This is a genomic window from Microcoleus sp. AR_TQ3_B6, from assembly GCF_036702785.1.
Lineage (GTDB): Bacteria > Cyanobacteriota > Cyanobacteriia > Cyanobacteriales > Microcoleaceae > Microcoleus.
Window position 1 is genome coordinate 1 of sequence record NZ_JAUBVJ010000066.1, and the last position, 43966, is coordinate 43966.

Annotated in this window: 37 protein-coding genes; 18 read left to right on the forward strand and 19 right to left on the reverse strand. The window is 45.7% G+C overall.

The window, feature by feature from the left end:
* Window positions 1-483: 483 nt before the first annotated feature.
* Window positions 484-1755, reverse strand: coding sequence for an FAD-dependent hydroxylase (locus QUB56_RS25830; RefSeq protein ID WP_332959077.1), 1272 nt, complete (start codon window positions 1753-1755; stop codon window positions 484-486).
* 685 nt (window positions 1756-2440) lie between these two features.
* A complete protein-coding gene (locus tag QUB56_RS25835; protein WP_332959078.1) occupies window positions 2441-5947 on the reverse strand; it encodes a PAS domain S-box protein in 3507 nt (1168 codons plus the stop codon).
* A gap of 725 nt (window positions 5948-6672) precedes the next feature.
* Here QUB56_RS25835 and QUB56_RS25840 point away from each other — a divergent pair.
* Window positions 6673-6807 (forward strand): hypothetical protein, encoded by a 135-nt coding sequence (locus tag QUB56_RS25840; protein WP_332959079.1) that lies wholly within the window; start codon window positions 6673-6675, stop codon window positions 6805-6807.
* On the opposite strand, the gene QUB56_RS25845 is transcribed toward QUB56_RS25840, so the two are convergent.
* Window positions 6793-7983: a serine/threonine-protein kinase gene (locus tag QUB56_RS25845; protein ID WP_332959080.1), complete on the reverse strand. Its 1191-nt coding sequence runs from the start codon at window positions 7981-7983 to the stop codon at window positions 6793-6795. The genes QUB56_RS25840 and QUB56_RS25845 overlap by 15 nt on opposite strands.
* Window positions 7984-8306: 323 nt before the next feature.
* Between QUB56_RS25845 and QUB56_RS25850 the strand changes: the two genes are divergently transcribed.
* A complete protein-coding gene (locus tag QUB56_RS25850) occupies window positions 8307-11066 on the forward strand; it encodes a calcium-binding protein (RefSeq protein WP_332959081.1) in 2760 nt (919 codons plus the stop codon).
* A gap of 307 nt (window positions 11067-11373) precedes the next feature.
* On the opposite strand, the gene QUB56_RS25855 is transcribed toward QUB56_RS25850, so the two are convergent.
* Window positions 11374-12039: a glycosyl hydrolase 108 family protein gene (locus QUB56_RS25855; protein ID WP_332959082.1), complete on the reverse strand. Its 666-nt coding sequence runs from the start codon at window positions 12037-12039 to the stop codon at window positions 11374-11376.
* A 99-nt stretch (window positions 12040-12138) separates the two neighbouring features.
* On the opposite strand from QUB56_RS25855, the gene QUB56_RS25860 reads away from it, so the two are divergent.
* The 3 genes from QUB56_RS25860 to QUB56_RS25870 all read left to right on the forward strand — a co-directional run bounded on the left by QUB56_RS25860 (window position 12139) and on the right by QUB56_RS25870 (window position 15691).
* The gene (locus QUB56_RS25860; RefSeq protein ID WP_332959083.1) at window positions 12139-14319 is read left to right on the forward strand and encodes a tetratricopeptide repeat protein; all 2181 of its coding nucleotides are present in this window, start codon (window positions 12139-12141) and stop codon (window positions 14317-14319) included.
* Between the two features lie 185 nt (window positions 14320-14504).
* A complete protein-coding gene (locus QUB56_RS25865; protein WP_332959084.1) occupies window positions 14505-15101 on the forward strand; it encodes a tRNA isopentenyl-2-thiomethyl-A-37 hydroxylase MiaE in 597 nt (198 codons plus the stop codon).
* Between the two features lie 92 nt (window positions 15102-15193).
* The gene (locus QUB56_RS25870; protein WP_332959086.1) at window positions 15194-15691 is read left to right on the forward strand and encodes a GNAT family N-acetyltransferase; all 498 of its coding nucleotides are present in this window, start codon (window positions 15194-15196) and stop codon (window positions 15689-15691) included.
* 23 nt (window positions 15692-15714) lie between these two features.
* On the opposite strand, the gene QUB56_RS25875 is transcribed toward QUB56_RS25870, so the two are convergent.
* Complete coding sequence (locus tag QUB56_RS25875) at window positions 15715-15870, reverse strand: hypothetical protein (RefSeq protein WP_332959087.1); 156 nt, start codon at window positions 15868-15870, stop codon at window positions 15715-15717.
* Between the two features lie 281 nt (window positions 15871-16151).
* Here QUB56_RS25875 and QUB56_RS25880 point away from each other — a divergent pair, with 281 nt between their 5' ends.
* The gene (locus QUB56_RS25880; protein WP_332959088.1) at window positions 16152-16376 is read left to right on the forward strand and encodes an MAPEG family protein; all 225 of its coding nucleotides are present in this window, start codon (window positions 16152-16154) and stop codon (window positions 16374-16376) included.
* A 76-nt stretch (window positions 16377-16452) separates the two neighbouring features.
* The gene (locus QUB56_RS25885) at window positions 16453-17841 is read left to right on the forward strand and encodes a cytochrome P450 (RefSeq protein WP_332959089.1); all 1389 of its coding nucleotides are present in this window, start codon (window positions 16453-16455) and stop codon (window positions 17839-17841) included.
* 170 nt (window positions 17842-18011) lie between these two features.
* On the opposite strand, the gene QUB56_RS25890 is transcribed toward QUB56_RS25885, so the two are convergent.
* The 3 genes from QUB56_RS25890 to QUB56_RS25900 all read right to left on the reverse strand — a co-directional run bounded on the left by QUB56_RS25890 (window position 18012) and on the right by QUB56_RS25900 (window position 24923).
* Window positions 18012-21848, reverse strand: a complete 3837-nt coding sequence (locus tag QUB56_RS25890; RefSeq protein WP_332959090.1) for a PAS domain S-box protein — start codon at window positions 21846-21848, stop codon at window positions 18012-18014.
* Window positions 21849-22276: 428 nt separating this feature from the next.
* Window positions 22277-23668: a malic enzyme-like NAD(P)-binding protein gene (locus tag QUB56_RS25895; RefSeq protein WP_332959091.1), complete on the reverse strand. Its 1392-nt coding sequence runs from the start codon at window positions 23666-23668 to the stop codon at window positions 22277-22279.
* A gap of 859 nt (window positions 23669-24527) precedes the next feature.
* Window positions 24528-24923 carry a hypothetical protein gene (locus QUB56_RS25900; protein WP_332959092.1) on the reverse strand — a complete coding sequence of 132 codons (396 nt, stop codon included), beginning with the start codon at window positions 24921-24923 and terminating at the stop codon, window positions 24528-24530.
* A 350-nt stretch (window positions 24924-25273) separates the two neighbouring features.
* Here QUB56_RS25900 and argS point away from each other — a divergent pair, with 350 nt between their 5' ends.
* Together argS and QUB56_RS25910 are read left to right on the forward strand one after the other, a co-directional pair.
* Complete coding sequence (argS, locus tag QUB56_RS25905) at window positions 25274-27031, forward strand: arginine--tRNA ligase (RefSeq protein ID WP_332959093.1); 1758 nt, start codon at window positions 25274-25276, stop codon at window positions 27029-27031.
* A gap of 359 nt (window positions 27032-27390) precedes the next feature.
* Window positions 27391-28638: an L-lactate MFS transporter gene (locus QUB56_RS25910; RefSeq protein WP_332959094.1), complete on the forward strand. Its 1248-nt coding sequence runs from the start codon at window positions 27391-27393 to the stop codon at window positions 28636-28638.
* 39 nt (window positions 28639-28677) lie between these two features.
* Here the strand turns inward: QUB56_RS25910 and QUB56_RS25915 are convergent, their stop codons facing one another.
* From QUB56_RS25915 to QUB56_RS25935, 5 genes are all read right to left on the reverse strand, one after another.
* The gene (locus QUB56_RS25915) at window positions 28678-29559 is read right to left on the reverse strand and encodes a YheC/YheD family protein (protein ID WP_332959095.1); all 882 of its coding nucleotides are present in this window, start codon (window positions 29557-29559) and stop codon (window positions 28678-28680) included.
* Window positions 29553-30035, reverse strand: a complete 483-nt coding sequence (locus QUB56_RS25920; protein ID WP_332959096.1) for a hypothetical protein — start codon at window positions 30033-30035, stop codon at window positions 29553-29555. The genes QUB56_RS25915 and QUB56_RS25920 overlap by 7 nt, the downstream gene beginning before the upstream one ends.
* A gap of 166 nt (window positions 30036-30201) precedes the next feature.
* Window positions 30202-30507: a hypothetical protein gene (locus tag QUB56_RS25925; protein ID WP_332959097.1), complete on the reverse strand. Its 306-nt coding sequence runs from the start codon at window positions 30505-30507 to the stop codon at window positions 30202-30204.
* Between the two features lie 86 nt (window positions 30508-30593).
* Complete coding sequence (locus tag QUB56_RS25930; RefSeq protein ID WP_332959098.1) at window positions 30594-31283, reverse strand: ImmA/IrrE family metallo-endopeptidase; 690 nt, start codon at window positions 31281-31283, stop codon at window positions 30594-30596.
* Between the two features lie 15 nt (window positions 31284-31298).
* Window positions 31299-31622, reverse strand: a complete 324-nt coding sequence (locus QUB56_RS25935; protein ID WP_006634885.1) for a helix-turn-helix domain-containing protein — start codon at window positions 31620-31622, stop codon at window positions 31299-31301.
* Between the two features lie 253 nt (window positions 31623-31875).
* Here QUB56_RS25935 and QUB56_RS25940 point away from each other — a divergent pair, with 253 nt between their 5' ends.
* The 8 genes from QUB56_RS25940 (at window position 31876) to QUB56_RS25975 (ending at window position 37625) form a co-directional block, all read left to right on the forward strand.
* Window positions 31876-32142: a hypothetical protein gene (locus QUB56_RS25940; RefSeq protein WP_332959099.1), complete on the forward strand. Its 267-nt coding sequence runs from the start codon at window positions 31876-31878 to the stop codon at window positions 32140-32142.
* 142 nt (window positions 32143-32284) lie between these two features.
* Window positions 32285-32986, forward strand: a complete 702-nt coding sequence (locus tag QUB56_RS25945) for a hypothetical protein (protein WP_332959100.1) — start codon at window positions 32285-32287, stop codon at window positions 32984-32986.
* Between the two features lie 61 nt (window positions 32987-33047).
* Complete coding sequence (locus QUB56_RS25950; protein ID WP_332959101.1) at window positions 33048-33416, forward strand: hypothetical protein; 369 nt, start codon at window positions 33048-33050, stop codon at window positions 33414-33416.
* A 56-nt stretch (window positions 33417-33472) separates the two neighbouring features.
* Window positions 33473-34450, forward strand: a complete 978-nt coding sequence (locus QUB56_RS25955) for a hypothetical protein (RefSeq protein ID WP_332959102.1) — start codon at window positions 33473-33475, stop codon at window positions 34448-34450.
* A gap of 76 nt (window positions 34451-34526) precedes the next feature.
* Window positions 34527-35606, forward strand: coding sequence for a hypothetical protein (locus tag QUB56_RS25960; protein WP_332959103.1), 1080 nt, complete (start codon window positions 34527-34529; stop codon window positions 35604-35606).
* Between the two features lie 381 nt (window positions 35607-35987).
* On the forward strand, window positions 35988-36716 hold the full coding sequence (locus QUB56_RS25965; RefSeq protein WP_332959104.1) for a DUF433 domain-containing protein: 729 nt from the start codon (window positions 35988-35990) through the stop codon (window positions 36714-36716).
* Window positions 36713-37147 (forward strand): PIN-like domain-containing protein, encoded by a 435-nt coding sequence (locus tag QUB56_RS25970; protein WP_332959105.1) that lies wholly within the window; start codon window positions 36713-36715, stop codon window positions 37145-37147. The genes QUB56_RS25965 and QUB56_RS25970 overlap by 4 nt, the downstream gene beginning before the upstream one ends.
* A gap of 196 nt (window positions 37148-37343) precedes the next feature.
* Window positions 37344-37625 carry a YiaA/YiaB family inner membrane protein gene (locus QUB56_RS25975; protein ID WP_332959106.1) on the forward strand — a complete coding sequence of 94 codons (282 nt, stop codon included), beginning with the start codon at window positions 37344-37346 and terminating at the stop codon, window positions 37623-37625.
* A 234-nt stretch (window positions 37626-37859) separates the two neighbouring features.
* Here the strand turns inward: QUB56_RS25975 and QUB56_RS25980 are convergent, their stop codons facing one another.
* The 6 genes from QUB56_RS25980 to QUB56_RS26005 form a co-directional block, all read right to left on the reverse strand.
* Window positions 37860-38330: a ferredoxin gene (locus QUB56_RS25980; RefSeq protein WP_332959107.1), complete on the reverse strand. Its 471-nt coding sequence runs from the start codon at window positions 38328-38330 to the stop codon at window positions 37860-37862.
* Window positions 38331-38407: 77 nt separating this feature from the next.
* Complete coding sequence (locus tag QUB56_RS25985) at window positions 38408-38794, reverse strand: DUF1257 domain-containing protein (protein WP_015176941.1); 387 nt, start codon at window positions 38792-38794, stop codon at window positions 38408-38410.
* Window positions 38795-38834: 40 nt separating this feature from the next.
* Window positions 38835-39044 (reverse strand): DUF2997 domain-containing protein, encoded by a 210-nt coding sequence (locus QUB56_RS25990; protein WP_015176940.1) that lies wholly within the window; start codon window positions 39042-39044, stop codon window positions 38835-38837.
* A gap of 381 nt (window positions 39045-39425) precedes the next feature.
* Complete coding sequence (locus QUB56_RS25995; RefSeq protein WP_332959108.1) at window positions 39426-40283, reverse strand: ABC transporter permease; 858 nt, start codon at window positions 40281-40283, stop codon at window positions 39426-39428.
* Between the two features lie 212 nt (window positions 40284-40495).
* Window positions 40496-41167 carry a hypothetical protein gene (locus QUB56_RS26000; RefSeq protein ID WP_332959109.1) on the reverse strand — a complete coding sequence of 224 codons (672 nt, stop codon included), beginning with the start codon at window positions 41165-41167 and terminating at the stop codon, window positions 40496-40498.
* Window positions 41164-41394, reverse strand: a complete 231-nt coding sequence (locus QUB56_RS26005; RefSeq protein WP_332959112.1) for a RusA family crossover junction endodeoxyribonuclease — start codon at window positions 41392-41394, stop codon at window positions 41164-41166. The genes QUB56_RS26000 and QUB56_RS26005 overlap by 4 nt, the downstream gene beginning before the upstream one ends.
* 623 nt (window positions 41395-42017) lie before the next feature.
* Here QUB56_RS26005 and QUB56_RS26010 point away from each other — a divergent pair.
* A complete protein-coding gene (locus tag QUB56_RS26010; protein WP_332959110.1) occupies window positions 42018-43346 on the forward strand; it encodes a pitrilysin family protein in 1329 nt (442 codons plus the stop codon).
* Window positions 43347-43966: the final 620 nt, after the last annotated feature.

Sequence of the window (43966 nt, forward strand, 5' to 3'; positions counted from 1 at the left end):
TTTCTATTGATTGTGCGCCCGCGGCCAGAAACCGGGTTTTTAAAGATTGTGCGCCCGCGGCCAGAAACCGGGTTTTTGGGAGAATATTTGGTGACAGGCGAAGAGATAGGAAACAACCCGGTTTCTATTGATTGTGCGCCCGCGGCCAGAAACCGGGTTTTTAAAGATTGTGCGCCCGCGGCCAGAAACCGGGTTTTTGGGAGAATATTTGGTGACAGGCGAAGAAATAGGAAACAACCCGGTTTCTATTGATTGTGCGCCCGCGGCCAGAAACCTCGGTTAGCCCGATAGTCCGCCAGGGGTTGAAACCCCTGTCTCATAGCAAAACTCCTCGCTATGAGGACTAAAGATTTTTTGATTTTTATCTCAGCTTTTCAGTCGGTTTCAACCGACTTTCGCTATTAGCCAGGGGTTGAAACCCCTGGCGGATGTGGCAACACCGCTAGAGTGCAAGCAACATAGGAAAAAACCCGGTTTCTTCTTCTAATTTTGCGCTAATTCTGGCGGCCGGCCCATTAAACCGGTCATCAAGCGCAAGGCTAAAAACCTCACTGGGGGAATTGTCCGCAAACACCACAATCCGAAGCGGCGAAATGCTACAATTGGCAGCCAAGTATTGGAAAATAATCTGTCTAGAAAATCGGTAAATCCTAATACGATTAAATTCTCTTTTTTCCGCCAGTTGTGATACCGTTTCAATACTCGCAAGTCGCCGATGTCTTCGCCTTTTTGGTGCGCTTGCTGCAAGATTTGGGCGATCGCACCTGCGTCTCGAATGCCCATATTCAATCCCTGGCCGCCGACGGGATGGCAGCAGTGCGCGGCATCGCCAATTAGTGCTAATCTGGGCAAAACATAGCGATCGCTCTGCATTAACTGTACGGGAAACAAAAAGCGGTCGCTCTCCAATTCCAAACGCCCCAAAAGCCCGCCAGTGCGGTGTTCCAACAAAGCCAAAAACTCTGTTTCATCCATTTGTTGCAAAGCTTTTGCTTCCGCGTGGGGTGCTGTCCAAACTACTTGACAGCGGTTGCCAGGTAATGGTAAAACTCCCATCGGGCCGCTCGGCCAAAAGCGCTCAAAAGCGATATCGTTGTGCGGTTTTTCTGCTTTAATGGTGATAGCAACGCAGGATTGCCAGTATTTCCAGCCGCGAGTGCTGATGTTGGCTTCGGTGCGGATGCGCGATCGCGAACCGTCGGCGGCGACTAATAATTTGCTGCGAATTGTCCGAGTTTTGCCGTTTTGTTTTACTTCTATTTCGGCGCAATCGGTTAAATATTTTACCTCGACTACTTCTGCAGGGCAAACCCAACTAAAATTCGGGTTTTTTGCCAAAGATTCTTGCAAAGCTGACAGCATGACTCGGTGCTCGCCAACGTAACCTAAAGCTGTTTTTGGTACGGGCAATTTGCCAGTATTTCCCAAATCCGGGCGGTGGAATTCGACTACACCGGGATAGTCGCCGTCGCAGAGGCTAATTTGCTCGAAGGTGGTGATTTGCGGCAAGATTTGCTGCCACACGCCGATACCTTCTAAGATCATTCCTGATAGCAGGGTGATTGCATAGGCTTGTTTTTTGGCTGCGGCGGCGGCGGGGAGTTGGGTTTCAATTATAGCGATTTTTAATCCAGAATCTTTTAAGGCGCTGGCTAAGGTGGCCCCGACTATGCCGCCTCCGACGATGGCTATGTCAAAGTCGAGTGTCTGTGTTTCCGTGGAGGCTGTGGTTGGAGAAAGTTGGTTTACAGGCATTTTCAAGGGATTTTGTCAAAGTTAATTGGATTGTTACTTTTTTATTGTAAAGAATTATTTCGATTTAGGGCGATCGAGAAAGGGAGAGTATCGGCATTCGTGAAAATCAAGGGTTTCAGACTAGGATCTCCAAATGCAAGCCCTGGATGCACTCGCCACCTCAGAAACCCGGTTTCTTCCTATATTTCTCGTCACTAAACGCAAAACTGCTAGAAATCCAGTTTCTAACCCCCCCGATGGGTGAACCCTGAAACTAATGACTACTGACTAATGACCAAGAATTTCAAAGGTGGTACCCGCCACGTGATTTATCCGTGGAATCAATCCCAAATCGAAAATCTAAAATCCTCAAGAAAGAGCATTTATCTCGCGCAAGTCAATCTAAAATCTAAAATCTAAAATCTAAAATCTAAAATCGATTGACTGCTGACTAATGACTATTTCCTTTGTGTTTTCCGCAGCCAGCGCTGATACTTCCTGGCCAAGGGGAATCTCGATACCTCAGAAACCGGGTTTCTTCTTATATTTCTCGTCACTAAACGCAAAACTCGTATAAACCCGGTTTCTAGCCCCTCCGATGGGTGAACCCTAAAACTAATGACTACTAACTACTGACTAATGACCACTAACTACTGACTAATGACCACTAACTACTGACTAATGACTGCTGACTACTGACTAATGACTACTGACTAATGACCTTTTCCTTTGTGTTTTCCTTAGCCAGCGCTGATACTTCCTGGGAAAGGGGAATCTCGATGACAAACTCTGCACCTTCCCCGGGCGCGGAAATACACTGCAGTTTGCCTCCGTGTTTTTCAACTATAATCTGATAGCTGATTGACAGTCCCAAGCCTGTGCCTTTGCCGACGGGTTTAGTAGTAAAAAATGGGTCGAACAACTTGGGGATAACTTCTTGATTGATTCCCATCCCGTTGTCGGCAATCCGAATTGTTAGTGTGTGTGAATTTGCACTGGTGGTAATCCGAATTCTGTTGGGATTAGCATATATTTCTTTTGAAGAACGCTGGCGGTTGTACTCTTCGAGGGCATCGATCGCATTTCCTAAAAGATTCATAAATACCTGATTGAGCTGACCTACATAGCACTCGACTTTTGGGAAGTTGCCGTATTCTTTGATAATCTCGATCGCGGGACGAAGTGCATTACATTTGGTCCGGTGCTGCAAAATTAGCAAAGTGCTTTCGATTCCTTCGTGAATGTCAACTAGCTTCATCTGCGATTCGTCGAGTCTGGAAAAGTTGCGCAAGGATACAACTAAGTCGCGGATGCGATCGGCTCCTACTTTCATGGATTCCAAAATCTTCGTAAAGTCTGCCATTAAGAAATCGATGTCAAGATCTGCGGCTGCTTCTGCAATTTCCGGGACGGGATTTGGGTATTTTTCTTGGTAAAGGTGGAGCAAACCGAGCAAGTCTGTGGCGTATTCGCTGGCGTGGGTGATGTTGCCGTAGATGAAGTTAATCGGATTGTTAATTTCGTGGGCGACGCCGGCGACTAGCTGCCCGAGAGAAGAGATTTTTTCGGTTTGGATGAGTTGAGTTTGAGTTTGGTGCAACTCGTGGACAGCTTTTTCGAGCTGGGCTGCTTGCCATCGATACTGTCCCTCGGACTGCTTGAGTGCTTCCAAAACTTGGACTCGATCGGTAATGTCGGTGTGAGTTCCCACCCATTCGCGAATGCTGCCGTCTTCTGCTAAAACTGGAATTCCGCGCACCCAGAAGTGTCTGTAGCTGCCGTCTGCTGCCCGCAAGCGGTGCTCGACTTCGTAGAGACTTTTGGTTTCTACTGCGCGCATCCAAGCTTGCGCCGTGATCCCGCGATCGTCTGGGTGAATTGCCGAAGTCCAGTTTTCTGTAGCTTCCTCGAAACTTTGACCTGTATATGCCATCCAGTCGATCGGTGCGATCGGCTTTCCCTGGGCATCTGTCATCCAAACCATCTGTGCGGTGGCCATTGCCAGCGATCGGTATCTTTCCTCGCTCAGACGCACAAATTCTTCGGCTTCTCGGCTGGCTGTCACGTCGCGCAAAATTGCTGTGAATATGATTTCGCCTGCAACTTCGAGTTTGGAAATAGAAGCTTCGGCGGGAAATTCCGTACCGTCTCGGCGGCGGGCGAAAATTTCTTTGCGCTTGCCCATTTTTCGGGGTTGTTTAACGCCGCGGCCGAAATTACTGACGAGGAGGCTGTGAGGGGCGGCAAAAGCTTCGGGCAACAGCAGGCTCAGGGATTGCCCGATCGCCTCAGCAGCCGTCCACCCAAAAATCCGTTCTGCACCTTGGTTGAACAGGATAATTTTTTGGTCAGCATCCACGGAAATAATCGCGTCCTCGGCAATTTCTAAAATGCCGGCGAAACGAGCTTGAGACAGTTGCAGCGCTTGTTCAGCTTGGAAGCGATCGCTGATGTCGCGGGCGATCGTCGAAATGTATGTGAGTTTGCCGTCGGGTGCAGAGTGGGAAATGATGACTTGGCTGACAGGAATTTCGAGTCCCGATGTTGACACAAAGGCTGTTTCTCCGCTCCACAAGCCACCGGAAATAGCGGTGGCGATCGCTTGATTCAAAGTGCTGCGGGCTGAGGCTGCCGTGAATTCTGCAACTTGTCGGTTGGATATATCTTCGTTTTCGTCTATACCCACCATTTTTCGACCTGCTTTGTTGATGTAAATGGGGCGTCCTTCGAGGTCGCAGATACCTACAAAATCCGGCGTTGCTTCCAGAATTGCTGCCAGATTGCTTTTGGCGATTTCGGCTTGTTTGCTCTCAGTAATATCCCGCGCGATGCTAACTATACCGCTGATATTCCCTAGCCCGTCCCGGTAAGCGCTTTTTGTAGAAAGAAATGTCCGCAAATTCCCTTTAACTGGCAGTTCTTCTTCAATTGATTGCGTTTCTCCCGCTGTCATAATTGGGATATCTGTTCTCCTAATATTGCCCGCAATTTCCGGCGGAAATAACTCGCTGTCATCTTTGCCGATAATGTCGTCTACAGACTTGCCAATTATACTGGCTCCCGCAGCATTGAGCATCATGTAACGACCTTGAATATCTTTTACAAATAGAGCTGTCGGCGTACTGTCTATCACTGTCAGCAACAGGTTGTAGTTTTTTTGAAGCGCCTGCTTTGTTGTTTGAGAGTCGAGAATTTGCTGATGCAATTGTTCGTTGGCGATTTGCAGTTGGAGAGTCCGTTTTTCAACTTTTGTTTCTAAGTCTAATTTAGCTTTTCTCAGTCCCAATTCCGCTCGATATCGCTTGCGGTCTGCGGTGCAGAGAGTTTTTGCATTCTGCCAAATCAGAACTGTAAAAATAATTACGTTCAATACGCTTAACAGCGATATCCCTACCTCCGAGGTGTAGGCTTGTAACCGCTCTCCCGTGAGGATGAAATAACCCACTAAAGGCGGGATAATAATTGCCTGCGGCAACAAGCGCCTCGCCATGATGCCACCCGCCCGCTCGCTGGCGATTACTGCTATCAATCCTCGCTCTGGACTGGCAAATAAAATGCCGAAGCTCAGCAATATAAATGCTGCGGACGTGTGCAAAGCCATGCCTGTATAATCGCCAATTCTGTAAAATAAAGCTTTGCCGTAGATGTACCCTATAAAACCCAGAAATGCAATTAAAAATGCACAACAGCTTAAAATTTGAACCCGCAGGTATTTAGGGCGCCGTTCTGACAGCAGCAGCAGGGCTGTTCCCAGCAAGAAAAAAGCAGCAGCAGTATTCGGCGCCATGCGTCCTGGTGTGCCGTGGCTTGTCAAGGTGTAACTCTCTTTAAATAGGAGTTGGTCGATGCCTAAGTCTAAATTAAAGCGATATTGAGCTAGGGTTAAGAGGCTAATTAATATAATTAAAAATGAACCGCTAGAAATTAAAAATTTAGCGGTTTTTTGATGCTTTCTTGCTGTTAACTCGGCGCGCCGCCGCTGTTGGATGTAGAGAGAAAACCCGCCTAAAATAAAGCAGACCGCAGTATTGGCTTTCATGGTAACCAGTCCGGGCAGAATGCTCTTTAAGAGTTGCAGATCGAATATCCAACCCAAAATTACTGTACAGCCGATCGCCATTACTGCAATACTAGCTTTTTTGGAAAAAGACTGAACTCCAGCAATTGGGGTTGAGGATTTTTGCACTTGTTGTGGTCGTTCAAAAATTTCCAATTTCTCGCTCCCTCAAATTATTTGGCTTTCTACGTATCCAAGGTAACAATAAACACCGTAGCTATCTTGTTGCCTGCTATACAAATCTGCTTAAGATTTTATTAAAACTGCCATTCATAAAATCTTAATTATTTTATCTAACTTTAGAGAGATCGTCAACCAAAGTTTGAAAGCTCTTATGTAGAAGGCATTTGGCAAAATCCAACATTTTTTTTGCTTGTAATTTAAAATAAAAAATTCCTTTTTCCTTCAGCCTTTTTCCTTTTTCCTGGGAAATTAGCGGCGGATTCAGCGGCCTTGCCAAGTGTTTTTACTCAGTGGAGCGAGGGGTAATGGTAGCGGATGAATCCCTAGGCAAAAGATCACTTGCATTGTAAACCGGGATCTGCGGGTGCGGTTCATGCGATCGGCACAAAAGTTATGCTAAACAGTTGTTTAAAATACTTGAGTAAATTCATTAAATCGCTGATAGTTTTAAGCTTAAAAACTATTGCTACAATTCTCAATCTTATACCAATTATTAAAAGAGCCCGGTAAGGACACGGCATTGCCGTGTCCCTACCGATGCTCGCGTACAATGCGGTTGGGTTTTGTTCATCAACTAATGACAACAGTCAATCGATTTTCGATTTTCGATTTTCGATTTTCGATTGACCCCACGGATAAATCCGGGGGCTTGAGGATTTTCGATTTTCGAAAAGGGATTGATTCCACGGATAAATCACGTGGCGGGTACCACCTTTGAAATTTTTGGTCAACTGACAACAGTCAACAGTCAACAGACAACAGTCAACAGTCAACAGTCAACAGTCAACAGTCAACAGTCAACAGTCAACAGACAACAGTCAACAGTTAACTGACAACTGACTGCTGACTCCCAAATTTTGAAGTGCTTGCAAAGCTTCGGTTGCTGACGGGTAACGCTGGGGGAAAGCGTACAGTACCATCTGGTCTAAAACGCTAGCAAACTCCGGGGTGACAGTTGCATTTTTCTGCCAGATGAGATTGCCTAAATTATCGACTCTGAGTTGTTTCGGCTGCATCCCTGTCAAGGCTTGAATCCCGATAATCCCGACAGCATAGATGTCGCTGCAAAATTTCGGCGACCCGATGGCTTGTTCCGGAGGGATGTAGTCTTGCTGAGTGCCTCCGCACGATCGCGTTTGACCGATGCTGTTGTGCGAGGTGTTAATTTCTTTAACGGCCCCAAAGTCAATTAATACAATCTTGCCATCTGATGTCCGCCTGATTAAGTTTTGAGGGTGAACGTCGCGGTGAATTACATTTTGTTTGTGAACGAATACAAGCACTTCCAAGATATCTTTCAACAAAGCAATAACCTGATGTTCTTCCCAAGGTTGACCTTCGATTAGTTCTTGATACAGCGGTTGCCCTTCGATGAATTGATAGACTAAATAAAAATATCCATCTTCTTCAAAGCGAGCTAACAATTCCGGTATCCGATCGTGTTTGCCCAATCGATATACAACCCGCGTTTCTCGCTCGAATAGCTGGCTGGTTCTCTCAGACTGGCTTTTCAGGCGCTTGACGAGGCACAAAGGTCGATCGGGCAAATTCTCATCTTCAGCCAGATACGTATTGCTGTACTCGGTGCTGACTAAATGTTCTCTGATTCGGTAACGCATCCGCAGCAGCTTTTGCAACATCGGATCGACAGAATTAGCTGGTTGTGTGCGTTTTTGTACAGATCTCATGATGCAGTCCCAAAGATTTGCTCCGACTACTTTTTCTTCTTGGCTGATAATGCCTGCTTGTCTCAATACCTTTGTCAGTTTTTTCCACAAATTGTAACCGACATAGCGACCTAGGAAGCCCACTGTATAATAGTGTGCGATCGGATCGTTTTCCTTAATTTCTTTGTAGGTCCAAGACTGTAAAACACCTTGAATTATCGACTGCTCCAATCGACTTAGGTGTTCTCCTGTTTGTTGGGATACCAAATTATCCAAGAAATTGCTGGCTTCGTCTGGTGTCATCATTTCATGCTTTAAGCTAATTCTACTCAAGCTGACCATTTTTTTGCTCCTAATTCCGATTTTTATAATTGCGATTTTGGAACCGGCGCTTAAGCGCAACTACAAACTGATTTTTATGGGCTGTGGTCTAATTACTGTTATATAGGATTTAGCTGAATATTGCTAACTTGTCTAGCGACCGCAATATATTTTTACAAATATGACTTTTATGACTTTAAGTTATGAACTTTATGAATTGACTTAGAAAAAAGTTTATTTAATTATGTCTGTGCACGAGTTTATAGGTGCGAGCGAACTGAGATATCGCGCCATTATCAATAACCGATAGAGAAACCGAGTTTCTGAATGAAAATATTGAGTTTGTGGCAGAGTATTGGCCAGAAACCCGGTTTATGCAGCAGGTGCAAGATATCAGCTCGAACTCGTATTTAAGTAGCAAAAACTTCAAAACTCACAACATCACATCAGGAAATTCAGTCATGGCATTTATTTTTGCACCCAATGACAGTGACACTCTACTAACAGGAACTGCGAACAATGACGACATATTCGGAGCGGCAGGAAACGATAGCCTCGTCGGGCTAGGAGGTAGAGACTTTCTGTTCGGCGATGAAGGCAATAACTCGATCGTTGGCGGACTTGGCGATGATTCCCTAATTGACGGACTCGGTAATTCGACTCTCGGCGGCGGTGAAGGCAATGATTTTCTCGGCAGCACTGGCGGTAATGACCTAATTTTTGGCGACGCGGGGGATGACACTCTCATCAGCCTTGAAACTCTCGCCGGTGCGAACAAATCTGCTACGCTTCTAGGCGGATTGGGCGACGATACAATACTTGGCGGTGCTGGCAAAGATTCCCTAGATGGCGGGGATGGTATTGACTTTCTCGCGGGTTTCGATGCCGATGATTCAATTTCTGGAGGAGATGGCAGCGATTTTCTCTTCGGTGAAAACGGCAACGACACTCTCAAAGGAGGACTCGGCAGCGATTTTTTGGCTGGAAATGCCGGCAGCGATTTGATCGACGGCGGAGACGGTTTTGATATAGTTTCCTATGGCAAAGCAACAACTCCCGTGCTGGTAAATCTCGTAACAGGGATAGCAACAGGAGAAGGCACCGACACTCTCATCGGTATTGAAGACATTGACGGCGGCAGCGATAAGGACTCTCTGACAGGAAATACTAGCTCTAATTTCCTAAGAGGTTTCGCTGGGGATGACTCTCTTTTCGGATTAGATGGCGGTGATTTCCTCTTCGGCGGTAATGGCAATGACTTCCTCGGTGGCGGATTGGGCAACGATTTCTTATCTGGAGAAGCTGGGAATAACACGCTTGATGGTGGAGAGGGTTTCGATTTAGTTTCTTACAGCACTGCAACTAGCCCGGTAGTCGCTAATCTCACAACTGGAACGGCAACAGGACAGGGAACTGACAGCTTGATTAACATTGAAGATATTAACGGTGGCAGCGGCAACGATTCTCTAACAGGAAATACTAGCTCTAATTTTCTAAGTGGTTTTGCTGGCGATGACTTCCTGTCGGGATTGGATGGCGCTGACTTCCTGTTTGGCGGCGATGGCAATGACATCTTAAATGGGGGGGCCGGCAATGATTGGCTGAGTGGGGGGGCTGGCGATAATTCCTTAAACGGCGGGTTGGGTAATGATTTTGTATTGGGGGGAGATGGCAATAATACCCTTGCCGGTGGTGGTGGTGCTGACTTCTTGCTAGGAGGGGCGGGCAATGATTTTTATCAGTTGGATGGCACGACGGCTCAAGGTAGCATTATTTCAGACATTGGCGGCACAAATTCCCTCAGTATTCCGGGAGTCACGCTATCGCTTACTTTAGCTCCTGGCACGACGGGATTGGGACGAGATGGCACGAGTTTGGTAATTGACTTAAATCAAGATGGCACCATCGACGGTGGAGATGTAGAGATTGTTGACTTCTTTGCGACGGAAACAGCGACTACTCCTGGTGCTGGCCTCATCCAAACGGTAGGAAATTTTAGCAGCACGCAAATTTTCAGTAGTTTTGCTGTCTCGCCTCCACCGCCGCCGCCGCAACCGCTACCTCCCACACCGACACCTCCGACTCCACCGACGCCAACGCCTCCGCCAACGCCTCCAACTCCACCTCCACCTACTCCTACACCTGTACTGACAGTACCAACTCCGACTCCAACTCCGACGCCTACACCAACTCCGACTCCAACGCCTCCAACGCCTCCAACGCCTCCAACGCCTCCAACGCCTCCAACGCCTCCAACGCCTCCAACGCCTCCAACGCCTCCAACGCCTCCGACTCCAACGCCAACGCCTTCACCGACTCCGACTCCAACGCCTTCACCGACTCCGACTCCAACGCCTTCACCGACTCCGACTCCAACGCCTTCACCAACGGAATCATGTCCGGCACCGATATCGATACCGATGCCTGTATTGGAGCCCGGCCCAATTTTGACTTTGGAAAATCCAGGAGATGATTTGCTGTTTGGTACTAGCGGTGAAGATAGTATTAATGGTGGCAGGGGCAATGACACGATATTCGGTTTGGATGCTGCTGATAGTTTGTTTGGCAGTGATGGGGACGATCGCATTTTTGGCAATCCCGGCAGCGATACGATTGATGGTGCTGCTGGCGATGATGTTATTTTTGGTGGCAAGGATAACGATTTAATTGTCGGCCGCGATGGGAACGATCGACTCAGGGGCGATCGAGCTAATGATACTGTTATCGGTGACAATGGCGACGATCTTCTGTTCGGCGGCAAAGGGTTGGATGTGCAGTTTGGCGGGGAAGGAAATGATACGCTCAGCGGCGATTTGGCTCAAGATACTTTAGTTGGCGGGCCGGGAAATGATTTGTTTGTGCTGCGCCAAAATGGAGCGCCAGCGGATGCAAATTTTGCTGATTTAATTGCCGATTTTCAGGTGGGAATTGATTCGATCGGACTTTCGGGAGATTTGACCTTTAATAACTTGCGACTGGACGAGGTTGATTGCAGCACTGTCATTCGAGTTGCGGATTCCGGCCAAGTTTTGGCTGTGGTTAATTCGGTGAAGCCCGACCAACTTTTGGGAAGTTTTGTAACTGCTAACATCACTTTGATTTAGAGAGTAAAGGGCGATCGAATGAGCGAGCGAGGCGCGATCGCTTAAACCGAAAGCTCGCTGTGGGAATTAATTCGCACAGCGAGTAGCTTAGAGGATGTTTTATAGAACATTCCACGTTTATGAATGACACCCGGCTATCGATCTATCCCGCCGTAGGGACACTCTTGCTCTCGCGGTGTCCCTACTTCATAAACCTGGAATACGCTGTATCAGCAACAGGCAAGATGCCTGTTCCACAAATATTAAATTTTCTTGTGGGTGGGCCTTCCTAGCCCGCCTTCAAAAGCCTATTGACAAATGAATCGGCTTAATTTTTAATCTTGTTCACGTAGCCCCACAAACTGTAATCGCGGCTCAGCCAACCCCGGAAAAAAGCCATCTGACTCGGATCTTCTTGCACCCGTTTGTAGCGGTAAATAATCCGTTCGTTAATCATTTGCAGCGCCGTATTTTTGTTGTTAGCGGCTTTCAATGCTTGCTTGGTGCGCGTGTCAAAAACGCCGGTTTGCGGCAATCCTAAGGCTTGCTGGAGAAAGGTAATAGAGTTATTAATACCGAAATTAACGGCGGTGTCAAACATGACGATCGCCAAAGCCGGCTGCATCGTGCCTGAGAGGCTCGAATCCCAGTAATATTTATAAATTTCTAGGAGCTCTGCTTCCGACATCTGCGTCACGTCGAGGGGCGGAAGCCCACGACTGTAGCGGTAGGCGTTGTATTCCGTTTGCAGAACCCCCCTATAAGTTCTGCCGCCCTTATCGGCTGGGTGATTGCTGAATCCACCCTCAAAATATAGGGTGAAATAAAGAGCCGTTTGAAATAATTTCTGCCGAAAGCTGGCAGTCTGCTGCTGTGCGAGAGTCTTTTGGGCAAAGGGTAAGGGGATTGCCAAGGTTAACAAGAGTATCCCCAGCAGGAGGTTTGGTTTCCACTTAATGTTATGTTGGCGCTGTGTCGCTTGCTTGTCGCTCATAAATTCTCTGTGACGATCGCCCGTAGTTCCGCTAAAACTGCTACTCTGCAAAATGATCGAGATTCAACCTTTAACTTGATAGCACAGATAGGCCGCCAAATGAATTCTGATTTTCGCAACCAATCCGAAACACCCGAAGTTGAAGATGCTGCATCGCTGACAGTCTCCGCAGAAATGTATTACTCTCAAGGCGATTTAACAGCAGCCGTCGCTGCTTGTCGCCGAGCTCTGGAATTGCAACCGGATTGGGCGGCGGCTTACGTGACGATGGGCAATGTGCAGCAAGCAAGCGGCCTTCTTGACGAAGCGATGCGGTGTTATTCTGAGGCGATCGCCCTGAATCCCGATTTTGCTGAGGCTTATACTAATTTGGGCAGTATGCTTTACAAACAAGGGCGTTTGGTGGAGGCTATTGTCAATTACTCCAAGGCGATCGAACTTAAACCAAATTTGGCTGCTGCTTACTGGAATTTGGCAGGGGTACTGAAGCAGCAGGGGCAGCCGGATGCAGCGTTAGCATACGAGCAAAAAGCTCTCGAACTCGATCCCCATCTAGCTGAGGTAGATTTTCACTTAAATTTGGGATATAAATTAGCGCGGCAAGGGCAGTTAGATGAGGCTGTGGCTGCATGGCAGCGGGCGATCGCATTCAAACCCGATTTAGCCGAAGCATACTGTCAAATTGGCATAGTTTTGCGCCACCAAGGCAAATTTAAAGAAGCAATACCCAACCTTCAAAAAGCCCTAGAAATTAAACCCGATTTTATTTCCGCTCACCAACATTTATGCGGCATCCTCAGAGATACTAGCGATTTAGCGGCCGCGCGGCAAGCCGTTCACAAATACAGCCAAATGTGTGCCGAAACCGATCCAATTATGACCGCGGTTTACTTCGTCAGCACCTATCAAGTGTCGGGATTGAATCAAATTGCGGGCGAGCGATTTTTAGAGCTAGAGTCGTACTTGCAGCAAAACTTAGAAACCGCTAGTTCAGTAGAAATTAAATCGCTTTATGCAAACTTCTTATTCAGCACGCCCTATTTGCGAGATGACTTGGCGGCCAACTCAAAACTTTACAGATTAATTTCCCAAAAGTATATCGACCAATGTATCAAACCTAATTTTTCTCAACCCGCAAATTACAGTTTCAAACCCACTGCTTTGGAAGGCAAGTTAAAAATAGGCTTTTTGTCCAATCACTTCAGCCGCCATTCTGTAGGTTGGTGCAGCGGTGACATTATTCGCGAATTGTCGGACATCACACCCCATTTGTATTTGTACGCTTCCGAAAAAATTGTTCCTGACGCTCTCACTCAGCAATTTGAAAGTCTGGGCAAACTTACTTTTCCGAAAACCTACCCGAACGGACTTGCCAATGCCGCAGAAATTATCGACCAAATTCAGCAAGATGAATTGGATGTTTTAGTAGATTTAGATTCTCTAAGCGTACCAGTTCACGCTGACATTCTCTACCAAAAACCCGCACCAGTTTGTGTTTCTTGGCTCGGATTTGATGCCCCTTACATATCGCCGGAAAATTACTTTGTTACAGACTGGCACTCGCACCCAGCCGGGCGGGAAAAATATTATGAAGAGCAGCTAATTAGGATGCCGGATTCCTTTGTAGCGGTGTCAGGTTTTCAGAGATATGGAGTCGATCCGGTTGCATTGAGAAAGTCGAATCGGATCGGTTTGGATCAGATAGTTTACCTGTGCGTCGCTCCCGGCAGAAAATTTAATCGCGAGTTGGTAAAAGCACAAGTTGCGATTCTCAAAGAAGTGCCGAACAGTGTCTTAATTCACAAAGCTTTAGGCGATGCTGCCGTGTTTGAGGGTGCGTATCACCAAGCTTGCGAAGCTGAAGGAGTCGGTCGCCACCGCATTAAGTTTTTGCCGAGGTTTGCTACTGAGGAAGAACACAGAATTATCTATTTGCTGGCGGATGTTTTGTTAGATTCTTATCCTTACAACGGAGGAACTCACACTTTAGAGGCTTTGTGGTTTAATTTGCCGGTGGTGACTCGCACAGGAGAGCAGTTTTTGTCGAGAATGGGTTATTCGTTTTTGCAGGCTTTGGGGATTGAAGCTGGTGTGGCTTGGTCTTGGTCGGAATATGTGGATTGGGGTGTAAAATTGGGTAAAGATGGTGAATTGAGAAACGCAATTAAATCACTGTTGGTGAAATCTAAAGCTCGAGCCAATTTGTCGCCGCTGTGGAATCCGAAAAAGTTTGCTGGTGATATGTATGCGGTGTTTGAAAAATTGTGTAAAATAGGATAAATTCGGGCTAGTGACTGCTGACTAATGACCAAAAATTTCAAAGGTGGTACCCGCCACGTGATTTATCCGTGGAATCAATCCCAATTCGCAAATCTCAAATCCTCAAGAAAGAGCATTTATCCGTGGGGTCAATCTAAAATCTAAAATCTCAAATCTAAAATCGATTGACTGATAACTGATGACTAATGAATTCAACACTGCCAACTATTAAGTTTTTAAAACAGCCGACTTCGGAAGCTTGGATAGAACAGGCGATCGCCCATTTGGATACAATCTTATTAGACCATTCTCATTGCGAGCGGAAAGCGGCCGGAGTAGCGTTAAATTTAATGTTTCGCTACCCAGCCCGGGAAAAATTGGTGAGGATGCTAACGGCGATCGCCCGCGAAGAATTAGAGCATTTCGAGCAAGTCAACCAGCGGTTAGAACAGCGCAACATTGCTTTGGGCCCTTTGGCCGCGCCTCCCTACGGTGCCGGTTTGTCCCGCCAAATTCGCAAGCAGGAACCGGAGAGACTTTTGGATTCTTTGTTAGTTTCTGGTTTGATAGAAGCCCGCAGTCACGAACGGTTGGGGTTGCTGGGCGATCGCTGTCCCGACGCCCAATTGGCTAAGTTTTACCGCAGTTTGATGGCTTCGGAAGCGCGCCATTACGGGGTATATTGGATTTTGGCAACAACTTATTTCGATCGCGCTCTTGTGATTGACCGGCTGGAGGAATTATCCTTAGTAGAAAGCGAGTTACTGGCAATTCTTCATCCTGAACCGAGAATTCACAGTTAAAAGCTAGCTGCATTTAAAGACGGTAAAACACAAAAGATCAGTAATTTTACAGTTGCTAAAGTCAAAAAATAAATATTAAGCTGCAACAACCAATGAAAACCCAACATCTCGATTTTTTAATTCGTTCCTGGGAAACGCGCGATCGCGCGGAGGCGTTCTATTTAATTAGGGATGTTTTAGCCGAGTACGGTTTAAAATGTGAACCTCACGGGGCCGATCGAGATGTCTATGATGTAGAACTGCATTATCACAATAAAGGCGGCGAATTTTGGGTAGTTGAACGGCAGGATAAAATAGTCGGTACGGCGGGTTACTATCCGATTGAGCGCGGGAATAATGCTGTGGAAATTCGCAAAATGTATATTTTGCCAGCAGCAAGAGGACAAGGTTTGGGGAAATTTTTACTGCAAGAATTGGAAAATAAAATTATCGCTCGCGGCTTTGATGAAATCTGGATAGAAACTGCTAGCATTCTCAAAGAAGCGGTTCAAATGTACGAAAATAGCGGATATCTACCGACAAGTGGTGTGGAGACGCAAAGGTGCGATCGGGTTTACGTAAAATCTCTAGGTATAAAAAAGCTACAATAAGTTTTGTGTAAACAATGATTAATTTACTCAGTTTCAATCAACAACAGCAAATAGTTATTGGGCGAGCCATTTCTGCCTTTATCTTCTGCCTTACTTTTGTACTGATTGGTTATATCATTTCCGGTTACACCGGAATGATGTTGACTGTTGACAGTTGACGGTTCACTGTCAACTGTCAACCGTCAACTGTCAACAGTCAACTCGAATTTACTATTCCGATGCTAACGGATTTGATATTATTATGTGATAGGGCTGCCCCTACCGTTATTGAATACCGCAGAGTCGCGCCTAATTTTCACCCTTCGCTGCCAAATATTTCCGGTACTGATGTTATTTGCCGACATAGTTGCAGTTGGTAATGGTAGATTTAGCAGCCCAGCCATCAACCCTTTAGCAAATGCCGAATCAGAAGCAATGCGGATTAATTTGCGTTATCTGAGCAACACGAAGAGAGCAATTTGTGCTGTTTTTTGTAGGCAGTTTAATCCTTTCTACCTTTTTAGATACTTACAGCATCAAGCTGATTCCAATTTTGGCAACTTTGTTTGTTTTCGGAAGAATAGCGTTTTGGATAGGCTATCTCAAAGAGCCTATCGAACGAGCTTTTGGCCTGGGAGTTACTCTGTATCCTACTATTGCCGTACTAATTTATGATGCTTACCGCGTACTATTTGTCAATAGCTGAGGGATTTGATAGTTTTGTGAAATAAGACTTATGCTTTCATTAGTCCTGTGAAACCCTAAAACTAGGAGAAAAACAAATGACTATTCCCACAGAGAAAACTCACTCTCAAAATCATGCTACCAACAAATTGCTAGACGGCCCTAAAGACCCTAAATTTGTTCAGACAGTGCGGGGAATTTTAAATCCTCTGTATTATTTAGATAGTAATTATCAACGCTACGGCGACATTTTTCTCAGCCAATCCACCAACTTTCCGTCCCTAGTAATTATTAGCAATCCTCAAGCTATTCAAGAAATTTTTACAGCCGATGCCAAACTCTTTGAATCCGGTACAGTAAATCACATAACGCTACCTTTAGTAGGCTCCAATTCGTTATTGTTGTTAGATGGCGATCGACATTTGCAGCAGCGCAAACTTTTAATGCCACCTTTTCACGGTGAACGCATGAAAGCTTACGGACAAATCATCCGCAATACCACCGAAAAAGTAATTAATAATTGGACTCCTGGTAAGTCGGTTATCGCGCAATCAACTATGCAGGAAGTTTCCTTGGAAGTAATTTTGCACGCGGTTTTCGGGCTGAGCGAAGGAGAACGCTACCAGCAAATTCAGCAACTAATGATTAATATGTTCAGCCTGTTTAGCAATCCATTAAACGCTACATTTTTGTTTATCAAGTCGTTGCAAAAAGATTTAGGTGCTTGGAGTCCTTGGGGAGGATTTCTGCGACAAAGACAGCGTTTAGATGAACTGCTTTATCAAGAAATTCGCGGACGCAAAAATCAGTCTGAACCATTGGGAGAAGACATCCTGAGCTTGTTAATTTCAGCTCGTGACGAAGCAGGAGAACCGATGAGCGACGTGGAATTGCGGGATGAATTAATGACAATGTTATTCGGAGGACACGAAACTACAGCAACAGCTTTAGCCTGGGCTTTATATTGGATTCACTACATCCCAGAAGTTCGTGAAAAACTGCTGCAAGAACTCAATTCTATTGATGTCGAAAATTGCGATCCGGCCCCAATAACTAAACTCCCGTATTTGAATGCTGTCTGTTGCGAAACGCTGCGGATTTATCCGGTCCTATTTTTTACATTTCCGCGCCTTGTGCAAGCTCCGATGCAGTTAATGGGTTATAATATTCGCAAAGGAATGGTACTTTCTCCCTGTATTTATTTGGTTCACCACCGTCCTGATATTTACCCGGAACCTAAGCGTTTTAAACCAGAACGTTTTCTAGAACGTCAATTTTCGCCTTACGAATATTTGCCGTTTGGGGGAGGAAACCGCCGCTGTATTGGCGCAGCATTTGCAATGTTTGAAATGAAGTTAGTATTGGCGAAAGTGCTGTCTCGATACTCTTTAGAACTTGCAGAAAATAGTCCGGTGATGCCAGTACGCCGGGGTGTGACAATGGCACCGGCTGGTGGTGTGCCTCTGGTGGTAAAGGGTAGGATTTGAATCCTATCAAATCCGGTCGATCGAGCACAGATGATATGATATCAAATCCGCGCTTCCTCGGAATTATTCATCTCTCTGTTCTGGAGACTCTGCGTTCTGGAGCGTACTCTGCGGTTTAATCATTCCAATGCAACCGGAATTCATAGGATACCGATACCACGGCTTTTAATTTATTTTTGCCGCAGAGGAATTTCGATCGCAAATTCTGAACCTTCTCCCAATACAGAATTGCAAGAAAGCTGGCCGCCGTGTTTTTCTACTACAATAGAGTGCGAAATCGCCAATCCTAAGCCAGTTCCTTTCCCAATGGGTTTAGTAGTAAAAAACGGGTCAAACAAGCGCTTTTTCACATCTTCGCTCATCCCGGAGCCGCTGTCAGCTATCCGTATCGCAACGGAGTTATGGTCGGTTACTTCGGTGCGAATCGTAATTGCGAGATTTTTGGCGGTGCGATCGGATTTATTCATCTCCATTTCCAATGCGTCTAGCGCATTGGTCAACAAATTCAAAAATACTTGATTTAACTGACCGGGATAACATTCAACTAAAGGCAAATTACCGTATTCTTTAATCAGATTAATTGTCGGGTAATCGGGTTTATTTTTCATGCGGTTTTGCAAAATCAGCAGCGTGCTTTCAAGGCCTTCGTGAATGTCAACTTGTTTCATTTCTGCTTCGTCAAGTCTTGAGAAAGTCCGCAGGCTCAAAACTATGTCGCGGATGCGATCGGCTCCGACTTTCATAGATGCTAAAATTTTCGGTAAATCTTCAATAATATAATCAATTTCAAAGTCTTCTCTTGCATCTAAGATTGTTGCGGTTGGGTGCGGGTATTCCTGCTGGTAAATTTTCAGCATTCTTAGCAAGTTTTGAGTGTATTCGCTGGTGTAGCTGAGATTGCCATAGATAAAATTAACGGGGTTGTTAATTTCGTGGGCGACACCTGCTACTAACTGTCCCAAACTAGACATTTTTTCACTTTGAATTAATTGAGTTTGGGTGCGTTGGAGTTGGTGCAAAGTTTGTTCTAGCTGTTGAGTTTGAGCTTGAGCTAATCGGGCCGCTGTGCGGGTTTGGGTGTAGAGTTCGGCGTGGTCGATCGCGATCGCAATTTGAGCGACCACCGCTTGCATCAGTTCGACTTCGGATTCGCTCCAATTCCGCATACACATAGCCTGATAGCAGCTAATCACCCCTATTTCGCCGGAAGCAGTATGAATTGGCAGCGACAGCACTGATTGAAAATTTGAAGCCTGCAAAACTTCGCGCAATTCTACATCTTCAAAAGTGCTGACATCATCAATTCGCAGAATTTCTCGCCGCAAAATCTGTCGCACTGCGAGACTAGATTTGTTGTCTACAGGATAAGTGCCGATCATACTCGGCAAATCTGCATTCTTCGCTTCGTAAGTTATGTCCCAAACCGGAGGATTGCTGTTGGGGCGATACCAAGTGAAGATGCACCAATCTAGGTGCATCAGATTGCGAATTTGTTGAACGGCGGTTTCTACAATTGTGTCTAAATCTAAAGAAGTGCGGATTTGGTTGGCAATTTGATTGAGCAGTAGTTCTCGCTGAGCTTGTTGTCTGAGCGCTTGTTCCGATCGCACTAATGTTTCTTCTGCAAGTTTGCGATCGGTTAAATCTTGGATCACTGCTTGGATAATTTTTTCATTTCCCACCTCGATGATTGTCAGCACGACTTCTGCGGGAAAATCAGTACCGTCTAAGCGCTGATAAACCCAATCAAAACGGTGCTTTCCCCGCTCAAAGGCGAGATCCATCATTTCGTTAACCAAGCTCAAAGAATCTCTGCCGTTGGGTTGGAAAGGAGGCGACAGTTGACCTGGGTTTTTGCCGTACAACTGTTGCGGGGTAGTGCAGCCAAATAGTTTTAGGGTGGCTGTGTTGGCATCGGTGATGCAATTGTCATATAACATCAAAACAGGCAAACTGGTTAATTCGTAGAGCGATCGAAATTTGGCTTCCGACTGCTGCAAGGCGGCTTCTGTTTGCTTGCGATCGGTAATGTCGGCAACCATTGCCAAAGCGCCCACATAGCGTCCTTGTTTGTCTGCCAAGGAATTAGTAGAAACCATCGCCCACAAGTCGCTGCCGTCTCGGCGACGGAACTTAAAATCGAGCTGTTCGCGAATTCCTTCACGGCGGCGGTTGAGACTCACTTTTGCGATCGCGATGCCTTCTGCATCCATGAAAGCAAATAGCGACTGTCCGATCATTTCAAGAGCGGTGCAGCCGAGCATATCGGCCATTGTTTGGTTGACAAAAGTAGTTTTACCCTCCGTATCTACGATCCAGATTCCTTCGTCGGCTGTCTCGACAATGCACCTGTATTTTTCCTCGCTTTCCCTCAGCGCTTCTTCTGCTAAGTGGCGAGCCGTAATGTTTTGAGTCATTAGCAATCCGCCGATAATTTCTTGCCGTTCGTTTCTGACTGGCAAAGTATAACCGAGGTAGACGCGATCGCTGTAAATAAATTCTGTAACAACTGTTTCTCCTGCCAGTGCCGCCCGATAATTTTGCTCGACGGCACCGCAAAAATCTGGCTCGAATACTTCCCAGATTGTTTTGCCTTCCATCAACTCTTTGGAAAGCCCCACTGCCGCTAATTCTGTACCTTCTACCAGGGTGTAGCGCATTTCTGGATCGAACAGCATCACCGCACCGTTAGGAAAGTTGCTTGCCATAGTGCGGTAAAGCTGTTCGCTTTTTTGCAGGGCAGCTTCGGCAAATTTTCGATCGCTAATGTCAATTATGACTGCACCGATGCCGAAGGCCTCGCCATCTTTGTCTAGCAGGGGAAAATAAGAGCCTGTCAGGTGTCGGATCAACCCCGGCCTTCTGGGATTGTCACCACTCATCTCGATGTTAATTAGGGGTTGTTTCGTCCTCAAAATTTGTTCGTACAAAGGCTCTACCATTGGAGCGAGATTCGGCAATATTTCGCGTACAGTCTTGCCTATGTGCTCGGCTGGACTCAGGCAATTTATTTCTGCTAGAAATTGATTAATTTGCACGTACCGCAGTTGGGAGTCAAAAATGCAAAGCCCCGCCGGCGCCTCCTGGAAAAAGGCATCAAATAGTGCTTGTCTCTGTGCTAATTCTTGTTCTAAAGCTTTGCAAACGCTGAGATCTGTTAAATAGAAAATCATCCCGACCACTGCTCCCGTCTTGTCTTTCAATAGCGAAAGTATCAAGTGCGAGGAAATTTTTTTTCCAGATTTACGGCGTGTTATAACTTCTATTTCATGAGCGCCTTTTTCTTGTAGCGGTTTGATGACTTCCTCTAATAAAAATTCGTGCTGCTCTGGCGGGTAAATTAGAGAAATGTGCTGTCCGAGCGCCTCATTTTCTTGATAGCCGTATAACTTTTGAGAGGCTTGATTCCAAATGGCGATCGAGCCGTCCATATCTGTAGCAATCACCGACTCGTGAATTTGGTCGAGAATTTGACTTTGGAAACGCAATTTTTCTTGAGTCTGTTCCAGTTCGGCGATTTTTTCGGCGAGTAGCTTCTGAGTTTTTGCCAATTCGGCAGTCTGCTGTGTCAGCAATTTTTCTAGATGTGAATGGCAGTGCGGCGGCGCTGATTCCAGCGGCTCGCTATTTTCAGGCCCCGGACTAAAAATTTCTTCAGCACTCAGCCAAATCGCGCACTCTCCCTCTGTTTCAATTGCCCACTCGGAAACTCGCACGGGTACAAGATGGTTGTTTTTATGTTTGTATGCTGCCGAGCACGGGCACGTGCAGCTATTTTTTGCTTGACTGTCTAGATATTTTTCTGGGCCCCCGCACTGTGTTTGCTGAATTTCCCAGTAGTTGAGGTGGAGAGTTTCTGCAACTGTGCGGCCGATAATACTTGCAAAAGCTGGATTTACGTCGAGAAAAGTCCCGTCCGTCCGGCACAATGCCAGCCCGATCGGGCACAGTTCTAACAATTGGCAGTTGCAGCGATCGCGGTTGGCTTTTCCTAACTGGCTTTGCATCTGACCTAGCTGGACTTTAATTATTTAATTATATCTTTTTATTTTGTTTATTGCTGTGACTTTTATCATTGATTCAGGAAGAGAGAAGAAGTAAGTTCGGCAACGAGCCGTGTACGGTATTTAACAAATGTAACGGATGGATGCTGAGGTGGGAGGGAAGAAGGAAGAGATTCGAGGTTCTAGTTCGAGAGAAGTTCGGCAACGAGCGCGCGATTGGGATTTAACGGATGGATGTTGAGGAAAAAGACAGGATGGGGAAACAAAAATGAGTAAGAATCAACGGGGAGGAGGAAAGAGGGAATGAGAAGAAACCAGAAAAATCACAAAAGAAGAAGTACAAAACTGGTACAAAGACCATTAATTTATACATGGTATCTTCCCTCCTTCCTTCTTCCTTCTTCCTTCTTCCTTCTTCCTTCTTTTTTCAATTAATTGCGGGCAATACCTTCGGATCGGGCGGCCAACTGCACTGCACCGGCGACAGCAATGGCAACTCTTTCGTCAAAAACAGATGGTATAATGTGCTCTTTGTCAAGCCCAGAAGGGCTGACTAAAGAGGCGATCGCATAAGCTGCCTCTAAATACATACTGGTCGTAATCGTGGTCGCTTTGCAGTCCAAAGCACCTCGAAATATCCCCGGAAATGCCAAAACATTGTTAATTTGATTCGGGTAATCGCTGCGTCCGGTTGCTACGATCGCCGCATCTTCCATAATTAATTCTGGCTGAATTTCAGGAATGGGATTTGCCATTGCAAAAACAATGGGATTTTCTGCCATCGAACGCACCATCGACCGGGTGAGTACGCCTGGGGCGCTGACGCCTAAAAATACATCGGCACCGGCGATCGCATCTTCCAAAGTACCGCTGGAGGACACAGCAAATTCTAGTTTTTCTGGGTTCATATCCGTGCGGTTTTGGGAGAGGACGCCTTTGGAGTCGCACATGATGATGTTTTGGGCACCTGCTTTACGCAGCAACCGGGCGATCGCGACTCCGGCCGCACCGGCTCCGTTAATCACGATACACACTTCTGCTATTGTTTTTTTCACGATTTTCAAGGCATTAATTAATGCTGCCAAACTGACAATCGCAGTGCCGTGCTGGTCGTCGTGAAAAATTGGAATATCTAAGGTTTCCCGCAATCTTGCTTCGATTTCAAAGCAGCGGGGAGAAGAAATATCTTCGAGGTTAACGCCGCCAAAAACCGGGGCGATATTCTGCACGGTGCGAATAATTTCCTCGGTATCTTGGGTATTCAAACAGATAGGAAAGGCGTCAATACCTGCAAATTCTTTAAATAGCATGGCTTTGCCTTCCATGACTGGCAGTGCGGCGGCAGGGCCGAGGTTTCCCAGTCCCAAAACTGCGCTACCGTCGGTAACAATGGCAACAGTATTGTGTTTGATTGTGAGGTTATAAACTTGTTGCGGGTCATTGGCGATCGCAGTGCAGATGCGGCCGACTCCAGGGGTGTATGCCATTGCCAAATCCGACTGGCGTTTGAGGGAAATTTTGCTTTCTACGCTGATTTTTCCGCCGCGGTGCAAGTTGAAAGTGCGATCGTACACGTCGATCACTTTGATATCTGGCAGTCCTTTCACTGCTTGAACTATTTCTTCATTGTGCTGGGTGCTCGAAGCATCGACGGTGATATCGCGAATGGTAGTGGCGCGGGTTTGCTCGATTAAGTCGATTTGGCCGAAGTTGCCGCCGACAGATGCGATCGCGCTAGTGACTCTTGCGAGCATTCCCGGCTGGTTCGGCAGAGCAACCCGAATTGTTAAACTAAAGCTGGGGTTTGGTGTCAGTTTTACCATGATGTCTTGATTTCTGATTTGAGAATTTCAATCTTAGATTTTATCGCCAATGTTAGGCATAAAATTTAATAATTCAAATTTTCAACTGAAATTTTTAACAAATTCTATGAGCCTGTGATACGATCGCTCTGCACTGCCTTTGGTTGTCGCTGGGAAACTCATCTTTTTTTGAGTTGAGCTTTGCTTTGTCTATAGCTTGTGACTCGCCCACAAACAGCCTATTTTCTGTCAAGGAAAGCAGCGAACCGCGAATATGAAGCGCGGGCCTCTAAACCGGGTTTCTCAGGCCAATCGATTTTAGATTTGAGATTTGAGATTTTAGATTGAAGCATTGAGCCCACGGATAAATTCGGGGGGCAAGTTTCATCGGATACACGTCTTTTATTTCTGAACGGATGAATCCGGGGGCTTGTATCCTGGATGCTTTCGGTCAACGCGCGCAAATCTTATCTATTTTTGATAATATTTCTGCTTATTGTGAACATCAGCAGATATTTCCCAAAACTCTATTTTGCAGCGATACCGCCTCATTTCTGCTGCTGTCTTTTGAAGCGAGACACCCAGGAGAGTTGATGCGGCTTTTTAGTGGCTTTTAGTGGGGAGGTAAAAAGTAGATGCACGGCTGTTTTAGCCGGCAGGTAAAAATCCGATCGACTCAGAAGCGGGCATTTGATATATATTGCCTGCTTGTTTAACACTTGCCTTGCGATTGCGAGTGCAACCTTGCTGCGCGATCTAATTACCTAGACGCTTTACCCGATAATTCCAGCGACTGTTACTAATAGGCAATCTAGCCCGCGTCGGCACAGGCACAGCTTCTGCCGAACCGTGCACAGTTGCTGGTTGCTAACTGTCAATTTTATCGATCGGTCGCAGCATCGGCAAACATAATAGTAAAGAATTTGCAAGCCAGACAATCCGGGGGAACTTTTTCTAAGTTTTGCAGATCGACTGATTGCTCTGCCTCGCTGCTGGCGGGAAGTATGCACAGGGCAACTTGTCCGACTCCTGCCATGAGTTCGGCAACTCGCTCCAAAATACTGTCCATTTTGTCAATTAGTTGCTCTGCTGCATCCAGACTCGGCGCGATGATGAAAAAGGTTTTGACTCCATCAGGACAAGGAGCGAAGCCAAGGGTACACTCTCGTAATAGTGCTTGGGTGGAGAGACTGAAACCGTTGTAGAAGCGACCGATTACTGCTTGATAAAAGACTTGGGTCAGAGAGCGATCGCCAAAAATAGGTTGAGGTAACATAACTACTTCCTTTCGTAGGATTTTTTGGTGCATTGAAAAAATTTTAACATACCTTAATGTAAGCGATTTAAGAAATGATCTAGCGATCGAGATCATTGACTAGATGTGACATTTTTTAATGGGTGTAGCGGTAGCAAATGTGATAAAATGTACTAGGTGTTAGCGCTGCCAGTGATTTTGATCGGCTCGGCAGCTCAAAGCTAAGTACAAAATTTCCTAGTAGGTGGTGCGATGGGGAGAGGGCCAGAGTCCGAGGGTGCGATGGGGAAATTACCTAAGTAGTAAGAGTATTATTAGCAAAAATTGCTTAATCTAGAGTTGAAAATAAACATCCAATCAAAATATTTAAGATGAACTCGATCGCCCAACAGTTAAAAGCAAGATTTGAAAAAGCATTCACCGCTGCATTCGGCGAAAGTTATGCAGGTGCAGATCCGATGCTAGCCGCCGCCAGCAATCCCAACTTTGGGGACTTTCAGTGCAACGCGGCGATGAGTTTGGGGAAAAAGTTAGGAAAGCCCCCACGGACGATCGCCTCGACAATCATCGAAAACCTAGATATTACTGACATCTGCGAAACCCCAGAAATCGCCGGGCCCGGTTTTATCAATTTGAAGCTCAAACCGGCTTATTTGGAAGCGCAAATTAGTGCGATCGCCGGCGACTCGCGTTTGGGGATTGAACCCGCCAAAACCCCTCAGACAATCGCGATCGACTTTTCGAGTCCGAATATAGCCAAAGAAATGCACGTCGGACATTTGCGATCGACAATCATCGGAGATGCGATCGCCCGCATCCTCGAATTTCAAGGCCACGACGTACTCAGAATCAACCACATCGGCGACTGGGGCACCCAATTCGGAATGCTGATCGCATACTTGCGCGAAGTTCACCCCGAAGCCCTCACAACCGCTGACGCCCTAGACTTAGGAGATTTAGTCGCATTTTACCGCCAAGCAAAACAGCGCTTCGACGCAGACGAAACCTTCAAAGAAACCGCCCGCCAAGAAGTAGTAAAACTGCAAGCAGGCGCCGAAGACACCCGCCGCGCTTGGAAATTGCTGTGCGATCAATCCCGCCGCGAATTCCAAGTAATCTACGATTTGCTCGATATCAAATTAACCGAACGCGGCGAATCGTTTTACAATCCTCTATTGCCCGGAGTAGTGGAAGATTTAAGCAACTTAGGTTTGCTAGTAGAAAGTGACGGCGCCAAATGCGTTTTTGTAGACGGTTTCACCAACAAAGAAGGCGAACCCCTGCCGCTAATCGTCCAAAAAACCGACGGCGGCTACAATTACGCCACAACAGATTTAGCAGCAGTGCGCTACCGGATACAAAAAGACGGTGCAAAGCGCTTAATATACGTCACAGATTCAGGACAAGCCAACCATTTCGCCCAAGTATTTGCAGTAGCGAAAAAAGCCAATTGGATTCCTGAAGATGTCGAGATTGTCCACGTTCCCTTTGGCTTGGTATTGGGAGAAGACGGCAAAAGGTTAAAAACCCGTTCTGGGGATACAGTGCGGTTGCAAGATTTGTTAGATGAGGCGATCGTCCGTTTCCGAGGGGTCCTGGACGACATATTAGCAAAAGAAGAGCGCGAGGAAACAGCAGAATTTAAAAATCGCGTTGCAGAAGTAGTTGGCATCAGCGCCGTCAAGTATGCCGATTTGAGCCACAACCGCATCAGCAATTATATGTTCAGCTACGACCAAATGCTAGCGCCGCTAGGCAATACAGCACCTTATCTGCTGTATGCTTACGTGCGCGTGCGGGGAATTAGCCGCAAAGGTGAGATTGATTTCGAGAATTTAGATGCTAGTGCGAAAGTAATTTTGCAGTCGGATGCGGAGTTAGTTTTAGCCAAGCATTTATTGCAATTTACTGAAGTGATAAATGCTATTGAGGGCGATTTGTTGCCGAATCGGATTTGTCAGTATTTGTTTGAATTGAGTCAAAAATACAATCAATTTTACGAACAGTGTCAGGTGTTGAAATCTGAGGGACCGTTGCGGACTTCGCGGTTAATTTTGTGCGATTTGACGGCGAGGACTTTGAAATTGGGTTTGGAGTTGTTGGGGATTAAGGTATTGGAAAGAATGTAAGCGGTAAGGTGTGCGGGGCGCGCACCCTACATTATTTAGTTGCGGTGCTCCGTGCGCTACATTATTTAGTTGCGGTGCGCTTCGGCGCACCCTACATTATTTAATTCGATCGCCCATTTCTCCAATTAAGTTTAGCGCATTATTTCCAACTTTCTAAGATGTCTTGAAACATCTTTTCAGCCATGGGGCGATCGTTGCGATCTCTCACAAAAATTTCCCAGTTGCGCGCGGAATTTAGTTAAGTTTAATATTTTTTAAACACAATTATTTCATCGGTAACAAACTTATAGTAAATTTACAATTTATCGGGGAATGCACAGCCATTACCTATTAAGGGCTCATCGATAAAAATTAAAAACATGAACGAAACAAAAGTTTTCGGAATGCCAGCAGAAAAAGGCCGCTGGTTGTTCGTTCCGCTGGGAATCACGGTCTTGCTTTGTCTGGGTACAGTTTATTCTTGGAGTATCTTTAGAAAGCCGCTAGAAAAGCAGCTCGATATCGGTGCAACGGATAGTTTATTGCCGTTTACCGTATTGTTAGTAGTTTTTGCCGTACTGATGCCAATTACCGGCTTTTTTATCGATCGATACGGTTCTCGCACCGTGACCGCAGTCGGCGGCGTCGTGACGGGAATCGGCTATATTTTATCGGCATTTGCACCTAATATTACTGTCCTGGTACTCACCTATGGAGTTATCGCCGGTGCCGGGGTGGGAATTGCTTACGGCGTACCGCTAGCAGTATCAGCCAAGTGGTTTCCCGATAAAAAAGGATTGGCAGTTGGGCTAACAGTAATCGGGTTTGGTTTGTCGCCTTTAATTACCGCACCGATTGCCAAATATTTAATCGATACCTATCAAATACCGCAAACATTTCTGATTTTAGGCATCGCTTTTACCGTCATTATTTTGGCAATTTCGACCGCTTTGAAAATGCCGCCAACTGGATGGACGCCTGCGGGATTTGCGGCCGCCCGATCGGGCACAGCGGTAAATAGCCCGATCGCACCGATGATGAAATCTCCCGCATTTTACGGGCTGTGGGTGTGCTACACAATTGGCACGCTGGTGGGATTGGGCGCGATCGGAATTTCTTCTCCCGTGGCGCAGGAAATTATTAAATTAGACGCGGGAACGGCTGCGGCAACGGTTTCTCTGTTTGCCATATTTAACGGTATGGGGCGTCCGATGTTTGGTTGGATAACCGATCGATTTAAGCCAAAATATGCCGCGATAGCCAACTACATTCTCATCTTAATCGCATCGATTATGATGACTCAGGCAGGCGTTGGACAAGTCGCAACTTATATCATTGCGTTTTGTTTGTTCTGGCTGTCCTTAGGAGGATGGCTGGCGATCGCGCCCACGGCAACTTTAACTTTATTCGACCCCACAGACTACGCGAAAAACTACGGCATTGTGTATACAGCCTACGGAGTTGGAGCGTTTTTCGGTACAATTGCTGCGGGGAAAATTCGCGATACTTTTGGCAGCTATACCAACGCTTTTTACATTACGGCAATTCTTGCGGTTGTTGGCATCATCACCGCCGTGTTTGCGCTGAAGCCAGCGGTTAAAATTGCAGCCGAAGCCGATGTTTCTTAATCGGGACTTGCCCACCCCCGATCGAAGAAACCGGGTTTTTTAGGAAAATATGGGATTTGAGCCGTGAATATCGGTGAAAAACCCGGTTTCTCGGCTTTTCCAATTTTCTAAGATGCCTTTAAACATTGTTACGACAATTTGGCGATCGTTATCTCTCACAAATATATCGTAATTGGGACTTGAGTTAATTTCAATCAACCAATATGCTCCTTTTGTATCTAGCGCGATGTCAAGCCCCGCATAATTAATCGCAATTTCAGCAAAAACAGGTTTAACAAAATCTTCAATCTCCGACATGAGATTGGGGTTAATTATATGTTTTGCTTTTGCACCTTCCCAGTGCAGCGGGCTTAAATTCCCCGCAAATTTAGCCTGAGATTTATCTTTCTCGTACAGCAAAACTAGCTTTTCTTTGCAGAATACAGCCCGATATTCGCGGGCAATTTCGATATATTCTTGAGCTAGGGCCACATCGTCATAATCTTTGCTGTTGACGTTAAATATAATTTCTAGGGCTTCTTTAATTTGCTCTCTAGTTTTACATAAAAAAACATTGTTGCCACCAGCACCGCGATTTCTTTTGAGAATCACCGGGAAAGCGAATTTTTTGTTGACTTCTAAAACTATTGATTCAATATCTGGGAAAATCAAATACTTTTTATACTTCTCCTGGCATTGAGGCGAGACAAAACCGAGAGCTCGGGGAGTATTTATTTTGCCGTTTAAGAGTTGATAGGTATATTCTTTGTCTTTAAAAATCTCTGCTACAGACGCGCTGTTAAATGGCGTCATGTAATTGACAAAATAATATTCTTCGCCGCCCTGTTTGAGTCTAATCAAGTTTTGGGAATGATGCAGGATTTCGTAAGGGATATTTAATTCCTCGCAAGCTGCCAGCAGGATTTGAATATTGGTTAGCATAAAATGTAATTTAACTTGTGACTTTTAATTTTTTCTGTACGCTCAGTCAATATCTCGCCAGTGACCAGCATCCACAAATCGGGACAAATGCCCCACATTTGTTGTAGCAATAACAACTTCTTCTCCAGCAAAGCTTGAGCTGCTAAAATCACATCTCCATCAAGTTCTTTGGGGCCTGCTGTCGGCATTCCTATCTGGCGCGATGTCGCCCACAACTGAGCCGCCTTGAGTATTGTAGGTGTCGTTATTGGCAAGTATTCAAGCCTCTCTTTCCAGTCATCAAGCCGTCTAACTCCTGCCAGTTTATTTGCACGGAGCAACTCTCGCCTCACCTCATAGTCGGCTATCTCAGGTAAAATCACCCTGTAACCTTTGAGCAACAAAGAGCGCACCCACATCCGACATTCCACTGTCACAGCCGACTCTTTGGGATTTGTTAATGTTCCTAAAAGACCAGCATCTAATAATACAATCATTGTTTTTGAAATAAAAGTCGCTAGGATGACAGGCGGTCTTCATCTATAGCCTTTCTCAGATAGATGAGGTACAAGTTTAGATTTTAGATTTTAGATTTTAGATTTTAGATTGGGGGATTGGCGAATTGTTAATTAATTGGTGAATACCTCATCTTTCCGAGAACCGCTATAATACTTTTTGCAAGTATTCAAATGTCTCTGTCTGTTCCTCAGCGTCTCCTTCTTCTGCCCATTTATCTAACCACTCAATTGCAGCTATATTTATCTTCATTTGTTCTTCTTTTGTTCGCGAAGGAAGCACAGGTGATGGATTTTTATTGAATAAATTTAGCCAATAAGTTAACCGCCGATCTACTACTTCCGTAATTATCGCTTTCAGTTCTTCAACGGTTAAGTCCGATACTCGTTTGGTTTGGAGAATTATCGCTGGCAGTTCTTCAACTGTCAAGTCTGCTACTCGTTTTGTTTCCATTTTGCAGCCTCATTATTCAATCTAATTTTAAATATTTGAGATGGGAGAACCGATCGCAATTCTCTCATCTCAAATTTCATCAAATTTTATCCAAACAACCGCTGCTGCCCGTTGGCCGCATCTTTCCCGGCATAAATCTCGCGCGTTCCCTTGGGAATGTAAATCCAATCGAATTCTTGCAAGCGGTTTGTCAAATTGGAAATGCTCACTCCCAATTCATCTCTCATTTTGTATAAATGCGACCACTTAGTTAAATCGCGTCCCTGTCTTTTTTCCTCCAAAATACACCGAGGCATCAACAAACAGCTTGCAAAATATTGCGCTTGCCATTCGATCGACAAAACCTTATTATCAGCACTCGCACCCCGACAAACAAACGGTTCCTCGACATCCTGGGCGGTTTTTCCTCGATCGCCCAAGTTGAATTCCAACTGTTCCACAGTGCCGTCTGCTTCGTCTTGATTGACGTGTAGCACCCAGTGGCCGATTTCGTGGGCGATCGTCGATTCGATGAAGCCCGGCGGTTTTTCCAGAATCTGTTCGTTGATTTCGATTAACCGCTGCTGCGGCAAAATCCTCGCCGCGATCGCACCCTCTTCATCCGGCTCAATGCACTCCCAAACTACGCCCAAATCCAGAAAATCAGCAACCGTTGTCGCATCAAAAGGCCATCTCGGAGCAAAATTTTGCGTTTTCTGCATCTGCATCAAGATGTCATTTGCCAAACGCTCGATCGATTCTTTGGGATAGAAGCAATACGGCTTAAAAATACTCACTATGAGGGGCCTCTCTTACGCTTCAAAAGACTGTTTGAGCCAATCTGGATTTTCTTGCATTCGGCGGAAAAGAGCCTGCATTTCCTTCGGATTCTGCTTCAGCAGCGCTTCGTACTGCTGCGGCAGCCTCCCCGCCAAGAAAATCAATTCCTCTTCGTTTATGTCTAGATTACGCGCTAATGCTCGGATTACCTCCTCTTTTGGCGCATAATCCGCTCGATCGTTCTCCAACTTCGACAAATAAGTAAAGTCCACACTTAGCATAGCTGCTAGCTCACGTTGTGAGTAAGCTTTGTCCTTGCGAGCTTGACGGATCAGTCTTCCAAATGTTTGTTCCACGGTTTTTCGCCTCCTGACAAGCATTCTAGCCTGTTTTGATGAAAAGTTCAACAAAACACTTGACGGGAAAATCAACCCAGGCTACCATGAGGGTAGTTGACGGTTTAATCAACTAAATCAACCGCCCTGTAGGGTCAAAAGTGGAAATTATCCCAGCCAAAACGCTACATATAGCGCCGTCAACTTCAGAGGAGTGAGAAGCGCTGGGCGTCAAAACGCTTGTACGCAGCAAATAAGGAGGAGCAGATCGCAAATGCTGAGAACCTGGACAGACACGCATTACAAGCTCGAAGACGATGACTGGCTATACATCGCCACCCACGAAGAACAAAGCTCAGCCTCACTGGTGTGTCCCGGCTACGCGCGGGATGGCGAAGGCTTCAGCATCCACTTCACCCCAGCGCACCTAGAAACGTTAGAGCATTTGCTCGCCGCGCTGCGGATTATCAAAGCTCAACAAGAGGCGAGGCTTGAGTATACCTATCCAGAACCAAAAGCGACAACACATCTAATTAGGTAATCGAAGGAAGAAGGAAGAAGGAAGAAGGAAGAAGGAAGAAGGAAGAAGGAAGAAAAATAATTCGATTTTTGTGAGTTCCCAATTCCCAATTACCGATTCCTAATTGTCAGAACATAAATCAATAACCAAGGAAAAACGAACAATGACTAAAACACAAGAAAGACCGACATTTTCAGTATTTGGTGCCAAACCGAGCAATGCTTTGCTAGTACCGGAAATCCCGATCGCCGTCCGAAACAACTGTCAAAGCGGCCAGTGGACTATCGGCGACACAGACTACGGTTCCAAGTGTTCCATGACAATCCTCAAATTCTCCAAATTCTTCGGTTCCCTCGGTCAAACTTCCCACACACTGTGGGGTCAACTGTGGTTTGTCGCAGAAACCGGCGAACTGCCGCAAGGAGTTATCATGGTGACCTACATCAAAAACCGCAGCTTGAACGATTTTAACCGCTTAGTAGCATCAGTTCAATCTCGCGGCGTAGAACCGGCAACCGGAATTTTTATTCCCGAATTTGTCAAACATTCCGGTCAAAAACCAGATGATAGCGGAGTAGTAAAACCGATCAACTACTACAGCTTGAAATGGTCTTGGAACGAGCGGAAAGATTGGGCGGTTATCGACCAAGCCGCAGCAGTTTTGTCAGATCCTAGCAATCAATCGCGGATGATTGACTTAGAAGGAACAAAAGCTATGGTGTGTTTAGATAACCTGCCAGCGCAGCAAGTTGCCTCCTTGATGGCCGCTCACGCTGGCGGTGAAAGCGATGCTATTGCTTTGAATTCCAACGGCGGTATGTCGCTACCGCCAGCGGAAGACAAATCAACTGCTGACTTGTTCTAATTCTCTTGTAAAGGCGCGATTTAATCGCGCCTTTACCATAACTGTTACAACGCAGAGAGAAATGAAGAAATTAACGAATCTGAAAACTCAACCCAACCTGAAAGAAAGCCGTTTGAAAGAGAATCTTGAGCTGCTCGACCAAATTCGAGCCGACGCAGTTAACGACATCGAAAGTCTCACCGAAGACTTCCAACACATGACTTTAGTTGCCCAATCCGTCCAGCGGAATTACCGAGCTTTGTTAGCCGAAAATCAATTGTTAAAAGGCACACTTTTGAGTATCATTGATGAGTGCGGCTGCCGGCAAGGAAATCGGTGCGATCGCTGCTGGAAACTTCTCAAAATTCTAGCCAGCGCCAATCCCGAAGAAAAACCCGACGCAGCCAGAAAGTACAGAGCCATTCTCAGCCAACTCCGTAACATACAATAACTGAAAACGTCTCACTAAAAAGTCTCGCCAAGTTAGAATCAGGAGAAGCAAACATTATGACAATAGCAACTGCCAAGGATAGCAAAGTCAAAATTTTGCAAAACTTTCAGCAGATTTTAGCCGACAAGAAAAAGATCGAATCCAAAGTAGAAACCAAAGAAGAGTCAGCCGAAAAAGCCAAAAACAAACAACTCCTCGAAGTCGCTTCCACCTACACAATTGACAGCATCGTCAAAGGCTTGGCTGACTTGCAATTAGATTTCGGCAGCATCACCAGCGGACTTTCCGAAAAACTGAAGGCCGAATCTTCAAAATTAGACGAATTAAAACGCGCCATCGAAATAGAAGCCGAACAATTGCAAGAGTTGCAGCAAATCAGAGTTGTAGCAGACGCCCTCCACATTTTAACTCAAGAGCACCGAGAAAAATTGACCCTGCTCGAACAAAACGCTGCTAACCAACGCGAAATTATCGAAAAAGACACAACCCAAAAACGCAAGCTTTGGGAAAAAGAACAGCAAGAATTTGAGGCAGCAGTTCAAGAAGAAACTGCACTCATAACTAAAAAGCGCCAGCAAGAGACAGCCGATTACCAATACGAATTACAGCGCACCCGCAAAATCGAAACCGACGAATACGAAGAAACGAAGCGCAAACTAGAACGGCATTTGCAAGAATCTACCCGCGAAAAAGAGAAAAATTGGACACAGCGCGAAAAAGTCCTCAGCGACAATCAAGCGGAGTTTGAAGAGAATCAAAGAAAAGCCGCCGGATTTGAAGAAGAACTCAAACAGGCTTATATCAAAGCCAAAGAAGAAGCAATTCAAGAAGTTTCCCGCGAAGCTAAAGTCAAGGCAGATTTAGTGGATAAAGAATGGGAAAGCACTAAGCAAGGATATGAATTGAAAGCGCAATCTTTGCAGCAGACTATTGAGCGACAAACCGAACAAATCGCCGAAATTTCCGCGCAACTGCAAGCCACGATGAAACAAGCGCAAGATTTGGCAATGAAAGCTTTTGCCAGCAAAGCTTAAAACCCAGTAAGGTGTGCAATGCCCACCTTACGCAAAAATGACAGTAATTTTCCCAACTATTAAGGAATCAAAAGTCATGAACAAAAGAGTTAGCGACAAAAGCACCAAGGCTGAAATTTTAGAAGCGTACAAGGAAGTAGCGCAAGAAAAAGCGCTGTTAGAATCGCAAATCCAACAGCTAAACGCTTCCCAAAAGCAAACAGCAGCCCCAGAAAAACCTATTGTGGAGGCAAAAAAACCAATGGCTTTAACTCAAAATCAACAAAAAATGCAGTCCACAATCGACAATTTGATTTTGCTGCAATTTGGCTTTGGCGGCGCTGTCAGCGAGTTGTCTGAGAAATTAACTTCTGAAGCTGCTAAACTCGAAGAATTGCGGCGCACCGTAGGCGAGGAAATTCAACAACTGCAAGAGTTGCACAGTTTAGAAGATGTTGCAGAAGATACGCTGGACAATTTAATTCAACAGTACGAAGAAAGCGCGAAAACTTTTGCTGGCGAACTCAGCGAACAGCGCGAAACTGTTGAACAGGAATTGTTGGAACGCCGGCAAGCTTGGGAAAAAGAGCAGGAACTCCAAAAGTTGGCCGTTAAAGAACGCAATGAGAATCACCAAAAAGCTCGCGAGCGGGATGAAGAGTTGTATGATTATGATTTGAATCTTCAGCGAAATCTGGACATCGAAGAATACGAACAGCGCCAGAAAAGGCTGTATCAAGAAATCGAAGAGTTTCAGCAAGAACAGGAGAAACAGTGGGCGGAACGCGAAAAATCTATTTCGGAACGGGAAAAACTTTATGCTGAGGTGAAAGCTAAGGTAGAAGCTTTCCCGAAAGAACTGGAAGCTAATATCAAGAACGGGAAAGATAACGGCCGCAATATTGGCAATTATCAAGCTAAAGTTAAGGCGGATTTGTCTGCTAAAGATATCGAAGGGCAAAAGCAAAATTATGAACTGCAAATTCAAGGGATGTTGCAGACAATTCAAAATCAAGATGCGCGCCTTGCTAGCTTGTCGAAACAACTGGATTCTGCTTTGAAACAGGTTCAAGATTTGGCGGTGAAGGCGATTGAGGGAGCATCGAATTTGAGCTCTTTGCAAGCAGTCAGGGAAATTGCGATCGAACAAGCAAAGACTCAGCAAAAAAATAAGTAATATCAGTTCCGGTTGCATCGGCATAGTTAAATCCAGTCAACAGTCAACAATTCCCGATGGATGGTGCAACCGGACTCGATCTAATTCATCTGCGTTAATCTGTGTTTATCTGCCCGTATCTGCGGTTAAAAAAAGATAATTTCGGGAACCGCAGATGACAAGGGATTGACGCTGATTTACGCAGATGAGGAGAAGAGAGATAGGAATAATTCCGATGCTAACATATTTGATATAATCCGTAGGGCTTTTAGGAGCTAATTAGGTTGCTTTAAATACCCGATTTCTTGAAGAAGTCGGGTATCTGGGTATTGAAGGGAGAGGTTTTTGCGATCGCCCGCGAACTGTGCAAAAATATAAATATTTAGGATTAGGACAACTGCTATGCTTGATACTGACAACTTCGATCCGCGCGAGATTCCTATATATTCTATCCCTGAAGCAGCGCAATATCTCCGGCTGCCGAAGGACAGGTTGCGATCTTGGGTTGGTGGCTGGTCCTCGAAAACAAAAGCGGACAAGCGCTTCTTTGAGCCACTGATTAAGTTACCTAACCCCAAAAATTTTGAACGGCTTCCCCAGTCCAAAACTACACTACTTTCTTTCATAAATTTGGTAGAGGCTCATGTCTTGATTGCCATTTTTAAGGCTACTGGCATCTCCCGAAAACAACTTAGCACTGCACTCGACTACATCAAGCGTCATCTTTCGACTCCTCAATTCTTCTATGCTGGAAGGGAGTTTGAACGCAAGGGAATAGCTCTTTTATGTGAGAGATTCGGAGAGAAGCTTGCAGCATCCGACAGGGAACAGGAAGCAAAACAGATTCTAAACACTTATTTCGCTCGCATTGTACGAGATGAAGCTGGATTACCCCTCAAACTCTACCCTTTCACGAAGCTACCAGGTTCCGACGAACCTAAAACAGTGATGATTGACCCCAGAATCTCCTTTGGCCGCCCAGTTTTAGCTGGAACTGGCATTCCCACAGCTATACTGGCGGAACGTTACAAAGCTGGGGATTCCATCGATGAACTTGCCGAAGACTACAATTGCAATCGGCTCCAAATAGAGGAAGGTATTCGCTGCGAACTTCAGCTAGTAGTAGCATGAATGAGATATTTTTCATAGACAGATGTTTAGGAAGGAACCTGGCAGATTCACTACGAAATGTGGGGGCTACAGTAGAAATTCACGACGATCATTTTGAGCAAGATATCGAGGATAAGGATTGGCTGAGGATTGTTGGAGAGCGCAATTGGGTGGTATTAACAAAGGACAAGAAAATCGCTAGCCGTACTTTGGAGTTAGAAGCCGTGGCTCAAGGCAATGTACGGCTTTTTGCATTGGTGGACGGCAATGTTTCTAGAGAGGTAATGGCACAAGCTTTTGTAAATGCCTTAGAAAATATGCAAAGATTTATTCGGGGGAATCAAGCACCTTTCATCGCTAAGGTGCACCAGTCGGGTTTGGTAAAGCCCTGCAAGAACCGAAAAGCACTTTTGAATCTCCCTAAAACCACATCCCAAATCAATCTCCCTTAGTCCAGTTTTCCAACTGTCTACTCGCTGCGAGTCTTCCTTGAGCCTTAAACCCTATCTACAGCGTTGAAATATTTAGTAAAAAGCCCGATCGCACTGTTCACTTATATAAACTGTCCCCTGCTCTCCTGACCGCTTCAGTCGCACTCTCTATGCTTTAAGTTAATCCACCAAAAGATATATTTGATCTGGAGGCACTATGCAGAAACAAATCCTACGTCAAAAAGATACTAATGCTTGGATACTTCAGTGCTGGGTTTCTTTTATTGTTGCCATTTCCGCAACTACTGTAGGTATCATTTATTTACAGGTAGACCCCTGGCAAAAAGCTTTTATGGGTATGGGTTTAACTTTTTCAGTCGGCTCGTCTTTTACTTTAGCAAAAACCATTCGCGATAACAACGAGGCATCAACATTAACTGCCAGAATCGACGAAGCTAGAGTTGAGAAAATTCTCGCTGAGCACCATCCTCTCAAATAAACTTGAATTATACAATGTATACACCAAACAGCCCGGGCGGGCTGTTTTTGTTGTTTGAGCCACAGGTTTCAAGCTGTGGATGTGAATGGGGGATTTCATATCAATTCCGGTTGCACCGGAATTATTGTTGACTGTTGACTGTTGACTGTTAACGGGCGGGTCGAAAAACTGAATGATAGTTGAGTATTGACTGTCGATTCGATTTTACGCCCGACGATGCTAGCGGAGTTGATATCAAGGGCTACCTTTGAACTTACGATCGCCCAACTTATTCTTTTGTCGCTGGCGAATACCGGCCTTAACTGTCGCCATATCCACGGGAAAGCCAACTACAGGAATCACCTGATCCTTGCGTTCTTCTTCCAGATTCTTGAGTTCGGTGTAATCAACCCAGTGAATGCAATTCACCGGACAAGTGTCGATCGCCTCAGCAATCAACTCTTCAGAATCCCCGTCTTGTCGAACTACGCGCGATCGACCGTAATCCGGTTCAATATAAAAAGTATTGCGAGCAACGTGAGCGCAGTGCTTGCAGCCAATGCAGGTAATCTCATCAACATAGACACCTTTTTGGCGCAACACGCCGCCCAATTCCGGTTCCAAACCAGAGCGATCGGGCGCATCCCGCAAAAATCCCCCCAACTCCGGCTCTAAACCAGAGCGATCGCTTGCTGTATCTATTCCGAGTCCAGAAAGCTCAGACATTTAGACCCCCACAAGAGTAAATAAGTCCGCCTGAGCGGACTTTGATGAAACAAGATGGCAAAAATCTCGAAAAATTATTAAGCGCACCAGCGTTGCACCACCAAGCGGAGCGAACCGTCTTGATTTTGCTTTTGCTCAGAAACTTGGAAACCCTGCTTAGCGCTTTCATTCACCACAGTATGGTAAGCGTAGCGCTGAGTCACCTTATTCAGAAAACGGTCTACAGACCAAGCTTGCTGCCAAAATTGCAAGTCAGCCACCAATTCATACTCAGTCCCGTTCCAGCTAAAACCTACGTCGTAGCCGTTTTTTTGCTCAATCACGACCTCAGCGGTGCTGGTTAGGCCGCGATAGCCGCGCACCTCTGTCGGGCCCGACTTCCAGTCGATACCCAAGTCAGTTAAAGCAGCTTCCAAAGAATTCAAATTGCGGATCTGGGTCTTAATTTGGCTAAAGTGTGACATGGTGATTCCAAAAAAATTTAAGTGAACTCAACAAAAAAAATTACCAATCGCTAAAAGCCACTTGGGCCGTCGCTTCGGCTGACTGATGCAGGGCTTGCGTGAAATATTCAGATGTTGACTCTTGATGAAGCACCACGCCGAGCTGAGCTTCAATTGCAGCCGTTACCTCAGCGCAGGAAGCACCGACAATGCCGGTGACTGTTTCCTGTACGCGGCCATCTGGATAGATCACAAACTCTAGTGTTTCCATAATCCGGGCTGACTGAATAGGAATAGTGAGAACAGACACCGACACCAGCAAGCCAGGGACGATGCCTCCTGAAGTCGCTTCTTGAGAGTTGGCTGACTGGCAAAGCGCTATATCAATTTTGACTAATTGATAGGTTTTGAGTCACAACTTAACAGAACTTATTAATAGGTAGAAGCAATACATCAGTTGTATGTAAAGTTTCGCGTAGATCGTGACAGCAGTCAAGTCACTATATTTTAGATTTTAGATTTTAAATTTTAGATTTTAGAGTGAGGAAGAAGGAAGAGGGGATGAACCGCAGAGGGCGCAGAGCCAAGAGGGTACAAGGTAAAAGGTCCAAAGAAGGCAAAAGGCAAAAGTATAAATTCCCCCACTCCCCCTCTAATTCCCTCTGGGGTCTAAAACGTCTCGCAGGCCATCGCCCAAAAGGTTGAAACCAAGAACAGTCAAGGTAATGAGCAAACCTGGAAACACGATCGTCCAAGGAGACGAAAGAGCGTATCCGCCCTTAAAAGCATCAGAAAGCATCGTCCCCAACTCAGGAACCGGCGGCTGTGCGCCCAAACCCAAAAAACCCAAACCGGCAGCTTCTAGTGTCGCGGTACCAGTCGAAAGAGTTGCTTGTACAACTAGAGGCGCCAGACTTCCCGGCAAAATGTGGCGAAAAATAATCCGCAAGTCGCTGGCGCCCAAAGCCTTGAGGGCCAAAACAAATTCTTGTTCCCGCAGAGACAGCACCATACTGCGAGTTAAACGGATGTAAATCGGAATTTGCACGAGGCTGACGGCGATAATTACGCTTTGCAGGCTCGGCCCGGTGACGGTAACAACGCCGATCGCCAGTAAAATCGAAGGAAAAGCTAACAAAATATCCGCCAAAGTGCCGATCGCAATTTCCAGCAACCCCCGGAAATACCCGGCCACCAGCCCCAAAAGCGCTCCCACAATTAAACCCGCACCCACAGAAACCAGGCTGACGAGTAAAGATATTCCCAATCCGTGCCACACCCGCACCAACAAATCTCGCCCCAAACCGTCGGTGCCAAACCAATGTTTAGCGCTAGGACCCACTAAGCGCAACAAATAATCTCGATCGACCGCCGGATCGTAGGGAGAAAGTAGGGGTGCCAACAGTGCCGAGAGAATCAGCGCTACAGTCAAAATTAAGCCGATTTTCCCCGAAGTCGATCGCCAAAATCGTTGAAAACCTGCTTGTGGAAATACTAAGTTGTTATTCAATCTTCGATTTTCCATCGAATGCTGTCACCAAAAAACAGAGGACTTGGGCAACTATTTCTAAGTGGCAAATGCCCGTTGAGAAATAGCAGATAAACAAAGTTAAGGGCTCACGCTTCTATCTCACTTGTTGGCTAGGGCGATTCCTGCTCGGGATAGGTGCGATCGCGCGGACTTTGTAAAGCGCAGTTAGCACGCTCCTTTTGCGGAACCTCTCAGGACCCAGATGCTTGTGGTGCCCATAAACTTATTAATTCATTGACAAGGGCGAGCAATTCAGATACAGACTCATTGATTTCTGGTGTCTGAAATCCATGAATAACTCGATTTCTTAGGCTTTTAAGTAGCATTGCTCGATCGTACTCTTGTATTGAAAGTTCTCCTTGCGAATACATATGTTTGATCAGAGATAAAGTTGGAAATTTTTCAATTGGAATACTAACCTCCTCAGCTCGCCTACGCAGGAGTGCTTCAATTATTACCCAAAGTAACAAAAACGCGCCTTCATTTTCTCCTAATGAGATTAGACGTTCACTCTGCGATTTTCTAATAAAAATTTGTTGCCAAGATAATAGATTTACTTCATTGGAGTTGTCTTTCAGTAAAGCATCTTGTTCAGTAATTAATAAGAAACGCCAGCCTGTATTTTCAGAAACTATTTCAGCAATTTCTTTCAACCTATCTATAGATTTTTGCCTGCCCGAACCGTTAAATTCGATTATATAACCTTCGGCTTCGTTCTTTTTTACAATCAAATTTGGACGATATGTCCCTAAATCGAAAGGGATGTCTTCTGGTTCAGGGTCAACCAATACTGTATAGCCTGCTTGTCGGTATTTTTCGGCAATTTTAGATACTGATTTGTCGTGTATTAATTTAGCGGTCATAGATAACTCTCTAATGCTTTTGCTGAATTTATTCTAACGTAAACGCACTCACTGCCAGATATTATGCCACGGACCAACAATGACGGACATAAAGCAACGTCAAACGTGTCACTAAGCGAGCGACGATGATCCTCCACATCTGTGACAAGTGAATCATCCTCATAAACTAACCCAATTAGTGCGTCCTGTATGGGCTTTATTATATTGTCTGTGTCAACAGGGTCAATCGATTTTAGATTTTAGATTTTAGATTAAAGAATTGAAGCATTGACCCCACGGATAAATACGTTAGGCAAGTTTCATCGGATACAGGTTTTTTATTTCACCGGTCCTGAGTCTGCTTTCGGAATGAATCTGGCGGCTTGTATCCTGGATGCTTTCGGTCAAAATCGTAGAGGTATACTAAAGTTAAATGAACGTTTCCTGAATAAGGAGTTCCTACCCAAGTTTTTGACGCTTCTGCACGCACAAATGCTTGCCAATCCTGTAGCTTGTTTCTGGGCCTCGTTTGCAAAGATACAGGGCGTTTTGGAATCAGAAACTCAAATTGCATTTACAACTCCGACAATTGAATGCGAAAAGAAGGGATTAAAGGCTAAATTCAAACTAGACTATAACTTGCAACTTTTAACAAATCCACTTTTGTTTTGTAGATCGCACAGATTTCTCATCACCCTCACGCCCTCACCGCTCTAGCATTTCGCGTGAAGCGAAGCTATCCCGAAGGGAATCGCCCCCGACAACATCCCCAGCAACCATCAGCCCTGGGATCAATCTAAAATCTAAAATCTAAAATCTAAAATCGGATGACCCTTTAAGATATAGAGAACAAGATAAATTTAAAAGCCCAATGACATCAACCCTACTCAAATCCTCCTCCCGATCCCCCCTCAACGCCCCAACAGTCCGCCATTTCCCCAACGGTCTCACAGTTATAGCCGAACACTTGCCAGTCGATGCTGTTAACCTCAGCGTATGGCTCAATTTAGGCTCAGCCGTCGAACCAGACGAAATCAACGGCATGGCTCACTTTTTAGAACACATGATTTTTAAGGGAACTCCGAGCATCAAGAGCGGAGAATTTGAGCGCGCGATCGAGCAGCGGGGCGCAGTCACCAATGCAGCCACCAGCCAAGATTACACTAACTACTACATCACCACAGCCCCTAAAGATTTTGCCGAACTAGCTCCCCTGCAAGTCGATGTGTTGCTCAACGCCAGCATTCCCGACGACGCCTTCGATCGAGAACGGCTGGTAGTGTTAGAAGAAATTAGACGCTCGGAAGACAATCCCCGCCGCCGCACCTATCAGCGCTCGATGGAATTAGCGTTTGAAGTCCTGCCCTACAAGCGACCGGTACTAGGCCCGACTGCCGTAATCGAACAGCTTACCGCGCAACAAATGCGGGATTTCCACAGCAGCAGATATCACCCAGGAGCCATGACAGCCGTAGCTGTAGGCAATTTGCCAGTCGATCGACTAATAGAAATTGTCGCAGACAGTTTTGCAGCAAAAAGCAAATCGCAAAACAACAAAATAAATGTGCCTGCTGTCAGCAACTTTCACCCAGAATCCCAAATCCTAAACGGAGGCCAAGAATCGCCGTTTACAGAAACAGTCCGCCGCGAATTTGTAGACTCTGCCCTTCAGCAAGCCCGACTGATCCTGATGTGGCGAGTGCCAGGTTTCATGGAAATGTCCGAAACTTATGCCCTGGACGTTTTGGCAACAATATTGGGTCACGGCCGCACAACTCGCTTGGTTCAGGATTTGCGCGAAGAAAAAGGGCTAGTTTCGTCAATTTCGGTCAGCAACATGACTCAGCGCCTCGGCGGCGTATTCTCGATTTCCGCTCAACTACCGACAGAAAACTTGGCAGCAGTGGAAGCTGCGATCGTCCAACACATCCGCACTCTCCAAACTGAACTGGTGACAGATGCCGAAATTTCCCGCATCCGCACCCAAGTAGCAAATCGGTTTATCTTTGGTAACGAAACTCCGAGCGATCGAGCAAGTTTGTACGGTTACTATCAGTCGATGTTAGGAGATATCGCTCCCGCCCTCAACTATGCCGCCTGCATCCAAGCTCAGACGGCCCAGGATCTCCGAGAAGCCGCCGTCAAATATCTGTCTCCCGACGCGATGGGTGTTCTGGTAATTCGCCCGGACGAAGCATAAACTTGGTCGATCGCCTCAACAGGGGAATTGAGCCCTCCCTCTGCTTCCCCGGCCTCGAACAGCATTCGGCATTCGGCAGAAAGAATGCCAACGGGCACCAGGGATTTTTAGTCAATAGTGCCTGAAATTCGATCGACCCTTGCCTTGAAGGTTTTGTATCAAATAATTAATATGAAGCCTTTAAGGTACGGGCGATCGATAAAATCACCGTAGTTTTATGAGAGGATAAACTGGGAATTATTGGCAATCAAGCAATTGGGTCCCTGGCCACCAGATTTATCTGCGATCGTAATTCTAGAATCTAAAATCTAAAATCTAAAATCTAAAATCTAAAATCTAAAATCTAAAATCGGTTTATGAGAGGATAAACTTGGAATTATTGACAATCAAGCAATTGCGTCCCGGGTCACCGGATTTATCTGCCGTCGTAATTCTAAAATCTAAAATCTAAAATCTAAAATCGATTTATGAGAGGATAAACTGGGAATTATTGACAATCGAGCAATTGGGTTCCGGGTCACCGGATTTATCTGCCGTCGTAATTCTAAAATCTAAAATCTAAAATCTAAAATCTAAAATCTAAAATCGGTTTATGAGAGGATAAACTTGGAATTATTGAC

Bases quoted from the DNA above. Each gene is read 5' to 3' on its own strand.
- QUB56_RS25830 (WP_332959077.1), bottom strand. From the start codon at position 1,755: ATGCCTGTAAACCAACTTTCTCCAACCACAGCCTCCACGGAAACACAG.
- QUB56_RS25845 (WP_332959080.1), bottom strand. From the start codon at position 7,983: ATGGTCAGCTTGAGTAGAATTAGCTTAAAGCATGAAATGATGACACCA.
- QUB56_RS25855 (WP_332959082.1), bottom strand. From the start codon at position 12,039: ATGAGCGACAAGCAAGCGACACAGCGCCAACATAACATTAAGTGGAAA.
- QUB56_RS25860 (WP_332959083.1), top strand. From the start codon at position 12,139: ATGAATTCTGATTTTCGCAACCAATCCGAAACACCCGAAGTTGAAGAT.
- QUB56_RS25865 (WP_332959084.1), top strand. From the start codon at position 14,505: ATGAATTCAACACTGCCAACTATTAAGTTTTTAAAACAGCCGACTTCG.
- QUB56_RS25870 (WP_332959086.1), top strand. From the start codon at position 15,194: ATGAAAACCCAACATCTCGATTTTTTAATTCGTTCCTGGGAAACGCGC.
- QUB56_RS25885 (WP_332959089.1), top strand. From the start codon at position 16,453: ATGACTATTCCCACAGAGAAAACTCACTCTCAAAATCATGCTACCAAC.
- QUB56_RS25890 (WP_332959090.1), bottom strand. From the start codon at position 21,848: ATGCAAAGCCAGTTAGGAAAAGCCAACCGCGATCGCTGCAACTGCCAA.
- QUB56_RS25895 (WP_332959091.1), bottom strand. From the start codon at position 23,668: ATGGTAAAACTGACACCAAACCCCAGCTTTAGTTTAACAATTCGGGTT.
- QUB56_RS25900 (WP_332959092.1), bottom strand. From the start codon at position 24,923: ATGTTACCTCAACCTATTTTTGGCGATCGCTCTCTGACCCAAGTCTTT.
- argS (WP_332959093.1), top strand. From the start codon at position 25,274: ATGAACTCGATCGCCCAACAGTTAAAAGCAAGATTTGAAAAAGCATTC.
- QUB56_RS25910 (WP_332959094.1), top strand. From the start codon at position 27,391: ATGAACGAAACAAAAGTTTTCGGAATGCCAGCAGAAAAAGGCCGCTGG.
- QUB56_RS25915 (WP_332959095.1), bottom strand. From the start codon at position 29,559: ATGCTAACCAATATTCAAATCCTGCTGGCAGCTTGCGAGGAATTAAAT.
- QUB56_RS25920 (WP_332959096.1), bottom strand. From the start codon at position 30,035: ATGATTGTATTATTAGATGCTGGTCTTTTAGGAACATTAACAAATCCC.
- QUB56_RS25925 (WP_332959097.1), bottom strand. From the start codon at position 30,507: ATGGAAACAAAACGAGTAGCAGACTTGACAGTTGAAGAACTGCCAGCG.
- QUB56_RS25940 (WP_332959099.1), top strand. From the start codon at position 31,876: ATGCTGAGAACCTGGACAGACACGCATTACAAGCTCGAAGACGATGAC.
- QUB56_RS25945 (WP_332959100.1), top strand. From the start codon at position 32,285: ATGACTAAAACACAAGAAAGACCGACATTTTCAGTATTTGGTGCCAAA.
- QUB56_RS25950 (WP_332959101.1), top strand. From the start codon at position 33,048: ATGAAGAAATTAACGAATCTGAAAACTCAACCCAACCTGAAAGAAAGC.
- QUB56_RS25955 (WP_332959102.1), top strand. From the start codon at position 33,473: ATGACAATAGCAACTGCCAAGGATAGCAAAGTCAAAATTTTGCAAAAC.
- QUB56_RS25960 (WP_332959103.1), top strand. From the start codon at position 34,527: ATGAACAAAAGAGTTAGCGACAAAAGCACCAAGGCTGAAATTTTAGAA.
- QUB56_RS25965 (WP_332959104.1), top strand. From the start codon at position 35,988: ATGCTTGATACTGACAACTTCGATCCGCGCGAGATTCCTATATATTCT.
- QUB56_RS25970 (WP_332959105.1), top strand. From the start codon at position 36,713: ATGAATGAGATATTTTTCATAGACAGATGTTTAGGAAGGAACCTGGCA.
- QUB56_RS25975 (WP_332959106.1), top strand. From the start codon at position 37,344: ATGCAGAAACAAATCCTACGTCAAAAAGATACTAATGCTTGGATACTT.
- QUB56_RS25980 (WP_332959107.1), bottom strand. From the start codon at position 38,330: ATGTCTGAGCTTTCTGGACTCGGAATAGATACAGCAAGCGATCGCTCT.
- QUB56_RS25985 (WP_015176941.1), bottom strand. From the start codon at position 38,794: ATGTCACACTTTAGCCAAATTAAGACCCAGATCCGCAATTTGAATTCT.
- QUB56_RS25990 (WP_015176940.1), bottom strand. From the start codon at position 39,044: ATGGAAACACTAGAGTTTGTGATCTATCCAGATGGCCGCGTACAGGAA.
- QUB56_RS26000 (WP_332959109.1), bottom strand. From the start codon at position 41,167: ATGACCGCTAAATTAATACACGACAAATCAGTATCTAAAATTGCCGAA.
- QUB56_RS26010 (WP_332959110.1), top strand. From the start codon at position 42,018: ATGACATCAACCCTACTCAAATCCTCCTCCCGATCCCCCCTCAACGCC.